The 57,671-nt window shown below is 40.0% G+C and carries 44 protein-coding genes and 1 tRNA gene (1 of these 45 running past the window's edge); 17 read left to right on the forward strand and 28 right to left on the reverse strand.

The genetic code is table 11. The features are described 5' to 3' along the window. Nucleotides 1–74 precede the first annotated feature (74 nt). The 3 genes from ACYQ3L_RS01230 to ACYQ3L_RS01240 are packed head-to-tail and all read left to right on the forward strand — an operon-like array spanning nt 75 to nt 5,829. A complete protein-coding gene (locus tag ACYQ3L_RS01230) occupies nt 75–1,946 on the forward strand; it encodes a hypothetical protein (protein ID WP_379998285.1) in 1,872 nt (623 codons plus the stop codon). A 24-nt stretch (nt 1,947–1,970) separates the two neighbouring features. Beyond that, complete coding sequence (locus ACYQ3L_RS01235) at nt 1,971–4,448, forward strand: DUF4116 domain-containing protein (protein ID WP_379998283.1); 2,478 nt, start codon at nt 1,971–1,973, stop codon at nt 4,446–4,448. A 52-nt stretch (nt 4,449–4,500) separates the two neighbouring features. Beyond that, nucleotides 4,501–5,829 (forward strand): hypothetical protein, encoded by a 1,329-nt coding sequence (locus ACYQ3L_RS01240; protein ID WP_379998281.1) that lies wholly within the window; start codon nt 4,501–4,503, stop codon nt 5,827–5,829. A 1,468-nt stretch (nt 5,830–7,297) separates the two neighbouring features. Here ACYQ3L_RS01240 and ACYQ3L_RS01245 read toward each other — a convergent pair. The 11 genes from ACYQ3L_RS01245 to ACYQ3L_RS01295 form a co-directional block, all read right to left on the reverse strand. Next, nucleotides 7,298–8,491: a site-specific integrase gene (locus ACYQ3L_RS01245; RefSeq protein ID WP_379998279.1), complete on the reverse strand. Its 1,194-nt coding sequence runs from the start codon at nt 8,489–8,491 to the stop codon at nt 7,298–7,300. 137 nt (nt 8,492–8,628) lie between these two features. Further along, a complete protein-coding gene (locus tag ACYQ3L_RS01250) occupies nt 8,629–9,339 on the reverse strand; it encodes a hypothetical protein (protein WP_379998277.1) in 711 nt (236 codons plus the stop codon). Between the two features lie 158 nt (nt 9,340–9,497). Beyond that, the gene (locus ACYQ3L_RS01255) at nt 9,498–10,691 is read right to left on the reverse strand and encodes a site-specific integrase (protein ID WP_379998275.1); all 1,194 of its coding nucleotides are present in this window, start codon (nt 10,689–10,691) and stop codon (nt 9,498–9,500) included. A gap of 813 nt (nt 10,692–11,504) precedes the next feature. Beyond that, the gene (locus tag ACYQ3L_RS01260) at nt 11,505–11,795 is read right to left on the reverse strand and encodes a helix-turn-helix domain-containing protein (RefSeq protein WP_379998273.1); all 291 of its coding nucleotides are present in this window, start codon (nt 11,793–11,795) and stop codon (nt 11,505–11,507) included. Continuing rightward, nucleotides 11,792–12,097, reverse strand: a complete 306-nt coding sequence (locus ACYQ3L_RS01265) for a helix-turn-helix domain-containing protein (protein WP_379998271.1) — start codon at nt 12,095–12,097, stop codon at nt 11,792–11,794. The genes ACYQ3L_RS01260 and ACYQ3L_RS01265 overlap by 4 nt, the downstream gene beginning before the upstream one ends. Nucleotides 12,098–12,144: 47 nt before the next feature. Then, nucleotides 12,145–12,441 carry a helix-turn-helix domain-containing protein gene (locus tag ACYQ3L_RS01270; RefSeq protein WP_379998269.1) on the reverse strand — a complete coding sequence of 99 codons (297 nt, stop codon included), beginning with the start codon at nt 12,439–12,441 and terminating at the stop codon, nt 12,145–12,147. Between the two features lie 28 nt (nt 12,442–12,469). Beyond that, nucleotides 12,470–12,742, reverse strand: a complete 273-nt coding sequence (locus ACYQ3L_RS01275; protein WP_379998267.1) for a helix-turn-helix domain-containing protein — start codon at nt 12,740–12,742, stop codon at nt 12,470–12,472. A gap of 74 nt (nt 12,743–12,816) precedes the next feature. Next, nucleotides 12,817–12,942 (reverse strand): hypothetical protein, encoded by a 126-nt coding sequence (locus tag ACYQ3L_RS01280; RefSeq protein ID WP_379998265.1) that lies wholly within the window; start codon nt 12,940–12,942, stop codon nt 12,817–12,819. A gap of 30 nt (nt 12,943–12,972) precedes the next feature. Further along, entirely contained in the window at nt 12,973–13,485 is a 513-nt protein-coding gene (locus ACYQ3L_RS01285; RefSeq protein WP_379998263.1) for an ORF6N domain-containing protein, read from the reverse strand. A gap of 2 nt (nt 13,486–13,487) precedes the next feature. Further along, on the reverse strand, nt 13,488–14,732 hold the full coding sequence (locus ACYQ3L_RS01290) for a site-specific integrase (protein WP_459952251.1): 1,245 nt from the start codon (nt 14,730–14,732) through the stop codon (nt 13,488–13,490). A gap of 273 nt (nt 14,733–15,005) precedes the next feature. Continuing rightward, a tRNA-Leu gene (locus ACYQ3L_RS01295) sits at nt 15,006–15,087 on the reverse strand. Between the two features lie 225 nt (nt 15,088–15,312). Between ACYQ3L_RS01295 and ACYQ3L_RS01300 the strand changes: the two genes are divergently transcribed. After that, the gene (locus tag ACYQ3L_RS01300) at nt 15,313–17,061 is read left to right on the forward strand and encodes a DNA polymerase III subunit gamma/tau (protein ID WP_379998259.1); all 1,749 of its coding nucleotides are present in this window, start codon (nt 15,313–15,315) and stop codon (nt 17,059–17,061) included. A gap of 5 nt (nt 17,062–17,066) precedes the next feature. Here the strand turns inward: ACYQ3L_RS01300 and ACYQ3L_RS01305 are convergent, their stop codons facing one another. Both ACYQ3L_RS01305 and ACYQ3L_RS01310 read right to left on the reverse strand, forming a co-directional pair. Further along, nucleotides 17,067–18,200: a hypothetical protein gene (locus ACYQ3L_RS01305; protein WP_379998257.1), complete on the reverse strand. Its 1,134-nt coding sequence runs from the start codon at nt 18,198–18,200 to the stop codon at nt 17,067–17,069. Between the two features lie 22 nt (nt 18,201–18,222). Then, on the reverse strand, nt 18,223–19,386 hold the full coding sequence (locus ACYQ3L_RS01310) for an exo-beta-N-acetylmuramidase NamZ family protein (RefSeq protein WP_379998255.1): 1,164 nt from the start codon (nt 19,384–19,386) through the stop codon (nt 18,223–18,225). 75 nt (nt 19,387–19,461) lie between these two features. Between ACYQ3L_RS01310 and ACYQ3L_RS01315 the strand changes: the two genes are divergently transcribed. The 3 genes from ACYQ3L_RS01315 to ACYQ3L_RS01325 all read left to right on the forward strand — a co-directional run bounded on the left by ACYQ3L_RS01315 (nt 19,462) and on the right by ACYQ3L_RS01325 (nt 21,303). After that, nucleotides 19,462–19,998 carry an HDIG domain-containing metalloprotein gene (locus tag ACYQ3L_RS01315; RefSeq protein WP_379998253.1) on the forward strand — a complete coding sequence of 179 codons (537 nt, stop codon included), beginning with the start codon at nt 19,462–19,464 and terminating at the stop codon, nt 19,996–19,998. 79 nt (nt 19,999–20,077) lie between these two features. Then, nucleotides 20,078–20,575 carry an outer membrane beta-barrel protein gene (locus tag ACYQ3L_RS01320; protein ID WP_379998251.1) on the forward strand — a complete coding sequence of 166 codons (498 nt, stop codon included), beginning with the start codon at nt 20,078–20,080 and terminating at the stop codon, nt 20,573–20,575. A 341-nt stretch (nt 20,576–20,916) separates the two neighbouring features. Then, on the forward strand, nt 20,917–21,303 hold the full coding sequence (locus ACYQ3L_RS01325; protein WP_459952252.1) for a hypothetical protein: 387 nt from the start codon (nt 20,917–20,919) through the stop codon (nt 21,301–21,303). 56 nt (nt 21,304–21,359) lie between these two features. Here ACYQ3L_RS01325 and ACYQ3L_RS01330 read toward each other — a convergent pair whose 3' ends face one another. The 12 genes from ACYQ3L_RS01330 to polA form a co-directional block, all read right to left on the reverse strand. After that, the gene (locus tag ACYQ3L_RS01330) at nt 21,360–21,701 is read right to left on the reverse strand and encodes a hypothetical protein (protein WP_321753887.1); all 342 of its coding nucleotides are present in this window, start codon (nt 21,699–21,701) and stop codon (nt 21,360–21,362) included. Between the two features lie 79 nt (nt 21,702–21,780). Further along, complete coding sequence (locus ACYQ3L_RS01335) at nt 21,781–22,695, reverse strand: ribonuclease Z (RefSeq protein ID WP_379998247.1); 915 nt, start codon at nt 22,693–22,695, stop codon at nt 21,781–21,783. A gap of 5 nt (nt 22,696–22,700) precedes the next feature. Then, nucleotides 22,701–23,282: a 7-carboxy-7-deazaguanine synthase QueE gene (locus ACYQ3L_RS01340; RefSeq protein WP_379998245.1), complete on the reverse strand. Its 582-nt coding sequence runs from the start codon at nt 23,280–23,282 to the stop codon at nt 22,701–22,703. Further along, nucleotides 23,263–23,625, reverse strand: coding sequence for a 6-carboxytetrahydropterin synthase QueD (queD, locus tag ACYQ3L_RS01345; protein WP_379998243.1), 363 nt, complete (start codon nt 23,623–23,625; stop codon nt 23,263–23,265). Before queD ends, ACYQ3L_RS01340 begins: the two co-directional genes overlap by 20 nt. Nucleotides 23,626–23,984: 359 nt before the next feature. After that, on the reverse strand, nt 23,985–24,428 hold the full coding sequence (locus ACYQ3L_RS01350) for a YqaA family protein (protein ID WP_379998241.1): 444 nt from the start codon (nt 24,426–24,428) through the stop codon (nt 23,985–23,987). Beyond that, nucleotides 24,421–24,630 (reverse strand): hypothetical protein, encoded by a 210-nt coding sequence (locus ACYQ3L_RS01355; protein WP_379998239.1) that lies wholly within the window; start codon nt 24,628–24,630, stop codon nt 24,421–24,423. The genes ACYQ3L_RS01350 and ACYQ3L_RS01355 overlap by 8 nt, the downstream gene beginning before the upstream one ends. Next, nucleotides 24,630–26,315 (reverse strand): hypothetical protein, encoded by a 1,686-nt coding sequence (locus tag ACYQ3L_RS01360; protein ID WP_379998237.1) that lies wholly within the window; start codon nt 26,313–26,315, stop codon nt 24,630–24,632. The genes ACYQ3L_RS01355 and ACYQ3L_RS01360 overlap by 1 nt, the downstream gene beginning before the upstream one ends. A 3-nt stretch (nt 26,316–26,318) precedes the next feature. After that, nucleotides 26,319–28,016 (reverse strand): YfhO family protein, encoded by a 1,698-nt coding sequence (locus ACYQ3L_RS01365; protein ID WP_379998235.1) that lies wholly within the window; start codon nt 28,014–28,016, stop codon nt 26,319–26,321. Next, complete coding sequence (locus ACYQ3L_RS01370) at nt 28,013–29,701, reverse strand: 6-pyruvoyl-tetrahydropterin synthase-related protein (RefSeq protein WP_379998232.1); 1,689 nt, start codon at nt 29,699–29,701, stop codon at nt 28,013–28,015. Before ACYQ3L_RS01370 ends, ACYQ3L_RS01365 begins: the two co-directional genes overlap by 4 nt. After that, nucleotides 29,698–31,398, reverse strand: a complete 1,701-nt coding sequence (locus ACYQ3L_RS01375; RefSeq protein WP_379998230.1) for a hypothetical protein — start codon at nt 31,396–31,398, stop codon at nt 29,698–29,700. Before ACYQ3L_RS01375 ends, ACYQ3L_RS01370 begins: the two co-directional genes overlap by 4 nt. Next, on the reverse strand, nt 31,370–33,103 hold the full coding sequence (locus ACYQ3L_RS01380; RefSeq protein ID WP_379998228.1) for a hypothetical protein: 1,734 nt from the start codon (nt 33,101–33,103) through the stop codon (nt 31,370–31,372). The genes ACYQ3L_RS01375 and ACYQ3L_RS01380 overlap by 29 nt, the downstream gene beginning before the upstream one ends. A gap of 20 nt (nt 33,104–33,123) precedes the next feature. After that, nucleotides 33,124–35,919, reverse strand: a complete 2,796-nt coding sequence (polA, locus tag ACYQ3L_RS01385) for a DNA polymerase I (protein WP_379998226.1) — start codon at nt 35,917–35,919, stop codon at nt 33,124–33,126. A gap of 178 nt (nt 35,920–36,097) precedes the next feature. Between polA and mnmL the strand changes: the two genes are divergently transcribed. After that, entirely contained in the window at nt 36,098–37,021 is a 924-nt protein-coding gene (gene mnmL / locus ACYQ3L_RS01390; RefSeq protein WP_379998224.1) for a tRNA modification radical SAM protein MnmL/YtqA, read from the forward strand. 2 nt (nt 37,022–37,023) lie between these two features. Here the strand turns inward: mnmL and ACYQ3L_RS01395 are convergent, their stop codons facing one another. Both ACYQ3L_RS01395 and coaBC read right to left on the reverse strand, forming a co-directional pair. Further along, on the reverse strand, nt 37,024–40,941 hold the full coding sequence (locus ACYQ3L_RS01395; RefSeq protein ID WP_379998222.1) for an AsmA family protein: 3,918 nt from the start codon (nt 40,939–40,941) through the stop codon (nt 37,024–37,026). Nucleotides 40,942–41,025: 84 nt separating this feature from the next. After that, on the reverse strand, nt 41,026–42,219 hold the full coding sequence (coaBC, locus tag ACYQ3L_RS01400; RefSeq protein WP_379998220.1) for a bifunctional phosphopantothenoylcysteine decarboxylase/phosphopantothenate--cysteine ligase CoaBC: 1,194 nt from the start codon (nt 42,217–42,219) through the stop codon (nt 41,026–41,028). A 281-nt stretch (nt 42,220–42,500) separates the two neighbouring features. On the opposite strand from coaBC, the gene ACYQ3L_RS01405 reads away from it, so the two are divergent. The 3 genes from ACYQ3L_RS01405 (at nt 42,501) to fsa (ending at nt 46,498) form a co-directional block, all read left to right on the forward strand. Then, a complete protein-coding gene (locus ACYQ3L_RS01405) occupies nt 42,501–43,862 on the forward strand; it encodes an MFS transporter (RefSeq protein ID WP_379998218.1) in 1,362 nt (453 codons plus the stop codon). Nucleotides 43,863–43,935: 73 nt separating this feature from the next. After that, entirely contained in the window at nt 43,936–45,702 is a 1,767-nt protein-coding gene (locus ACYQ3L_RS01410) for a peptide MFS transporter (RefSeq protein WP_379998216.1), read from the forward strand. 139 nt (nt 45,703–45,841) lie between these two features. Further along, complete coding sequence (gene fsa, locus ACYQ3L_RS01415) at nt 45,842–46,498, forward strand: fructose-6-phosphate aldolase (protein ID WP_379998214.1); 657 nt, start codon at nt 45,842–45,844, stop codon at nt 46,496–46,498. A 562-nt stretch (nt 46,499–47,060) separates the two neighbouring features. Here the strand turns inward: fsa and ACYQ3L_RS01420 are convergent. Further along, complete coding sequence (locus ACYQ3L_RS01420; protein WP_379998212.1) at nt 47,061–47,648, reverse strand: bifunctional nuclease family protein; 588 nt, start codon at nt 47,646–47,648, stop codon at nt 47,061–47,063. Between the two features lie 683 nt (nt 47,649–48,331). On the opposite strand from ACYQ3L_RS01420, the gene ACYQ3L_RS01425 reads away from it, so the two are divergent. From ACYQ3L_RS01425 to ACYQ3L_RS01450, 6 genes are all read left to right on the forward strand, one after another. Then, nucleotides 48,332–49,510 carry a tyrosine-type recombinase/integrase gene (locus ACYQ3L_RS01425; RefSeq protein WP_459952253.1) on the forward strand — a complete coding sequence of 393 codons (1,179 nt, stop codon included), beginning with the start codon at nt 48,332–48,334 and terminating at the stop codon, nt 49,508–49,510. 194 nt (nt 49,511–49,704) lie between these two features. Further along, nucleotides 49,705–50,253: an RNA polymerase sigma factor gene (locus tag ACYQ3L_RS01430; protein ID WP_379993809.1), complete on the forward strand. Its 549-nt coding sequence runs from the start codon at nt 49,705–49,707 to the stop codon at nt 50,251–50,253. A 65-nt stretch (nt 50,254–50,318) separates the two neighbouring features. After that, on the forward strand, nt 50,319–51,293 hold the full coding sequence (locus tag ACYQ3L_RS01435) for a FecR family protein (protein ID WP_379993810.1): 975 nt from the start codon (nt 50,319–50,321) through the stop codon (nt 51,291–51,293). Nucleotides 51,294–51,536: 243 nt separating this feature from the next. After that, a complete protein-coding gene (locus tag ACYQ3L_RS01440; RefSeq protein WP_379993811.1) occupies nt 51,537–54,938 on the forward strand; it encodes a TonB-dependent receptor in 3,402 nt (1,133 codons plus the stop codon). An 11-nt stretch (nt 54,939–54,949) separates the two neighbouring features. Continuing rightward, on the forward strand, nt 54,950–56,764 hold the full coding sequence (locus tag ACYQ3L_RS01445) for a RagB/SusD family nutrient uptake outer membrane protein (protein ID WP_379993812.1): 1,815 nt from the start codon (nt 54,950–54,952) through the stop codon (nt 56,762–56,764). Nucleotides 56,765–56,999: 235 nt separating this feature from the next. Then, on the forward strand, nt 57,000–57,671 hold the 5' end (the start) of the coding sequence (locus ACYQ3L_RS01450; protein ID WP_379993813.1) for a GH116 family glycosyl-hydrolase. Its footprint extends 2,037 nt past the window's final position; the window shows 672 of its 2,709 coding nt (coding positions 1–672); it begins with the start codon at nt 57,000–57,002; its stop codon lies off the right edge, out of view.

A 57,671-nucleotide genomic window follows, 5' to 3' on the forward strand; every position in this document is an offset into this window, starting at 1 on the left:
TGTGGGGTGAAGAAGTTGAATAATCATTTGTCCGGACGTCTCTTTTGCCGTCCGGATAATTTAATACTTATAAAATGGATAACAATATAAATATTTATGGAAATTATTATCTGGTACCGGATTTAGATCCCCCTGAAAGAAAGCGATTGCTCGACCGGCTGGAGATAGATGCTGATGATATTAAAAAGTCCAATATCCTGCATGATCGTGAAAATAAGCAGTGGTGTATCTCCGGTAAGAGAATTGTAAACGATTTTGATTTCCCGCAAGCTTACAGAGAAAACGTGGAAATACCTGTCTATACAATGAGCGATGTAGAGGATGACCGGTTCAGGATGTCCAACGGGCATTACTCCGCCTTCTTTTTTACAACAGAGAACAATATGGGTAAAGCGACTGAAAAGATGCTGGAATTAGGCCTGGATTACAGATCTTACTATAGAGATTTTGAAACAAAGAACCCCAGTTCCTTATTTTTAGCTTTTAATAATACCGTATATCCCTGCAACAGCAAAAAGCATACACTGGATACAATGGATACCATAGGACTGGATTGGGACAATTTTAATAACCCACCCGAACCAATTGACGAATTGATCTCCAGACAGCGGAAAAACCTCAAGGCATTGGAAGAAAGATGCCTGAGCTACATCCCCTATTTTAGCCGCACATTACCGGTTTGTATGGAAGCTGTAAAAGATAATCCTTTCAACATAAAGGATGTACCCGGATATTTTTTAACCCGGAAGTTTATCAGCGATATCGTTGAAATGAATCCTAAGAACCTCGGGTTTATTCCTACCGACAAAATTGACAGGACACTATGCATGGATGTTTTTAAAAGGGACTGTAATACTTTTTGCTATATACCTGACAAATATAAAACAGAAAAGATGTGCATAGAAGCTTATGAAAGGATCAGAGAGGATACTGAAGACCCTTTGCGGCTGATGCCGTTCGTGGAAAATATCCCTTATAGCAGTGTTTGTATCGATTTACTCAGAAAATATACAGAACCCGCAGAATTCTCTCTAATATTTATGTCAATCCCGAAAAACGTATTCAATCAGGAAATTGCCGATGTTGCGATGCGAATCGATAAAGAGTCAATACACGATATACCTGACAGATTTATTTCCGAAGAAATGGCATTTACGGCATTGAAAACTGATCCCATCTTATTGAATAAGGTTCCCGACAGGTATAAAACGGAAGAAATATGCAGGCAGTCCCTGTTTTCTGAATTGGAAGAAATGGATAAGGCCAGAATACTTCGTGCAATTCCTTATCCAAACCTGATATTGGAAGCATTGAAGTCTGAGGGATACAAAGATTGTTCACCAATAATGTTGTTGACATATATAGAACGTGATGTCATAAACACCCCTATGGCAATGGAATTAATAAAACGGGATGCGGGATGCCTTCCTGATATCCCGTTTCATCTGAAGGATGAAAACATTTGTATAGAGGCAATAAGAGGTACAGGGGATATGAAACCTCTTTATGCGATACCTAAAGACTCTATGAGTGATAAAGTATGTAGTGAACTCGTGAACAAATTTCCCGAGGCAATCCGCCAACTATTGCCGGAAGACAAGAAGACACCGGAATTATGCCTGATGGCTGTTAAACAGGATGAATCACTACAGAAATATGTGCCGGAATCTATTGTAAATGATCTGAAACTGAATATGTACAGGTTTGGTATGCTGGTCGAGGAACAAGTGTCACTAAATTTTTCGCAGGTCAAGGACTTGTACGAAGGGAAAAAAGTGGAAATCGATTATACCGAACCTACAAACCAGATTCCACGGAAAGTGGAAATTGAATATAACTCACAAAAAGAATCCTTAAATTATTATGATAGTGTCCGGGATACAAAGAGTAATGAAAATAAACAGAAAAATACAATTCCGGATAAAGGTAAAGGGCTAAAAATGTAAATATCTATTTAATAGTTTAACACTATGGAAAATAATATGATTAATCAGACTTATTTTTTGAATCTTAATCCGGGGGAGATATCCTCTGCTTTTCGATTATTCCGCAGATTAGATATAAAGCCGGTTTTTGACGAGAACGAATATTTTAATGATTTAAAAGAGAAAGATGTCAGTCAAATTACATTATTGGTTCACAATAAAAAAGCCTGGACATGGACTGATGGTGTATCGGAGAAGAAGCCGGAGAATTTATCTGGTATTTCCCCTGCTGAAATGCTGAAAATACTTGGGCTGCCAGCTGTTGATAAAATACCATCTGTGGAAATAGAAGAACTGCTGAAAGATAATATCTATGATTTCTACTGGTTGGAAACAAATAAAGACCTGCCCCGAACGGAAATTGCAGAACAGTGTTGCCGGTTGGGCTTAATCTATGAAAATGAGCTGGAAGGCCTGGTTAATTATCCGTGGCCAACCGACAGGTTTCTGGTGTTGAATCATAAAATATACGGTTCCGAAAATACAATCGGGAAAGAAGCAATGCAAAAACTCGGAATATTGCCGGGTGAGGAAATCAGGACTGAAAGGTTAAGTGATCTGGTCAGGAAGCATGAAAGGGACATTTATCTTGTGAAGAACGACTTCCGCATGACAGGCCATTTTTCAGGTTTACCTACATACTGTAAAACGGAAAGTGTAATTCTTGCAGCTATTGATGCCGATTATGACAACATAAAGCATGTGCCTGTATTTGCAATCAATCAGAAAATCGCCGAGGCGATGGCCCGCAGGGATGGAATGTCCCTGGAAATTATACCCGGTGAGTTTATTTCCGCAGAAATGTGCCTGAATGCCGTTAATGATGATGGTATGGCGTTGAAGTATGTCCCGCAGGAATTCCATTCTGACGAACTATTCGAGGCTGCCATCGCGAATGACGGCTGGGCTTTGCAGTTTGTCCCGGAGAATAAAAGGACAAAAGACATGTGTTGCTCGGCATTAAGTCAGGTTTTAAATATAGGTTATGAAGGTTATTCAATAGCAAAGTATATCCCCTACCCTGATATTTGTCTGAATATCTTTAAAGATGCCGTAGATATTAATGATGCCACCGATGTATCAAAAAGGTTTCCTGACAAAATAATTAACCAGGAAATTGCACTGGAAGCGATAAAGCAGGACATCGATTGCTTTGGGCTTATTCCTCAGGAAATCAGAACTGCCGGGTTTTACGATGAAGCGGTTAAAATAAACGGATGGATGTTACAGCATGTACCTGAAGAGATGAAAACTCCCCAAATGTGCCTTGCTGCTAAAGATGCCTCACCGGATCTGGGATACGGACATTTAGGGCTTGTTGCCTATGTTCCGTTTCCTAAAGTTTGTTTGGAGTACCTCAAAGAAGCAGCCGGAAAAATCGATGTGTATGAAGTCTTTACAGCTATACGAAAGGATGTGTTAAATCCCGATATTGTTCAATTGGCTGTCGATCTGGATGTAAATTGCTTCAAATTCGTGCCGGATAATCTGAAAACGGAAGGTTTATGCCTGAAAGCCATTCAAGAGACGGGAGCTTTTGGTGAAGTGTTCGATTATATCCCCGAACACCTGAGAACAAAAAAGATATACAAACTTGCCGTAGAGACTAACGAAACAGCATTAAAATGGGTACCCGAAAAAAAAAGAAGCTATCAGATGTGCCTGTCAGCAGTCGAAAGGGATGGATACCAGCTGGAATTTGTTCCGGAAAGAAAGAAGACCAAACAAATTTGTCAAACAGCATTGGATAATTGCGAAAAGCCGGCAAATATTAAAAATTACCGTATTATGCCGGACATCCCATTTCCCGACATCATACTAAATGCGATTGAGAAATTTAAATCGAAGACCGAATCGATACCACTCTATTCTTCCATAAATGAAAATGCTTACAATGAAGAAATCGCAAAAAAAGCAGTCATGGCTGATGGTGCATGCTATGACTTTGTTCCTGAAAGACTTAGAAACGAAGAGCTTGCCCTGCTTGCTCTTTACCATACACATAAAGTAAGAGATATCCTGATGCTAACCCCGGACAGATATTGTTCGCAAAAGCTTTGTGAAGTGGCTGTTTTTATGTTTCCGGCTGCAATACTTCTTATTCCTCAGAATCGACGTACAGCTGAATTATATTTAATGGCGACGAAAAAAAATCCCGGGCTAAAAGAGGATGTTCCTGAAGATATAAAAAGGAATAAAAACATATATAGTTTTAATGAGAGACTGGAAAAAATACTGACCGGTAAAGATAGGCTGAACTTTGATCAGGTGCAGGGAATCTATCAGGGCGGTTCTGCATTGGTAAAAGAAGTAAAGAGCGGCGGGCAAATATTCAATAACAGGTTTCTATCATATAACGGTATAAAGGACAGGTTTGTTATTGCCCGTAGCCAAAAACAGGATAATAAAACAGCCATGTCTGATACGGATAATTCCCGGTCTAAGAAAGGAAGAAGAATATAGCAGGTAATAATTATTCTTCATCCGATTATTCACATTTATCTGACAAAAAATCATGGAAACAAATATAGACATACAGGAAAAAAATTATTATTTCCTGATCTGTGATGCACCGGCAATTGATGCAAAGCACCGGATCGACCAGTTGAACCATATGGGATTTATCGCTGATGGCAACAAGGAAAACATGGTTAATTATTTTCAGCGGTTTAGTAAAAGTAAGGAGCCTGTCGTTTTTATTTTTCAGAATAAGATAAGGAACCTGAGTGCATATATGGATCAGCCGGAATTCGACAAACTGGGCATTAAACAATCTTTTGAACAGATACCCAGGCTCAGGTTGAGTGAATTGATGAAACAGCAGTTTGAAGATATGGAGTTCATAGGTTATAATTCACTGGAATTGTTGCCCGATTATAGAAAGACTGTAGGGGTATGCCGGGAAGCAATAAGGATAGATCCTTATAATATACGTCATATACCGGATTATATGCTATCCAAAGATACTATTGACTCCTGTGTATGTATAGAAGGGAATACCTTGCAATATATACCTCAGGAAAGATTGAATGCCGGAATATGCCTAAAGGCTGTTGAAAATGACTATATGGCCCTGCAGTATGTGCCTTTCAAATTTAAAAGTGAGGAGTTATGCCGTATGGCTGTTAAAGGAGCGGTTGATGACACTAAAAATGAAAGTTACCATGTATTAGCACATATACCTTATACTTTCATTTGTAATGAAGTAATCCGGCAATTTAATAAAATGTCCGTTAGCGGGGAAGCTATGGCAAAGACAATCGTAAACAAAGAGGTGATGTCCGCCGGTATGTGTGATAAGCTCTTTGAATGGGATCATAATGCCTATAAGCATTTTCCCAATTTATATAAAAGTAAGGAGATGACAGAAAAGGCCATAGCCTTAGACGGGATTCTATTGGCTTACGCTCCGCCAAAACAAATCAATGAGGAGTTATGTTTGTCTGCTATAAAGAATACTTACAAAGCTATGGCGGTTGTGCCTGTGTTCTTAAAAAATCCCGATTTCTGCCTGAAAGCGGTACTGGCTAACCGAAATGCCGGGATAAAGAACTTGGTTCCTATGGAAATAAAGAATGGAAAGAATATTTACAGCTTTAACGAGAGGCTTGAAAAAATATTGACAGGGAAAGTAAATCTGACATTTGAACAAGTTCGAAATCTATACAGTGGTGGGTCGCAAACATTTTTAGAAGTAAAAAGCGGGAGCAAAATCTATTCAAACAGTAGTCTTTTTTATGACAAAGAATTGAACCGATTTCTAATCGCTCCAACCCAATCTGGCAATATAAATCAAGTATTAACCAAAGATGATCTTAATAGGAAAAAAGGGAGGAGAATATGATATATATCCGCTCAAGTTTATTTCGTAATGAAGATGTGTTTTTGTCCGTACAAAATTAATAGCTGATTGTAAACTTTTCATCATGTCAAAATATATTTATTCAATATGTACAAATGTGTTTATACTATATTGCCATGTGGTATTTTGCCATAATGTACATGTACATGTGCATTTGTACATGGGTTTCCTGTGGCTTAAAAAGTCTTGTTTATTTTGTAATGCAAGATGTGTTTTTGTGTACACGAGAACGTCATGCTATAAAAATCATATTAGGATATATAATTGCCCCACTATCGAAAGATTAAGCGGGGGCAATGTGTCTGAGGATAACGTATTATAGAAACTTAGAAGTCCTTTAAGATATATATACATTACCAACCAAAAAGATTACCTCTTTTTAATAATTCACCATCTTTTGTAACAGAGTTTTCTTTAATATCCACAGAGATATAACCATATATACTATTAATATCAAAATACTCATGATCAAATAGATCCCAATCTGAAGTTTTATATATCTTAAATATGTAATTGATGCTATTTACTTGTATTTGATTACCACATTTGATATTCAATCGATTAATATTTATAGAATCATAAGCAATTACAATATTACCAGCATTTGAAATCTCAATATAATCAATATTTTCACTTGGAGATGATAATCCTTGATATTTTCCAATTATAATATAACATTTTCCTCCCCATCTTTTCCATACAGTAATATCATTCTTTATAGTTGCTGGCGTACTTTTGACTGTTTCCTTTCATATTGGGGATTAGTTGATATTCTGAAAGAGGGCAAGGGTTTCGATACCGTGGAATACATTCGGAAGCGTCCATTATTCAATAAATTGTTTACATGTACGCCACCCCAAAATAGAAAAGGTTGAAAATATTATTCGCTATTATAACATTAATAACAAGATATTCCATTTTCAATTTACACAAAATTTAGACTATTATACGGTCGTATTCTTTTTTCTTAGATTACAATATCTTCTAAATTACAGACTACACACCTGATGAAACAAAAAATAACAACTGTTTTGTAAAACAATCTACAGATTCAATTATCAGCCTAAAGGAACTTATAAGAAATCGACTAAAAAAGCTATTATTTGTTTTTTTTAACGACACAAATAACATACTATATATTTGGTATTTTTATATTTGTAAAAATACTTCCTTGAGTCTAGCCATCTTTTAGAAAGATTTTGTTTGCAGTTTGTATTATGCTTGATGGATATTTATCAGTTTTATTTGAGTTGATATAAATATATTAAAAAGAAAGCCGGCAAAAATAGGAGAAAAATACGATTGCTTTATTGGCAGAAAATGAAATTTTACAGTCTACTGGTATAATTGTTAAATAAATTGTCATACTCTTATTTAACATCATAAATAAGAGTATGACACAAACTATACAGACAAGCAATACGGTTCTTTCCTGTAGCTTATATTGCAATTATGGAGCTACGATCCATTTAGCTTTCATCTCCGCTACGATATCTTCATCATCCAGGTGCATATAAATATCCTGTATATTATTGCCTATTGCATGCCCCATAATACGTTCGGCAATACCATCCCTAATGCCTCTTTTCGCTGCTATGGTCCGGAAGGTATGCCGGGCCCGATGGAAAGTAATCGTCTTGTTAATACTCAATTCTGCAATTATCTCTTTCAGATGCTGATTGGTTCGCCAATTAGATAAAGGGTAAAATATTGGCAGATATGTTTTTTTATTCTTTCGTTCCAATAAGGATTCTACCACGGAAGAGACTATTGGTATTTTATACTTTACACCCGTTTTAAGACGATTATTACTCAATAAAAGACATATATCATCATTCTTATCTTCTTTCAGCACAACGGGCTTCAAATCATCATAGGTGACATTATAAAACTCTGCATAAGACAAAGAAGTGTAACAACTAAAGAGGAAGCCTCTTAACACTTCACGTCTACCGCCTTTATATTTACCTAAATCATAAGCTTTCTGCAATATTTTTAATTCATCCTCATTTAGTATATCATTGTTTTGAGCCTGGGTAATCTTTTTAATTTTAAATTTAGAATAAGGGTTCTTATCCAGGATTCCTTTATCGACAGCAATCCCCAGAAAAAATTTAAAGTTGGAATGTTTTTTATAAATAGTATTCAACAAATTCCCGGATTGGATTTCGTATTCATGAAACTTCTTTATATAGTCCAGTGTAATTGCATCGAAAGTCAGGACAGGTTTCCATTTTTGCATCTTGTTAAGAAAATTACGATAATTGGCTATTGTGCGTTTGGCTCTGGTTAATTCCAAAAACCTCAGTTCATTCTCCGCAAAAACATAAAAATCTGTATTGCCATATAGTTTATCTTTAAACTTGTTCAGAAACACTCCAACTCGCAATGGCTTAATAAAGTGGTCCCGGATAATTGTCTGTGCTTTCGTGTATTGCTCCTGTATAATCCTATTGTATAGTAAATGGTCCCTGTGGCTAGCCAAAACCATTTTTTTGTTATCACTCCAATGCTTCGGATGTACTGATATATTCAGACCGATGTAAGTGACACGCCTGTAGGATGTATACCTCAGGCAAACCGGGCACGTGCCGTCTTTTGCTTCGTGACTGAGACGTTGTATTACTTTTAATGTGGCTTTCATTCTGATTACATTGATTGTTAATGAATAAAAAATGCCACATATATAAATAAAAGAAATACATGAGGATATTAACTTACGCGATTTGTCTCTATTTGTCGTAATTTGTCGTAGTTAACATAAATATATCCTGTGCATGGTTACTGTTTTAATATATTACCATAATACTCTTCATCAAAAAGCTGTTCCAAATCAATCGCATTCAGCTTTTCATTGACTTTACAAGGATTAATATAAAAATAATTCGTCCTTTCGACCTGCTCAAACCCAAGATCCAGAAAATATCCATAAAGCTTAAATGAAGAATATTCAAGGTCCTGATCCATCCGGTGATATTGCATTGCAGGTTGCATAGAGGATGTATCTAACTGCAATGGATACACAATGGCAAGCACCAAGCCTACAGTACCGTCAAACCGGCAGAGGATGTCCTTTATGATGAATTTTCCATAGCCGTAACCCCGATATTCAGGAAACAGAACGATATCATTTATATACAAGACGTTAAAATTACCATTCTCAGCAAGCAATTCGTCAAATTCAGGTTTTAACTCTCCGGTTTTTCTGTCCATGATAAAATCACCGACATATCCACATGCATCACTACTCGAATTCGATAGGAGATCTTCCAAAAGAAGTCCGTTATTGATGAGATATCCTAGATAGAACAAAGACACCCGAGCTTTTCCGATTAAGACTTCCTTCGTATCTTCGTCAATATCTGCGGAATCACATCCGTAGACATCAATTGCATATTGTGTGTAACAATCAAAACCTTCCATATAAGAACTTCCTGTAGAGGATTCAAAGCTATATCGCAATTTCAGGTATAGAATATCTTTTGCTTGCATTGTTATTATTGTTTTATATACATTTTCTCCAAATATAATGATTTGTACCGACTGGACATCATTTCTGCAGCGCATTTTAATTGCCAGAAAAAAAGGCATAGGTCTAAAACCTATGCCTTTATGTATTATTAGCCTCGTGTCGGGTCTGCTTTACAAGCTCATACAACCCATTTATCTAACATCTCCCGGACAATATCTTCATCATGCAGGTGAGTATATATATCCTGGATGTCATTACCTTCTGCATGCCCCATGGTACGCTCGGCTATTGAATCTCTGACACCTTTTTTCGCAGCTATCGTTCGGAAGGTGTGCCGGGCCCGGTGGAAAGTCATCGTCTTATTAATTCCCAGATCCTTCATTATTTCCTTAAGGTATCTGTTGGTAGGCTGATTGGCCAAAGGCAAAAAGATCTTCCGGGAAGTATCCGTATCTCCGGCTTTTCGTTCCATTAGCAGCTCTACGACGGGCGAAACTATGGGTATTTTATATGGTACGCCCGTTTTCTGACGCTCATTGCTGAGCAATTGATACATTTCTTCTGTATTTTCTTTTTTTAGTCTTACAGGCTTTAAATCATCGTAAGTAACATTATGAAATTCGGCATAAGATAAACTGGTGTAGCAGCTAAACAAGAAATCCCTTAACACCTCACGCTTGCCTTCTGTATATTGCTCTGCGTCATATGCTTGCTGCAATATCTTCAGCTCTTCTTCTGTCAGTACATCGTTGTTCTGTGCCTTCGTGATTTTCTTGATCTCAAATTTTTCGTAAGGATTCTTTACAAGTTGTTCTTTATCAATGGCCAAACCCAACAGAAATTTAAAGTTTGCATGCTTCTTATAGATCGTGGACAGCAAGTTACCTTCCTTAATTTCATGATCATGAAAACGTTGGATAAATTCAAGGGTGATTTCGTTGAAGGTCAGTATGGATTTCCATTCCTTCATCTTATTGAGCAGGTTACGGTAATTGGAGAGGGTTTGCTTTGCACGGGTAGATTGGAGCAATTCCAGTTCTTTTTCTATAAAAACATAAAAATCTGTATTGCCATAATACTTATCCCGGAATTTATCAACAAATTCTTTGGTGGATAAGGGCTTATAGAAATGAGCCAGAAGGATGTTCTCGGCTTTGCAGTATTCTTCTTCAATAATGCGGTTGTAATGTAAATAGTTTCTTTCCCCCGACAGAACCATTGAACGCTTTTGGCTCCAGTGTCTGGGATGAACAGATATACCTAACCCTATAAAAGTTGTTTGTCTAAAAGATGTGTACCTTAAACACAACTGACGTTTACCATCTTTTGTACTGTAATTGTTACGTTGGAAAATTTTAATGGATGCTCTCATGACTCAATTGTTTGTAGTTAAACAATAGTCAAACGAACAAGTGTAAACTCATGGAAAAATCGATTTTAACTATTAATCGTTAAAACAATCAATCGATTGATTTTGTGCTTCTTGTAGAATTCCTGAAAACTACTTTCTGTTTATTATTCATCGTGTGTAGTCCCAGGCAGAACCAGGCCTTTCAGTCCCTAAAAATGTCTACTTATCTCTATTTTAGGGCATTTCAATATGTGTTAAATTGATGACTTTTTCTTCATATACTGAATAACATAGAAAACCTATTACCATTGAGGGAAGTAGGGTATATTTCCAGAGCTGAAAAACCTATACAAAACTGATAAATAAGTATTTGAAAGCTAAATGTAAAGTGGATAAATATAAGTTAAATATTAAAAAAAAAGACCTTATGAATATAAATGAGGAGGATACTTTATCTCAATTATAATCTCTTTTAGTAATTAATGTTATGGGCATTATTGTCCTACTTTAGATAAATGAATAGATCTTTTCAACCGTGATATCTGAAATATTTGAGAAAACTCTAAGACAAAGAAACCGTTGTATTAATTGCTATTGAAAAATAAACTGAACATTAAGATATATAATGGGGTAGGTTTTCGTGCAGAAGACCTTTAATTTAACAAAATAGGATGATGAAGACGAAATAAATGCTTATACTATCAGTCGAGATTTAGGAGAAAGATGGGTTGGAAGTTGTGCTTGTTTTAAATAAAATATCCTGCCGAATTCTAGTAGCAGGATATTTTATCATTGATTAAAATTTTATTGATCACATGATGTAATGAGCCTCAATTATTTTCTTTTAGGAGAATAAGATTTATCCAAGATTTCCTGAATTTCAGATTCTTTATATAAAGTCTTACCACCAAAATTTATATAAGGCAATACTCCATTTTTACGATAATCTGTTAATGTACGTCGGTTTACTCTCAAATATTTTGACAATTCTTCATCAGTCATATAACGGTCACCGTTTAACCCTAGTTTACAGTCTTTGGAAAGAGTTCTGAGTTGATTCAATATACGATCAATAGAGTTGAAGAAATAGAAAACTCTAGCATCATTTTCAGCTATTCTTTTCATAGTTTATTATATTTATTTTTTGCTTTAACTATTGTTTTTAAAAATACTTCTATATCACTTTTTAGGTAAAAATTCTTTCTTCCCACTTGTGAGAATCCGATTTTGCCAGCATCCCGGTACTTTTGCAACGCTTTAGGACCAATACTTAAAATTGAACAAACTTGTTGTGTGTCTAACCATGTTAATAAATCAGGCGGAGTATGCCTTAAACATAATATTTTGACATATCCTTCGAGGTGATTTATACGATACAGCATTTTATTAAAAACGTTTTTTTTAATCATGATAAATTCTTCTTCCATAGTTTCTTTATTTAAATTGTGAGATGAATATTATTAACAGTATTTATTTAGTTCTGAAAGGCTTTGATATAATTACTGTTTAATGTCTTTTCCAGATCAGATTCTTTATACAAGACTTTTCCACCCAACAATATGTAAGAAAGCACTCCTTGATTACGATAATCCTGCAAGGTTCTGCGACTGACTTTCAATATTTCTGCAACCTCCTTATCTGTAAGATAACGCTCTGCATTAAGTAACGGTCTGGTTTCTTCGAAAGTATCTTCTAAACAAGCAATTAGCTCTTCCAAGCTTTCAAAAAATGTAACAACATCCTTGTTGCGTTTTGTAATTAATTCTTCCATAATATTTTTATTATATGTTTTTACTCTTTCATTTACATGACTTCAGAAGTTCTTCAATATCTGAAACCTTATAATAAATTTTATTATTAATCCGGCTGAAACTCACTTTTCTTGTATCTCTATAGGTCTGTAAGGTACGGGGAGAGATATTAAGGATTAAGCATACATCCTGATTGTCGAGCCACTGATCCAGTCCTTTGTTTTTATACTTACTGCATAATGATTCAATTCTATTCTTAAAATTTCTGACCTTTAATATCATGGCTTCAAATACAACCTTATCTATGTTCGTTGTTTCCATAATGAACTTTTTAGTTAAACAATACATAACATTTGATGATTTGCAAATCAAAAGCGAATATAAGATCAAAAGCATTACAGATTATTGAATTTCAGAGCATTGTCGTGATTTGTCGCGTTCTGTCGTAATTTGTCGTAGCTGGTTATTCTGTCTCGTCCCCCCAAAAAAATAACTGATCGTGACGACCAGTTATTTTTCATATTTTGAGAATGAAATTTGCAGCTTCAAGGTTATTCATCCCTTACAAATCCGACTCTCTTTCTTGGCGTATTTTCTAATTCCTTCTTACTTGCCAATTCAGTCAACACCTGATAAATGTCATTAAACTGCATATTGGTCTCAATCATAAAAGTTTCTAGTTTTTGATGAAGTTCTGCATATCCTAAAGCATATTGACGGAGTGTAACAAAAGCTCGCATAATAGCGATATTTATTTCAATGGCTACATCACTGCGTAAAATACTGGATAACATGGCAACTCCTTGCTCTGTAAAAGCAAAGGGGAATACTGAACTATGTTTGAGTGTTTCAGGCAACCGGTCACAATTTGTGACCAGTTCAATCCATTCAGATTCTGATAGCTCAAACATGAAATCGGGAAATGGAAATCGCTTTATATTCCGTCTTACAGCCTGCTTTAAGGCTTTAGTTTTTACATTATACATTTCTGCAAGGTCAAAGTCCAATAATACTTTAGCTCCTCTAATTTCATGTATTTTATTCTGAATTATTTGTAACTCCATGATTACTGTAATTTAAGGTTAGAAATTTTACTATCTACATTCATCATATCCTCCAAAATGCTCTGGTCTAAAATCTTTGCATAGTGCTGCGTCATGCGGGTAGAAGAATGTCCTAGCATTTTGGCGACATTTTCCATCGTTACTTTATTAGCTAGCGTAACCGATGTGGCAAATGTGTGCCTGCTGCAATGCGCTGTCAGTCTCTTGTTTATACCACATAAATCAGCCACCTCTTTCAAATATGTATTATATTTTTGATTTGTAGGAACCGGAAGAAGCTGACCTTTCAATTGGCACCCTTTATCATCCTTGTATTTCTCTAATAACATCTTCGGAATATTTAATAGAGGGATATTACACATATTATTCGTTTTTTCACGAGGCTTGCGAATCCATACTTCATCGTTGCCGTTTCTTATAATATGCTCCTCTTTCAGATTCTTTACATCAACGAATGCTAATCCCGTAAAAGAGCAAAACACAAATACATCCCTGATTTGCGATAGTCGCTTTGTAGAAATCTCTTTATTAATGAGAGTTTCCAGTTCACACATAGTTAAGAATTCTACATGAACTTCATCCTGACGAAACTTAATTGAAGCAAATGGGTCTTTATGCAGCCAATCATTAAGTATTGCTATTCGAATGATCTTCTTAAAGATTTTTAGATGTTTGATAGCGGAGTTATTGCAACACCCCTTTTCTGTCTTTAGGTACAGTTCATATTTGCGGATAAAGTCTTCATTAATATTCTTTAGAGGAATATCTTCCATGTCTAATTCCTTATCCATAAATTCTTTCAGGTATTTCAGCGAGGCGTCAAACTTATAAATGGTTGATTGCGCATATTCGATATTTAATAATTGCCTGCACCGTTCATTGTGATCGGAGTGTACTTCAACTAGAGTTCTACCATCTTCTTCGTCTTTGTGGTTTCCTAAATAGATATCTTTTATAATCTGTGCCGTGATAGGCTTAGCGGCTAACCCAAGGTCACAAAAGATTTGATGAATCCGGGATTTTACGGATTGAATATTATAATTCAACTCTTGTGCCTCTCTACTGCTACCTCTTGTTTTCCCTTGTGCCTGACTCCACTGAGAGGGATTTACACTGCCACCAATTGGAATGTCGGCCACATTACTGTTGACAGTAATACGAATAAATAGAGGGACCTGTCCGTTTTTCATCACCCTGTTTTTTCTGATTAAGCAGACTACATTAAAAGTGTTTCGTTGTTTTGTCATTTTTGTTTCCATAAAATTGATTTTTTGTTGTTGTAAAATTACTTTTTTAACATTAAACCAACCCTACGCAAGACATTGTATAACAGTGAATTGAAGTCATTCTCGTAGCCAATTCGTAGCCAAAACTGAAAAATAATTCTTGGCTACGAATTGGCTATGGAATAATGCTCAAAAATGCATTATTTTGCTGTTTTCGTAAAATTCAGGGAATAAAAAAATCCTTGAAAACCAACTGATTTTCAAGGATTTGCTTTGTTTTGCCTTTCGGCCTAGTGCGGATGAAGGGACTCGAACCCCCACGCCTCACGGCACCAGATCCTAAGTCTGGCGCGGCTACCAATTACGCCACATCCGCATAGCCAATTGCTTTAGCGGGTACAAAGGTATAATTATTTTTCTAATAACAATGCTTTACTTGCAAAAAATAGAATTTTAGACAAAAATAAGAGAATATAAATTAGAAAAGAGCTTCAAAATTCATAGCAGACGAACAATTTTCAAGTTAATGCCATCTGGAAAATTTTAGCTTTTTTCTTTCCGTTTTTTTTCATAGCTTTGTCCTGCTAAAGAAGAAATTGAGATGGATAACTATATAGTTTCAGCACGTAAGTACCGCCCTATGACCTTCAACTCGGTTGTCGGGCAACGCGCATTGACCACTACTCTCAAAAATGCGATCGCTTCAGGAAAACTGGCACATGCCTATCTTTTCTGCGGCCCGCGTGGAGTAGGAAAAACAACCTGTGCCCGTATCTTTGCTAAAACTATCAACTGTCTTTCACCCGCAGCTGACGGCGAAGCATGCAATCAATGCGAATCCTGTGTTGCGTTCAACGAGCAACGCTCTTTTAATATCCATGAACTCGATGCCGCATCCAACAACTCGGTCGACGATATCCGTTCACTGATAGAGCAGGTGCGCATACCTCCCCAAATAGGAAAATACAAGGTATATATTATCGACGAGGTACATATGCTTTCGCAAGCAGCTTTCAATGCTTTCCTTAAAACATTGGAAGAGCCCCCGCATCATGCTATCTTTATCCTTGCAACAACGGAAAAGCATAAAATACTGCCTACTATTTTGTCCCGTTGCCAAATATATGATTTCAGCCGTATTACAATAAAAGATACTGTCGAACATCTTCAATATGTCGCTTCTCAGGAAAATGTGCAGACTGAACCGGAAGCACTGAATGTACTTGCTCAAAAAGCCGATGGGGGAATGCGCGATGCATTATCTATCTTTGACCAGGTGGTTAGTTTCACCGGAGGAAATGTAACATACAAGGCGGTCATTGAAAATCTCAATGTACTGGATTATGAATATTATTTCAGGCTTACCGATTGCATACTTGCCAGCAATGTCGTAGACAGCCTGCTCATATTAAACGAGATATTAAGTAAGGGCTTTGATGGTAATAATGTCATCACTGGTATTGCGTCTCATTTCAGAGACCTACTCCTATGCAAAGACCCGAAAACCGCTGAATTGTTTGAGGTCGGTGCTTCTATCCGGGACAGATACATCGAAACTGCAAGGAAATGCAACAATGAATTTCTCTACAAAGCAATAGATATAGTAAACGAAAGTGACCTCAATTACAGGCTAAGCCGGAATAAACGGCTACTCTCCGATCTGACCGTCATAAGGCTATGCCAACTATCTTCACCTCAAACAGGTTTGGAAGATCAAAAAAAAAAGCAGGTAATTGATCCCATATTTTCGAAACAGGAAGCCAAACAGGCTCCTGCCCCGAATCAGCCTGCAACACCTCCCCAAAACAGCCGGCCCGCCACAGCACCCGTAACAAGGAATATTCCTGACACGCCGCAAGCCACAAGTAATACAACAACCGCAAGCGCTCCAAAACCCACATATCCCGGAGGACTGGGAATCTCCATTTCGGCCTTTGGACAGAAAAAAGAAGTGGAGGCAAAAGTGGAAGAGAAGATTGAATCCTTAAATGAACGATTCAGCCCCCTGCAACTCATCAATGAATGGAAAGCATTTGCCGAAGCCCTGACAGAAGAGCATCATCTGAAGAACACAATGCTCAACTGCTTGCCAAATCTCATAGAAAATACATTATTTGAGGTTGTAGTGAATAACCCTGTGCAGGAACAGCGATTGCTGGAGCACAGAATGGATATTCTGGTGAAATTGAGGACACAACTTCGCAATACCCATATAAAAATGCAAGTCCGTATAAGTGAGGATAATGAGAAGAAACTCGCCTTTACGCCGGCAGAGAAATTCAATTTGATGATGGAAGAGAATGAAAGTCTCCGCCGGTTAAAAGACGAATTCGGTCTGGAGCTTTCATAAAACGATCACTTCCCCTTCTGATACATCGACCGGACTCGCTTCTCCCCATCCAGTTCTATATTGAATATACGCTCTGCACTTTGCTTCTTCTTTTTCCTGTCGGCAAATGTAGTTTCAAGCTTTACGGACAGTGTGGTAAAATAGATGCCTTTATTATCCTTGATAATCTCCGGCAGATTAGGAGGTAATGTATAGGAAATGCTTTTTATCTTCCTGTTTTTAAAATCTGCTTTCAAGGAATCCGCAATCACTGTATCAGGCTGATTCTCCTTATCAAAAAATTTAAGCAACACAGATGCCGAATACTTTTGTATTTCTTTGTTATTCACTGATGAAAGAGCTTTGAAAAAGCCGGACAATACTTTCTCCACATCCTTCAACTCATCACCCTCAACAGCCTTTAGCTGGATCAGATAATCGTGTCTTCCTTCCGCCACATCCTCATATTCTCCCGTAAAACGTCCTATTTTTACATTGTCGAGGTAAGCCTGGTAAGCATCCGCCGTATTCTGTTCCATCACCTGAAGCCAACTGAGTGAATCCACGACATGCTTTATTTGCCTTTCATATGGAGTTTGCGGATGGTCTGCCAAAAAAGAAAAAAGAGCATCAATATTTCCCGATTTGCGAAGAGCTTCCCATTCATTTCGTTCCTTCTCCCGTAGTTCCATTATTTTATCCTGAGCTTCGCCACTGTATTTTCCTTCGGGGTAATGAACAAGGTATTTGGAATAACTTAAAGGTGTATTTTCCTCAATACATTTATTCCAGTATGCAGATTCTGTCGCCTCCTCGTCTTTGTTCTTCATAAAAATACCCCCGGTACCTAACAACAGCATAAACACTAACCCTACAGCGACAAAAATAAACAACTTCTTATTGCTTCTGGAAAGGGAAGCCCGCTGCAAATTCTCCTCTATACTTTTATCTATTGGCTTTTCTTCATAAGACATATCTTCTTTTTCCATCTCCGGATTAGCCTTCTCCCCTTCTCCGGACAGCGATTCTGAATCTCCTTTATTAGACAGTAATTCTTCCGGATATGCATTATGAGCAATTTCCTGACAGTCGCCACAAAAGATTTCCCCTTCGTTTGTGCTTTTTCCGCAAAGCGGACATTTGTTTTCGTTATCAGCCATATCCCTTTATTTTATGATGTAGTTATTCATCTGCATACAACAAATACTTTTCCCGCATTGTTCTGTACCTTGCAAGGTCTTTTTGCCATGTTTCATAAATATCCTCCGCCGGCATACCCTTAATAATCTGCGATCTTAGCACATTCGTTCCTGCCAGCAAATCCATAAATTTAGGATTTGTAAAAAATACCGCACCCTGTCCCGATTTCTTATAAAAGTCGATCAGGAACTTCAATTCCAATCCCCGGTGATATCCATAATTCCTCAAATCGAGGCCATAACAGGCCTTATTTGCATTCAACGGACTTTTATTCCCATCATTCGGACGTGGAGTAAAAGAAAATTTACCATATTTCGGATCAGGAGCTCCCACCACCTGAAAAGGAAAATCAGTGCCACGCCCGACACTTACATTTGTAGCTTCAAAAAAACAGAGAGATGGATATAAGCCTATTGCCCAAGGATTTGGCAGATTAGGCGACGGCTTTACGGGAAGAATATACGAAGTTCCGTGTTTCCACCCCGTCATTGTAATCACTTTCAGATCAGATTTTATCCCACCTTTCAGCCAGCCTTCACCGTTTATCATCCGGGCCAATTCCCCCACTGTGAGTCCATGCAAAACCGGAATAGGATGCATACCCACGAATGACTTATATTTTGGGTCTAAAACAGGTCCGTCGATATAGTCGTTCGGATTGGGACGATCCAGAATAATACATTCTTTCCCGTTCTCGGCACATGCTTCCATCACATAATGCATTGTACTGATATATGTATAAAAGCGCGCTCCTACATCCTGTATATCGAAAATAAGTATATCCGTATCTTTCAGCTGGTCAGCCGTCGGTTTATAATTTTTTCCATACAGGGAAATAACAGGAGTTCCGGTCCTGGCATCTTTACCATCCACAATCTTTTCTCCCGCATCTGCATTCCCTCTGAAGCCATGTTCGGGTGCAAAGATCTTTATTATGCGTACCTTGTGAGATAAAAGTGTATCCAACAGATGCGTCCCGTTAGATAATACTGAAGTTTGATTTACTATTAAAGCAATTTTTTTATCTTTGATAGCAGGTAATAAAATATCAATCCTGTCCGCACCTAATGACAGTGTTTGAGTAAAAACCGTTATATTTGAAGTGAGGCTTATAAGTGTAAGGAGAAATATACAAAACTTTTTCATTTATCTGACTGTTTTTAAAGCGAAAAGCCGTTTTGCAAACTTACTTATTTTTATAAGAAAAAGACCTGATACTGCATGAATACATTAGCTATAATCGAAAAATATTATAAAAAGAACTCGGATTTATACAATATCCTGATAGAACACAGTACCGATGTAACCAATAAGGCTCTATCCATAGCGGCAGCTCATCCGGAGCTGAATATCGACAGTAAGTTTGTAAGTGAGGCAGGCATGCTTCACGACATCGGCATCTTTATGACAAATGCGCCATCTATAAAGTGCTTCGGAATAGAACCTTATCTAGCACACGGATATCTCGGGCGTGAAATTGTAGAGAAGTCGGGCTATCCCCTGCATGCGCTTGTTTGTGAAAGACATACCGGCACAGGATTGTCTCTTGAAGAAATCATAGAAAATAAACTCCCTCTGCCTCAAAGAGATATGCGTCCCGTGAGCATTGAAGAAAAACTGATATGTTTCGCGGATTGTTTCTTCTCCAAAACCCGCTTGGGAGAAGAACGTCCGATAGACAAAGTGCGGCAAAGCCTGTCCAAGTTCGGAGAAGCGTCTGTCCGGCAATTCGACAGATGGTGTGCAATATTCCTCTGATAAGAACACGCCCCACCTTCTTTCAAAAATTCGTATCTTTGCTTACAAAACCAATTAATAACACACAAATAGAATGTCTATGAAAAAAATTCTGATCATCTTAACTATTTGTTTCTCTGCAATAACGACAGCTTCATCGCAAGACCAGACCGGAAAGCTCTCATTTGCCGGAAGCCTCAATTATGGCTCGAAAGTAGAATCATTAGGAATAGGCCTGCGGGCGCAATACGGATTTACCAGCCATCTGAGAGGAACTGCCGAATATAAATACTATATAGACAGGCACAATCTCAGTGCATTCGGTATCAATGCCGACGGCCATTATGTTTTCAGTGCCTCAGAAACCGTATCCCTATACCCTCTCGCCGGACTGAATTTAACCCGCTGGACATATGATCCGGGCAGATCTGATTCCGATGGTCCCAAGTATTCAGATAACCGCATCGGGTTGAACTTTGGTTTCGGAGGACAGGTTTCCCTGGACGACAACACATTTATCCAGATTGAAGCAAAAGAAGCCTTCATCAAGAACTACTCACAGTTTGTGATATCTGTCGGCTTTATGTATCAGTTCTGACAGGACTCCAAAAGGATCGACTATATTACCAGGGGTAATCTCGGCGAGATTATCCTTTTTTATGCGAATTTCCAAACAATTGATATTTCAGCTTTGTTATTCTATAATAGTTTTGAACGATCATTTTATATCAAATATTTTGTCCTGCTGACGACAGAAGTATCCCTGTTCGCTCATCAAGAAAAGACAGCAGCGGTTTTACTCCGTTAGGGACGAAAAAGACTCTAATTCCTTTGATAACTCAGATTCTTTTATAATTAATTATGGACAAACTAATCATACCTGCACTCGCAATTTGCTTATCATTATATGCATGTTCTGCTCCAGCAAAGAAGGACAGCATGGAAACGAGTATCAATAACCCGATAAAGAAAATAGAGAGCAGCCCGGCTATGATTCCTTCCGGCAATGGGATTATCCGCCTGAACATAGTTAATGGTAAAGGGGATGTAATGATCCAGAAGAAGAAAAATCAGACAATACATATCGAATTCGAGTCGAAAGGATATAAGAATATTACAGCTCAGCTATTTTCGACGGATTCACTTGCCAATATCAGGTTCTCGCAAATAACACTGCCTAACAAAGGTATGGATGGCCCTTTCGGCCAGAATTTGAGTTACAGTATATCTTCCGACGGGATATATAAACTATCCATTCATGAAAACATGATGGCAGGCAACCTATGGGGCGGTATCATGGAAGTAAAGGTATCTCTCTCTAAATAAGAACACATTAAATAAAAAAAACATTCTTCCGAACGGCTTTCTCCATTATATAATCGTTACCTGACAACAATCTTCTGTGCTACTTTTCCTGCCTTTATTATATAAAGCCCTTTGGGCAGTTCGAGAGGACAAGTACCAATACATGTTTTCAGGTTGACACTGGTGACTTTTACTCCGAGAATACTATACACCTCAAGGTAACCCGAGGTAGGTACATTTTCCAATGGAATCCTGACTGTACCACCATTCACTTCAACAATCAGATTCATCGTTTTATCTGTAGTCTGTTGAGGTTCGGACGCAAAAATATTCGACGGAAAATCCATTTCTCCCGCATTCGCAGAGAAAGTGGCTCCACCAAACAGTATAAGGAATAGTATGTTTCTCAAATTTACCATTATCTATTATTCCTAATATTCACAAATGTAAGTATTAAACCTTATAAAAGAATAAAAAAATGAAAAAAAATGAAGCCTTTCACAATTTTTCACGAAGTCCTTCGTTGGCCAGTACAGTGTTCGGAAAGACCTCACTGGCTTCTTCCAGTAAAATATTATTATCGGGATACCGTGCCGAAAAATGTCCCAGCATCAGTTTCTTCACATTTGCCATCTTTGCTATTTGCGCAGCCTGCCTGGCAGTCGAATGGCCTGTCTCTTTAGCCCGTGCCTTATCCGTATCAGCAAACGTGGCCTCATGATAAAGCAGGTCTACTCCTTCTATGACAGGAATAATCTTCTCACTATAAGCCGTATCGGAACAGTAAGCATATGAACGCGGAGGCCCGGCAGGAATCGTCAGCCTTCCGTGAGGGACAATCTTGCCGTCTTCCGTTACAAAATCAGCTCCCTGCTTTATTTTAGCCAGTTCCCTGACCGGTATATTATAAAACCTGATCATATCCGGCAGCAAATGCGCCTCTTTCTGCTTCTCCTGAAAAAGAAATCCGGCACAGGGGATTCTGTGCAGAAGAGGTATCGTTTTCACGGAAACAGACCTGTCTTCGTAAATCACTTCGCTTACTTTCGGATTGAACACTTCCACTTTGACCTCGAAAGGATTGTCCTTGCAAAAGAAATCTATTTCGGGGCGAAGCGTATTTTCCAGCCCGGCAACAGTATGTATGACAAGGGCGCCTGTTCTTCCCAGAAGCCCCAATGTAGAGATCAGCCCGATCAGACCAAAACAGTGGTCTCCGTGCAGGTGCGAGATAAATATATGATTTAAACGTCCAAAACGCAGTTTATTCCGCCTGAATTGCAGTTGAGTCCCCTCTCCGCAATCTATCATAAATAATTTTTCCCTGATATTCAGTACCTGTGATGAAGGATTATGTAAGGTTGTAGGTGTAGCAGAGCCACAACCCAGTATATCCAGTTCAAACTTTTCCATTCTTTCTATTCAATATGTATCAGTTTGTGTGTTTGCAAGCTGAGCCGCCAACGGGGATGCTGTTTTATGAGTTCCACACAATAGGCGACATTCTCCGGATTGATTTTATCCGCGTCAAAGACCGGACTCAGAAAATAGTTATCGGCCTGCGGGAATACCGAAATATCCGGTACCGGGTCTCCGGCCTGTACAGGCATGCGAATCTCATGGACAAAAGGAATCCGGCTCTTTATTGTCTCATAGTCCTGCTTAGGGCTACAGGTGATATAATCTATCAATGAAGGCACCCTTCGCGTACCATTTGTCTCTATTGCCTGCTTATACCCGTGTTCACGGAAAACAGCCAGATGTTCATCCTTCAGTTGGATTGTAGGCTCGCCACCGGTCCATATGATCCATTTGCACGGATAAACACTGATAGCCTCCAGTATCTCGTCTATACTCATTTCTTCTCCATCGGCAAAATCCGTATCGCAGAAACTGCAGGCCAGATTACATTTTGTAAGCCTTATAAACACGGACGCCTCTCCTACCCGCCCCCCTTCACCTTGCAAAGAGTAAAATATCTCATTCACTATCAACTTCATAGATGGCTGTTGTTTTAGGAGTTTCGGATACTTCTACTGCATATAGTTCGGGAATGTCCTTCTTGAAAATATCATACAGATACTTTACCATGTTCTCGGCTGTCGGGTTAAATGGTAATACATCATTGAGATGCCTGTGATCGAGCGTGCCGTCTATATACCGTTTCACACTATCGAGTTCTCTGTAATCCTTAATAAAACCGACATTATTCAATTCTTTTGCCCGCAAATGTACCGTAATCACATAATTGTGCCCGTGCAGCCTCGAACAAGGATGTGCGGGAGGGAGGCCTTCCAGTATATGTGAGGCGGAAAACGAAAATTGTTTACTTATTTTATACATATATTATTATTCTATTCCATTCCGGATATATATTCTTTTGTTAAAACCTGACAAAACTGACACTTTTTACAGTTAGCAGTAAACAGTCATCAGTTAACAACTTGTATCTTGTGTCTTGTTTACTCGTATCTTGTTTACTTGTAACTCGTAACTGCCCAAAGGGCGAAGTAACTCGTAACTTTCTTAAAAAGTAACAAAAGTGACAGCTTTTACGCATTTTAATTAATGAATTCTTAAACATTGAATCTTTAAATCCTTCCCATTTATTCAAAGAGCTATAAGCTAAAAGCTAATAGCTAGCTTACCATATAGATAAACTTTCTCAATAAATATACACCGGAATCATCTTGACTATACCATCATATAATCCAGCTTACACTATACATAATCAATATATACCGTAACAATTTACCGGAGAACATCGCTATATTGACAATATACACATTTGCCCGCATATACCCCAAAGCCAGTGCGATAATGTCTCCCACAACAGGCATAAAACTGAAAAAGGCCATAATTGCACCTTTGCCTTCGAGCCATTGCTGCATTTTTTCTATCTTGCCCCGGTCTACTTTCAGATACTTTTCTATCCATTCTATTTTCCCCAGACGACCGAGATAATAGTTTGTCATACCTCCCAGCCAGTTGCCTACCGAGGCTACAATGACACATCCCCACGCATTCATCCCCATAGCTAGTAGTCCGGCAAAGACAAATTCCGACCCGAATGGCAAAATAGTAGCCGCCAGAAAAGATGCCAGAAAAAGACCTATATAGCCATATTCGACAAATCCGTCAAGCATGTATTTTATAATATATGAAGAAGGCAAAAAGAGGTGCCATTACACATAAACCTATTCCTGCTTTTTTTACCCACGATTCAGTTTTCAGGCTTTCTTCGTCATACCTCGCCTTACGCATGAGTGAACGCGGGCTGATAATCATAAAGATACCGAAGATGAGCATGAAAACAGCGTATATGTAATCCCAGTTTGAATATTGCATTACTTTAAATTTTTAAATGGTTTCTTTCTTCTTTGTATAAAAATATAAATACATAATGCAAATATAGCGAGAATGGTTGTATAAAAACCGAGCATTTGTATTAAAGTTCCTTTATAAAAGACTTCCACCCTACCTGTCTGATCTACCGGAATTTGTACTAGCCCATTACGACTACCGGCAACAGGGATATCCTTTCCGTTCAGGGCAGCCGCATAGCCCTTATAATATATCAACGGGAGTTCAAGGCTGTCTTTCATTTCCACATTTACATTAAATGCCGTAATATTTCTATTCCGTACGAAAGCCGTAATTGCCGTTTTACGGGTCTGTGATATAACGCTGTCTCCGCGATCGCGTATAAAAGGATCGGGAAACGGCATTGCAGCAGGATAATATTCCATTCCGGCCATAGCATAGTGGGTTGTTTCGTTCAGTCCGGTACCGGATAAGCGGGGACGAACTTTCATTTCTTTATACGAAGAAGCATCAATGACAACAACCACGGATAGTAGAATAATCAGTGCCGACAATACAGCAATCTTACTGCCCCTTCCCTTACATAATAAGCATAAATAATATCCTCCGGCCAGGGCAAAGAAAAAACAGACAAACTCATATAACCGCCACGGGAACTGGATAAAGCTTAGATACGAAAGAGGGAACTTAGTCCAGGGAGCCAGACCGGAAGTAAGAAGGATATAAAAAATACCGATAATGACCCCGGTGTCGATACTTCTTAAATATTTTGCAGACTCTTTGTCTTTACTTCTGACAAAGAAGCGGAAACACAATGGCAGTAAAAGCAACAACCCCACTCCTACGGATTGGCTTCCTGTTGTGAACCCTGCAATCATACCGTACAGTATGGCGGGAAAATCAAGCAGGCTCTGCGCTGTGGTATATGGTAAATATGTGAATTTCCCAAAATAAAATGTATTGGATAATACCTGCTCAAAAAAAGGGAACAGGTAGTAGCCCGTCATTATAATTGTGACTGCTCCGGCCAAAACCAGATAATAAAGCCGCTTAGGTTCTTTCAACAGGCTTCTGTTATAAATTACCAATATGATGCATACTGTAATAAATAACAACAGAGAAGAAAGTACATGCGTAAAGATCATCAGCGAAAAACCGATAGCGATAACATACCATTTCCGGTAATCGCCCTTGATGATATAATAAAGGCCGAGAAAAACGACCGGTAAAAAGGTAAATGAAAATGCCTCACCCCATGCCGCCCTATGATATAAATCATAAAGACGATAAAGGCAAAAAGTATATAATAACGAACCCAAAACTGCCGCATACCCGTCCTTATATACCTTCCGGATAAAGATATACATGAAAATACCACATAAGAATGTCATCGAAAAAAAGAGGGACAGATAAGCAAACGATTTACCGGTAAAGATGGCCAGAACAGCAAAAGGGATCAGGATAAAGTCAGAATAGAACGGTTTTACCAGATATCCGTAATTATACAAGCCTTTATAATCGATATATGAAGGAAATATACCATCCTGAAGCCCCTGCATCAATGCTTCGAAGCGTGCGTTATGAAAAAAATAATCATCTCCTCCCACAAAAGACCGACCATACACGATCGTCATCAAAAACAAGAGGTACAAAAGTATCAGCAGGAATATCCAGAAATGATATTTCTTATCCGGAACCAAGGGAAACATATATTATTCTTTTTGTTTACTATCTTTTTTTAAAAATAAAAATATGAAAACAAATAATGCTATAATACTTACGACAGATATATAAAAACTCACTTTTTGAATAATTGTACCATCGTAATATACTTTCACATCACCTGTTTCGTTCACAGGTATCTGTATAAGCCCGTGTGTGCTTTGGGTAATTGGTAACTCTTTGTTGTTCAGCAATGCTGCGTAACCTTTGTAATATAGAAGCGGGAGTTCAAGTGAATCCGCGCTTTGGGTATTTATTTCGATATTTAGTATGCGCTTGTCACGGCTATGGCTTTCAATCGTTGTATTCCCGTTCATGGAGGCGATACTGTCGCCCCTGAGAAGAATATAATAGGCAGATTCCGCTTTATCGGGAACATATTCGGCTCCATTCAGGTAGAAAAAATTGCTGGCATCAGGCTTTTCGTTGGTTTGCCCGATATGGTGAATATGCATAATTCTGAAATTGTCATTGTGCATATATATCACCGCGGCAGTACACAGAATAACAGCTAAAGCGACGATAAAACGTCCTTTTTCTTTTATAAATATCCTCGACAGGTAATAACCCGCCGCAATGGCGAAGAAAAAAGTAACCAGCAAATACAACCTGCCCGGATACTGGATGAAAGACAGCAAAGTGAACGGAAACCGTCCCCACGGAAACAGTTTCGAAGATGCAAAAATATAGAACAATCCGATAAGCAACCCGGTATCTGCACTCCTGAGCATTTCCGGTTTCCCCCTGACAAAGAAACGAAGAGGAACAACCGCAGTAAGCAGGATACCGATACCCACTATCGTTATATCATCCGGATAATAAAATCCGCATATCAATCCCCAGAAAACATAACCGAAGGGGATCTTGGCATTGGCAGGCAGCGTCCAGTCATTCGTCTCATAGCGGTATGTGTTTGCCTGCATTTGTTCCAGAAGGGGAAATATATAGACTGCCGTAATGGCTAAGGTGACAATTCCGGCCAGAACCAGGCAGGCCAGCCTTTTCGGCTCTTTTATCAATGATTTGTGATAGAAAATAAGAACTATTACCACCGTAATGAATGTGAGAACCGTAGAAATCACGTGCGAGAAGATAAGCAGGCTGAAACCGATGGCAATAACATACCATTTCCTGTAATCGCCTTTGATAATATGGTAAAGCCCCAGAAATACCAGGGGAATAAAGGTAAAGGCAAAGACTTCTCCCAGGGCTCCCCGATTGTAAATATCATAAAAACGGTAAACGGAGAATGTATAGAGTATCCCGGACAAAAAAGCGGCAAATGAACTCTTATATATCGTCCTCACCACCGAATACATGATTGTCCCGCAGAGGATGGTCATCACAAACAGCATCACTTCAAATGCATTGTACGTACCTATAAGAATGCCCAATGCAGCAAAAGGAATCAATACCACATCGGAATAGAAAACTTTACTCAAATAGCCGTAATTCAGCGCAGCGGCATAATCTATGTAATGAGGGAAAGTTCCTTCACGAAGCGCGGCAATAAGCGCTTCGAAACGTTTCAGATGAAAGTAATAATCATAGCCCGGATGCTCATACACAGCACCGAATACCCTCGTCATATATGCTGAAAGGAGCAGCAATACAGCGAAGAAAATCAAGAAATGATATTTCCTGTTCACTGCTATGGCTGCTATAAGACTATTTATTGTATTCATCATTTCTTTGCATTACTCCGTTTACGCTTGGAAATAAAGATATATATCATCAGCCCTATAGTACTTGATAGGGAAATATACCAGCTATACTGTTGCGTGGCCGTGGGTGTATAGCCGACCTCAATTCTCCCGGATTTATCAATTTCAATCTGCACCAATCCGTTTTCACTTTCGGTGACGGGTATTCCCCTTTTTCCGCCTGAATAAGCAGCCTGGTATCCTTTGTAATAAACAAGAGGCAGTTCCAACTTATCAGGATTGCCTGTCTTCACATCAAATGAGGCAATACCTTCTTTCCGTGTAAAATTAGAGATAAGAGTTTCCTTATTTTCCGATATAACCGTATCCCCTCTCTCATGTATATAACGGTATGACGGCACTTTTACGGGAAGATACTCCAGTCCGCCCAGATAATACTCATTGTCTACCGAGGCGATTCCTGTGAACCAATGCGGAGCCTCACTGAAGGCCAGTGACTGCCAGTATTTATAATTGTTGTTGTTTACAACAAAGGTGATGAGAGTAAAAAGTACAATCACGCTTCCCGCAGCAATTTTGTGTTTTTTAGTTCTCACTATCGCAGATAGGTAATATGCCCCGCCAACAGCAAAGAAAAATATAATAAACTCATACAACCTCCACGGAAACTGGATGAATCCGAGAGGCAGCCGTCCCCAAGGGAAAACAGCAGAAGCAATGACAAGCAAGATAATCCCGGTTAAAAGACAAAAATCAGCAATTCTGATAGCCGGGCTCTTCTCTTTTATAAACAATCTCAACAGTACAAGTAGTATAAGCAGCGGGCCTGTACCGGCCATATTTTCAGTTTTGGGATATAATATTCCGCTGAGGAATCCCCAGCCGAGGTCCTGCATATAGAGTTTGGTTTGCCCTGTTATGTTTTCTTTTGTGCTGTAATAGAATGTATTGGAAGCCATTTGTTCCAGCAATGTCAGTATATAGCTGCTAACGATAGGTAAGGTAATTATTGCCGCCAATGCTAAGTAGCCTATCCGCTTGGGTTCTTTTACCAGTGGTTTATAGCAGATGATGACAATAAGGGTAAGGGTAATAAAGGTAAGGAACGATGATAGCAGATGTGTGTAAATAAGCAGGCTGTATCCGATTGTCAACAAATACCATTTTCTGCAATCACCCTTTATGATGTGGTAAAGCCCGAGGAATATAATGGGCAGAAACGTGAATGAAAGCGATTCGCCCAGAGCCGCACGGTTATACCAGTCGAAAAGATGATAAGCCGAAAATGTATACAGAATCGCGCCGGCCGATGCTGCGAACGGATTCCTGAATACCCTGTCCACCGCTATATATGTAAATAGTCCGCATAGGAATGTCATGGTGAAAATCATTACATTATAAGCTGCAACTGTCCCTGTAAGGATGCCTAACGCCGCAAACGGCAATACAATAAGGTCCGGATAAAACCCTTTGGTGAAATAGCCGTAACCCTCCAGAGCGTTGTAATCTATATAAATAGGATAATCACCCGCTTTCAATGCCTGGATTAATACATCGAATCGCCCGGTATTGAAGAAATAGTCGTGCCCCGCATATACCGATACCGGCCCGAACCAGCACACCATAAACAGGGATAAGATGAATAATAAGGACAGAAATACCCGGAAGGGATATCTACTGTCTGTCTTTATGTCGGTTGCGTTATTCATCTGCTGTTTTTATTTCTTCTTTCTTTTTTAGATAAGAAAATATAGGCACACAGGCCGAGGATACTGAGTAATGTTATTATCCAGCTCAGTTTCTGAACCGGTGTACCTCCATAGTAAACGGTTATATGTCCGGGTTTATCGATAAGAATTTCCACCAGCCCGTTTTTACTTTCGGCAACGGGCGGTATTTCCTTATTATCTTGTTTAACTACATAACCTTTGTAATATATCAACGGAAGCTCCAGTGTTTCGCTCCCTATATTGCCTGTGGCATTTACATCAAAAGAAGTGACGCCTTTTATTCTTCTGAAATTTGCAATGCTTGTTCCCCCATAAAGAGTACCGATACTATCCCCACGCTGATGTAGATATTCAATCGAAGGCACTGCCGAAGGGACATATTCCAACCCCCCCAAATGATAGTCGTTATTGAAGGCTGCCACTTGGGTAATGGGACGCCCGCAGCGGTACATTTCATACGATCTGGCATCGTTGACCATAACAAATACCAATAATATCACAACTATCCATCCTGCCGCGAATTTGCGCTTGTTCGACTTTAGTATCAATGACAGATAATATCCTCCGGCAACGGCAAAAAAGAAACTTGTGAACTCGAACAGCCTCCAAGCCATCTGTATAAAGTTCAGTTTATTGAACGGGAAAACAGACCAAGGAAACAGAGGGGAAGAAGCTATAATATAGACCAATCCTATAACAACACCTACATCCACACTCCGCAATGCGGATGATTTCCCATAAACGAACAATCTTAACCCGACCGCGACCGTAAGCAAAAAACCCACCCCCGGAATGAAGGCCTGCGCCGGTATAACAACCCCCGTAAACATGCCCCAGATAATCCAATGGAACGGCAGGGCCGAATCCTGCGTTTTGATGGTCAGTTCACGGCTTTCGTAATAAAATGTGGCGGTTATCGCCTGTTCCAGCATCGGAAAAAAGTAATAAGATGTGATGACCAAAGTAGCAATGCCTGCCACCAGGAGATATAGTAACCGTTTTGGGTCTTTAATGAGCGGTTTGTAGTAGACAAGAAGGAGGATCAGCAAGGTGAAGAACATCAGCACAGAAGATATCAGATGAGTGAAAATCATCAGGCTGAAGCCTATTGCCAGAATATACCATTTCTTATAATCTCCCTTGATAATGTGATATAGCCCCAGAAAGACTACGGGGATAAATGTGAATGTAAGCGTTTCCCCCAGTGCCGCCCGGTGATACAAATCCAGTAACCGGTATACGCAGAAGGTATATAGCAAAGCTGCTATTGCGGCGGCAAACGGTTTTTTATAAATACGATTTACAGTGATATATGTGAATACCCCGCATAAGACCGTCATTGTAAATACCATAACCTGATAAGCAAACTCGAGGTTTGTCAGGTTGCCGATAAACGCAAAAGGAATCAGTACAAAATCAGGATAGAATGCTTTTGTAAAATAACCGTATCCATCGATAGCGTTATAGTCGAGGTAAATAAGCAGGGGGCTTGTTTTCATTCCATCCATCAATGCCTGTAACCGTCTGTAATGAAAAAAGAAATCCTGCCCGGGACAAAGCGGCTGATATAAATACATCATTGTCAGTGACAGGAACACCAACAAGATGAAGAACAGCCAGAAGTGGCTTTTCTTATTTGCTGCAATATTATCGGGGATGCGGCTGAACCAGTCCATTTTTCTTTTTTCTGTTTAGTAAAGTTATATAAACACACAAAGATAATACACTTATCAGAGATATGTATAAACTTATTCTCTGAATCGTTGTTCCTCCATACCAGGCTCTTACTTCACCCGACCGGGTTACCGGTACATTCACAAAGGCCATGTCGCCTTGCATTACGTCCAACTTTTCCCCATCGAGGGTAGCCATATAGCCAAGATAGTAGAGTAACGGAAGGGTCAGGGTGTCGGGTTTATTTAACGAAACATTAAATACAACCGTATTATATTCTCTCCTCAGATTACTTATTTGGGTGCTGTCGTTCATCCCTTCCACTTTCTCACCTCTGCTATGGACATAATGGATATCTTCCAATGCAGACGGCAGATATTCGCGCCCGATGAGGTTATATCCATTCTCATAGGTAGGTTCTAACGCTAATGCTTTTACACTGGCGGGTAGGTCTTTCGACGAATCGATAGATTTATAGTTCTCGCTCTGCATATATGTGGTTGCCATTACTGCAAGAACAATAATAGCCGCTACCACTAACCGCTGCCTGTCCTTGATAATTACCGAAGACAGATAGTATGCCCCTGCTATGGCAAAGAAATAAGATACAAATTCATATAACCGCCACGGATATTGTATAAAAGAGAGCAGGCTGAACGGAAACCTTCCCCACGGGAAAATCCGGGAAATGGCTATGATAAAGCATATTCCTATTATTACACCTATATCCGCACTTCTCAACTTATCATCCTTTTTTCTTTTTATGAAAAAGCGAAAGAACAGGAGCAGTGTAAGCAGGATACCTGTCCCTGTCCATAATTCCCTGTCAGGATAGGCTATTCCGCTTATAAATCCCCATAAAATATAATCAAAACCTACTTTGCCGTATCCTGCCCCTCCTCCCGGACTACGCGAATCGAGGTAAAAGGAGTTGGACGACAATTGTTCCAGCATAGGGAAGGTATAGTAAGATGTGACAAAAATTGTGACTATACCGGCTAATAGGAGATATATCAGGCGTTTCTGTTCTTTGATCAATGATCTGGAATAGATTATCAATAAGACAAGTAATGTTACAAACATCAGCACCGATGCTATGGTATGGGTATAAATAAGCAGGCTGTATCCGGTGGCAAGCACATACCATTTCCTCCTGTAATCTCCTTTTATGATATAGTAAACACCGAGAAAGACAATTGGCAGGAATGTAAAAGACAGGGCCTCGGCGAGTGCCCCCCGCTGATAGAAATCGTACAGGCGGTAAACGGCAAAGGTATAAAGTATCGCTGCTATGGATGCGGTATATGAGCTTTTATAAACGACACTGACTGTGTGATACATAAATACGCCGCACAATATCGTCATGGTAAATACCATCACGTCATAAGCGAAATACACGCTTGTAAAGGTGCCGACAAAGGCAAAGGGAACCATGATGACATCGGAATAGAATCCTTTGGTAAAATAGCCGTATCCATCCACATTGGCGAAATCGACATAGAACGAAGGATAAACTCCATGTTCTAATGCGTCAATCAATGTGTACAACCGCCTGTAATGAAAGCTGAAATCGAAACCGGAACCGGAAGAGGACGAACCGAAGCAAAACATCATAAATAAGGTGAGAAAAACCAAAACCACAAAAAATATGTAGTATTGGCTTTTCTTATTCGATTGTATTCCCCCCGATAGGTTATCGATATTCATGCATCAGACACTATTTGTAATTAATGCGCCTCCAGCCAGTTTTTCCCTTTTCCACAATCAGCTTTCAATGGAACGACCAGTTTATAAGCATTTTCCATTTCCTCTATTACCACTTTCCGCACTTTATCCAATTCATTGCTTTCCACATTGAAGTTCAACTCGTCATGTACTTGCAGGATCATTTTCGATTTAATATTTTCCCGTTCGAAACGGTCGAATATGCGGTTCATCGCCACTTTGATAATATCGGCTGCACTTCCTTGTATAGGCGCGTTTATCGCGTTTCGCTCGGCATATCCGCGTACGGTCGTGTTGCGTGAATTGATGTCCGGCAGATAGCGTTTACGGCCGAAAACAGTTTCCACATAATTATTGGTACGGGCTACGGATATACTCTTATCCATATATTCCTTTACTTTCGGGTAAGTAGCAAAATAGCCGTCTATCAATTCTTTGGCCTCTCCGCGAGGGATAGATAAGCGTTCCGCTAATCCGAAAACCGATATGCCATAAATGATACCGAAATTTGCAGTCTTGGCTTTCCGGCGCATATCGCCTGTTACTTCACTGATCGGGATCTTATATATTTTGGCAGCAGTAGCGGCGTGAATATCCTCTCCGCTGTTGAACGCATCGATCATTGTAGGGTCCTGGCTCAGGTGTGCCATTATGCGGAGTTCGATCTGCGAATAGTCGGCAGAGAAGAAGATACACGTCTCATCTGCAATGAATGCCTTGCGTATTTCTTTCCCCTGCGCGTCGCGGATTGGTATATTTTGCAGGTTCGGATTACTCGAACTTAACCGCCCTGTAGCGGTTACCGTTTGGTTATAAGAAGTATGCAGCTTATCGTCGAGCGGGCTTACAAGCAGAGGTAAAGCATCTATATATGTACTCAACAGCTTTTTCAGTCCACGGTATTCGAGGATCTTACCTACAATAGGATGGGCATCTTTCATGCTTTCCAGTGTTTCTTCACTGGTCACATACTGGCCCGTTTTGGTTTTTTTCGGTTTTTCTACAATCTTGAGTTTATCGAAAAGAACTTCACCTACCTGCTTGGCAGAATTGATATTAAACTCCTGCTCGGCGGCTTTATATATTTCCGATTCTATCCCTTGCAATTCCAGTGTAAGCGTTTTCGAGTATTCGGCTAATGCCGCTTTATCGAGGCGTACACCGGTATATTCCATATCGGCAAGCACGTAGATCAATGGTAATTCTATGTCGTATAACAATTTACCTAAATCCTGCTTTTCTATTGCTTTTTCCAGTATTGCTTTCAATTTCAGTGTAACATCGGCATCCTCACAGGCATAGTCCTTTATCTGATCGGGGCGCAGGCTACGCATATTGAGTTGGTTTTTACCCCTCGAACCTATAAGTTCGTCGATATGGATGGTTTTATATTTCAGGTAAGTCTCTGCCATATAATCCATATTATGACGCAATTCCGGATTGATAAGGTAATGGGCAATCATGGTATCGAAGAGCCTGCCCCGCACATGAATGCCATACTTTTTCAATACGATGATGTCGTATTTTATATTCTGTCCGATTTTCTCTGTTTCCCCATTCTCGAAAAACGGCCTGAATTGCTCTACAATGGCTTTTGCTTTTTCAAGGTCCGCAGGTACAGGCACATAGTAGGCTTCTCCTTCTTTGAAGGCGAACGACATGCCCACCAGTTCGCTTACATTCGGATCAAGTCCTGTGGTTTCCGTATCGAAGCAACAAGATTGTTGTGAGGCTATTGTTTTTGCTAAATTGGCGATTTCATCGTCTTTTTCTACTAAATGATAAGTATGTGGGATATCCTTCAGTTCCTGCAATCCTGAATAGTTGACTGTATCCGCCGACTCGGCTTTTGGTGGCAATAATTCCGCGAATAGATCGCCTTGTATAGCTTCGTGCGTGGTTGTTATCCGCACAGGATTTGCCGGAGTGCCGTCTTTTTTCAATACACGGTTTATAAGTGTTCTGAACTCCAGTTCTTCAAACAAGGCAGAGAGCTTCTCCGCGTTGATTTCCTGACGTTTAAACTCATTCTTATTGAATTCGATAGGAACATCCGTTTTGATGGTTGCAAGGAATTTAGAGAAAATAATTTGCTCCTTGTTTTCTTCCAACCTTAACTTCAGTGTGCCTTTCAGATCGGCAGTATGTTCAAGCAGGTTTTCGATAGTACCATATTCCTCCAGTAATTTCTGCGCGGTTTTTGGCCCCACACCCGGACATCCGGGTATATTATCGGAGGCATCGCCCATTAGCCCGAGTAAATCTATCATCTGTCCGGGAGATGATAATTCATACTTTTCCATGATTGCCTTAGCATCGAGCGTGTCGAATCCTGTTCCTGCAAACTTCGGCTTGTACATGAATATATGGTCGCTGGTTAGCTGCCCGTAGTCTTTGTCGGGGGTCATCATATACACATCGAAGTTTTCTTTCTCGGCTTTCTTTGCAATTGTGCCGATTACATCATCCGCCTCATAGCGGGCGACTTCCAGCTCCTTGATATTATAAGCGGCTATAATTTCCTTAATAACAGGCACTGCCGCTTTTATGTCTTCGGGTGTTTCCAGCCGCTGAGCTTTGTAATGTTCGTAGGCATCGTGCCGGAAAGTACCGCCGGGCGGGTCGAATGCAACGGCTATATGCGTCGGGTTTTCCTTACGAAGCAATTCTTCCAGTGTATTCACAAATCCGAATACCGCGGATGTATTCTGCCCTTTCGAGTTTACTCTGGGGCTTTTGATAAAAGCATAATATGAACGGTATATTAATGCGTAAGCGTCTAATAGAAATAATTTCATCGGGATAAATTAAAAATTGGCGACAAGTTACGGAAAAAGCAGCGAATTACAAAAGGTCTTTTTTAAGTTACAAGATAGTGAAAAATGAAAAGTGAAAAATTATACGAGATACGAATTGTTGACTGCTAGCCGTTTACTGAAAAAGTATTACCTTTGCACACAGATTCGAATACAACTAATGGATAACAGATATTATAAAGAATTTGGAACCCTTCTGTCCAAACATTTTCCCTATAAAGTTCAAAAAATCTCGATAAATGCAGGGTTTACATGCCCGAATCGTGATGGGTCGAAAGCAGTGGGGGGATGCACCTATTGCAACAACCAGAGCTTTAGTCCCGGATATGGAGGAAAACAGCGTAGCGTAAGCGACCAGTTGAGGGATGGCATTGCTTTCTTCTCCTACAAGTATCCTGAAATGAAATACCTCGCTTATTTTCAGTCTTACACAAATACATATGACAGTATTGATAAGCTGATTTCGTTATATGAGGAAGCCCTTTCATATCCCGGCGTCGTGGGGCTGATAATAGGCACCCGCCCCGATTGTATGCCTGACGAATTACTCGATTATTTCGCAGAACTGAATAAGCGAACATTCCTTATAATAGAATATGGATTGGAGTCGACACTCGATTCTACTCTCGAATTTATCAACCGCGGGCATACGCATGCCGAAAGTGTGGACGCTATCCATAAAACAGCCGCGAAAGGTATTTATACGGGTGCTCATCTGATTCTGGGATTGCCCAATGAAAGCAGAGAGCAGGTATTGGCACATGCCGGCGAGGTATCGAAGTTACCTCTGACAACCTTAAAGTTGCATCAGTTACAATTGATAAAAGGCACGGTTATGGCAAAGCAATATCGTGAGCACCCCGAATGGTTCAACCTGTTCGATGCAGATGATTATATCGACTTAATCATTGATTTTTCGGAAAGGTTAAATCCTGATTTTATTATCGAGCGTTTTATTTCACAGTCTCCTAAGCAGCTCCTTATCGCTCCCGATTGGGGCTTGAAAAATTTCGAATTCACCGCTAAAGTATTAAAGAGGTTTGCAGAAAGGGAGACATGGCAGGGACGGCTTTTCTATAAATAACCTTACTTAAGCACTTTCGGCCTTACATCCTCCTGTGATGTAGAAGGCTTATTATCTTTTTTACCTGTGAAGAAGTTTTTCACTTTGGAGAAGAAACCGGTAACTTTCTTCGCAAAATTCTGTTTCTTCTGTGATACTCCGACAGATTCCACAACGGCAGGCTGTAGTATTTGCCAAAAATAATTGAATGTCGAATGATAGGGGTCCCTTTCTATATAGAGGTAGGGTTCACGCGGTCTTGAATTCTCTTTGTTCGGATTGTTTGACCGTATAAATGCATTCGCAACGTTAGTGACAAATTTATTTGAAGACTCCGGATCATCGCCTTTCAGTATATTTATGCTCAAATCATTATAGAGGAATTTCATCCCTACAGACGCATTCATACTTGAGGCTTCTGTCCTAAAAGTCAGATCTTTGAGCATGCCGCTCTTTATTTCCGCTTTAGCCAATGGGGTTATAATCCGGTTCAGGTCGCGTAAATCGAAACGATGCAAATGTGCATCCAAAACAAAACAGTCATAATCGGGGCTGACAGACATATCCCATTTTGCAGTAAAATAACCCGTCCCCATAAGATTGCCGTTTGCATCGAGATGCATGTATTGCTGAGGATGTGAGGCTATGTTGGTAAGTCCGTCTATACGGGCATTCATACCCATGAATGAAATTTGCCCCGGCACTGTTCCATTCTTAGGCAATTCTTCATATATAACAGAGAAATTAGAAACATCGGTCGTGTCTATAGCTATCCAGAACGAAAGATCATACAATTTAGTATAGATAAGGGGTTGGAGCTTAGGCGGTGTATATATCTTTTTATTTTTCAAATTCTGAAGCATAACATCTTTTACTACAAGTCGATTAGCATTCAGTATATTATCTGAGAAATAGCGTTGGAAATCGATGCCCGAAAGGCTGATATTCCCTGTGGTGACATCGAACCAATCCATGTGTGTCGGATGCTTATAGGCAAAATCCATTTTGGGATAAACAGATGTCATTTTTATACCCGAAAGAGCCAGGCTTGCATTTTTCTTGTTTACATCTATCTCTCCTATATCAATTGTATAAAAGCCATTCATAATAGGGAAATGCAGGTCTTTAGTATTAAAGCGGATATCTTCCATGTCTATCTTCCGGGCATCGGTGTCAATGAAAAATCCGGTCATGCCAAAATTCGTCGTATTTACTGTTTGACGGTCCTGTTGTTTTTCATCAAGGGAATGCTCATAGTTTATATGTGCGTCGGCCAGATTGAATTTTTTAATTGATAGTTTGTTTATATATGGATGCAATGAAGAATACAGGCCGGTACCCGAAGAATCTTTCTTCTGCCTCGGAATAGTATCGCCGGAATTTCTCTTCCTTATATCCAGGGTTGGTTTTGTTATATTGACAGAGACCATATCCAAAAAAGATTTCCCTGTCAGGCGATCCCAATCAATACCGGATAAATCAAAATCCTCAAATTCTGCGCCGAAGCTTATATCCGGTTTTTGAATATTAAATTTACCGTTGGAGAGGGCGAATGTTCCGATAGTTACTTTTTTTCCAAATATCTTTAGTAATTCATCTATATCCCGGGGATTACCTTCCGCTTGGTGCTTGTTTTCCGAGTGAGGGTTTATATGTTTCGCAATATAATCTACTTCGGGAGATTCCAGAATAAACTTATCTATTCTGAAATTCCTGTTTAAATCCCATTGTAACGAATGCAGCTGTAAAGCCTGTAATGTTGTTTGCAGGCTGTCGCGAGATACCCGGTCAATATAGGATACCTGCACGTTCTTTATATCTATATCATCTGCTACAAGACTTTTGATAACAGAGATTGCATTGCCGGAAGAAGTTTTATCATCCTTATCTACCGGTGAATTGGCAGTTTTAGTGATTTGTATCCGGGGAGAATCAACTTCAAGGGATTTTATCTTTGCTCTTTCCTTATTCAGATAGCTGTCGTTGTCAAACCCTTTCACTCTTATCAGCGGGATATCGATATCGTAATAAGTTGCCGGGGCTTTATCCCATATATTTTCCTGGGGGATCAGCTTCACATCACGCAAGAGTAATAATCCTGTGAGCGTCGAAATATTTGCATCCTTTATCTGTAATCTGTAATTCTTTCCCGGCAGAAAGTTGTCGAAATCTTTAAATGAAAGCCCGATATCGTCGCAGGTGAATAAGTATTTTTCTGTCTTTCGGGTTTCTTCATCGATCAGGAATTTTACCGCATAGAAATTAAGTTTCTGCAAACGGAAATTATCTTTGGTACCTAAATCATGTATAATAATATTCGCATTAGCCAGATTTATGTTTTTTACAGATAAATAGTCTGCATAGGGATTGAATATATCCAGGGCATCATCGGCTATTTCTATTTCGTCTTTTTTCGATGAATCCGGTTTATTCTTCTTTTTTACTTTGAAATACCTGATATCGGGCGATTCTATTTTGAGTTGCTCTGCCGAAACGCCGGTGTCGTAATTAAGCCCGTCGATCCGGATTGATTTTATAGTACCCGAAAAATAATCTTTTCGCGCATTTACGGTTGATATCGGATTAACTCTTATATCAGAGATATTGAAGTGTTTACTTTCTGTGTTGAGCGTTAGGGTTGCTATATTGAGATTTGAATTATTGCTGGCAATCAGTCCCTTTATATTGGTTGCCTCCATGGCAAAATTATCGACATACCAGAATCTTTTGAGCTTTTCAGATAAGGAATCGATGACGAAATTCTTTGCGTGGAAATCAAATTGCTCTAAAGAATATTCGTCAGACCTGCCGTCTTGAGTAAACGTATAGTGGAACTTGGTTTTTTCAATACCTATTTTCCCAATGGATATGCTTTGGAGGATGGGAGATGTAATACTGTATAAAGACCATGTTTGATCATTATCCGCATTATTTTGCTTCAAAGAATCTCCATTCCGGGCAACAGATTTGTCTTTCACACTATAATATTGGATATCGGTGGAAGAAATATCGAAAGAATCGGCATTCAGATAACTCAAAGCATTTTCTCTCTTAAATTTGACTCCTTTAATAAACACCGATTTGATGGTCGCATCCAGATAAGCACCCGTTTTCTCCGTCCTGCCCGCCCAGAAGTCATCGGTCGGATGCAGGTGCACGCCTTCTATCCGTACCAGTTCGTCGATCGTGCTCAGCTTAATGTTCCTTGTATTCAGGATAAGCTGGTTGCTGTATAATAATTGCTGAGGTTTGTCTGCTGTAAATTCAAAGTTATCACAATAAAGTAATTTCCCCGATGAATACGAATCCTTATCCAGTCTGAATCCGTAAGCGTTGAAATTTGCATCGCTAAGTGCATATTGAACCGGGGAAATGGAGTCTTCAACTATATAATAAATATTGGCATTCCCCAGATTTATTTGTTTCACGGTGAGAACATCTATATATGTCGAGATCATCTGGTATAAAGTTTCCCGCTCTCTGTTTTGCTGCCCATCCAACGATGATTTCAGAAAAGAATGTAATTGAGGCTGAAAGACCTTTATATCAGGGGATTTAAGCTCGAACAGGCTAAAATCCAGATTTTTATAATTCCTGCGCCATGTAAGGTTTATGCCTTTGAAGTGAATCTTATCTATTTTTACTTTGTAATAGAGGTCGGGGAGACTGTCCCCGTTTTTCCATTTTTCGAAAACAGCTGAGTCGGGTATCAGTTCAACCCCATTAATTATAAGTTCCCCGCTAAAGAACCCGACAGAAAGATTATTGTATGAAAAGCTGTAGAAGCCATTTGTAGCTTTCGAGACTTCTTCCCTGAATTTTTGTCTCAGACTGTCTTCCAACTGATAGGTCAGATACCAGTTAAGGCCAAATCCGCCTGCAATGAATAATGCAAGTGTGATAAGTATGATCCTTAGTCTCTTCTTCCCTTTTTTAGTCATTAAACAATGTCGTTTTGTTTAGTTATCTTATTATCAACAAATACAGGGAGGATTTGTTTTCCGGTTGTCAGCCGGAGAAAGTGTTTAGAGAAAGGTTTCGTCTATAATATCGGACGCGACGTCTTTCTTGGATTTCAGTCCAAAGTCTTTACGTTCGCCATTGCGGTTAAGTATTGCTATTTTGTTTGTATCGTATTTGAATCCTGCCCCTGCGTCATTTAAAGAGTTAAGTACGATGAAATCGAGGTTTTTCTTCACAATCTTTTTCAGGGCATTGTTTTCCTCGTCATTCGTCTCCAAAGCAAACCCGACAAGAAGCTGGTTTGCCTTTTTCATTTTACCCAGTGATGCCGCGATATCTTTGTTCGGTACAAGTGATATATTAAGTATATCACCGTTCCTCTTTACTTTTTCCGCATACTGCTCTTCGGGCCGGAAATCAGCAACAGCCGCGCATAATATAGCCACATCCATTGCAGGAAAAGCCTTTACGGAAGCATTATACATTTCTTCCGCAGATTCTACATCTATACGTGTAATGTTAGGGTGATTTATCGTCAACGATACAGGACCTGCAATTAAGGTAACCTCAGCTCCCCGGACGGCGCATTCTTCGGCAAGGGCAAAACCCATCTTTCCCGATGAGTAGTTGCCGATAAATCGAACCGGGTCTATCCGTTCATAAGTCGGTCCTGCTGTTATCAGTATTTTTTTTTTTGAAAGAACTTCCTGCTTCGTGAAGAAATCCTCAACAGTAGCCAGAATTTTTTCAGGTTCTTCCATTCTTCCCTTGCCTGTCAGGTGGCTCGCGAGTTCCCCAGAAGCCGGTTCGATAATGATATTTCCATACGAGCGCAGTATTTCGAGGTTCCGGGTTGTTGCGGGATGGGCAAACATATCCAAATCCATAGCGGGCGCGATCACCACAGGCGCTTTCATCGACATATATGTAGTAATCAGCATATTGTCTGCTACTCCATTCGCCATTTTACCCAGGGTGGAGGCTGTTGCAGGAGCAATAAGCATGAGGTCAGCCCATTGGCCAAGATCGACATGGCTGTGCCAGGTGCCGTCGTTAGCGGTAAAAAATTCACTGACAACAGGTTTTCCTGTAAGCGCCGACAATGTGACGGGAGTAATAAACTCTTTCCCGGACGGGGTAATTACGATCTGCACCTCCGCGCCGGCCTTAATCAAAAGGCGGGCCAGCGATGCTGCTTTGTATGCCGCGATGCTCCCTGTAATACCTAATACGATATGTTTATCTTTCAGTGTCATATTTCCGATACATTTTAAAAGCAAAGATACGGTTAATAGGAATATGAGTATTCAAATGGATATAAAATTTATTTAAATCTTAGGGTCGCAGACCTGTTTATTACTATTGTATCTTCAACAAAATAGCCGGTTATAATTAAATAATATTGTATCAAAAATTACCTTTCATCTATTTAACGTATCAAATATCTATGTTTTAGAGCATCAAACTATACTTTTCTAATTCTTTTACATACTTTTGCCTAGCAAAAATTTAAAACAATCACTTAATCAAGCAAAAAATGACCGAAATACTGAGACAAAAACTAAGCGACTCGAAGGCAGCCCGGTGGACTGTGCTGTGCGTTGTTGCATTTACCATGTTCTGCGGATATTTTATTACTGATGTAATGGCTCCGTTGCAAGATATGTTAGCAAAGGAATTAGGGTGGGATGCCGGTGACTATGGTTTCTTTACCAGTGCATACGGATGGTTCAATGTATTTCTGTTTATGCTTATTATCAGCGGCATTATCCTTGATAAAATGGGCGTGCGGTTTACCGGATTAGGCGCATGCATTTTGATGATCATAGGATGTAGCCTTAAATATTATGCCGTATCCGGACTGGGTTCTTTTGAAGGGACAATGTTTGGATTCAAATCCCAGGTGATGGTTGCCGCTATCGGATTTGCCATTTTCGGAGTAGGGGTAGAAACAGCCGGAATAACAGTTACAAAAGTAATCGTGCGTTGGTTCAAAGGCCATGAAATAGCGCTGGCAATGGGACTTCAGGTAGCTGTTGCCCGTATAGGCACAGCACTGGCACTATCTGCTGCAATTCCATTAGCGAAACACTTTCAACATATATCAGCTCCTGTACTGTTTGGAGTAGTGCTTCTTTGTATCGGACTTATCGCTTATCTTGTTTTTTGTGTGATGGACAGGCGTCTGGACGCATCTGTTGCAGATATGGATAAAGAAGCGGAAGAGCCTTTCCGTATTAAAGACATAGGCTCGATCATATCAAATAAAGGATTCTGGTTAATCGCCCTTTTATGCGTTCTTTTCTATTCAGCCGTATTCCCGTTCCTTAAATATGCAACCTCCCTGATGATAAATAAGTATGGATTAGATCCTGAACTGGCCGGGAATATCCCGGCAATACTTCCATTTGGAACAATCCTTCTAACTCCGTTCTTTGGCGGGGTTTATGATAAAAAAGGAAAGGGAGCGACAATTATGGTAATAGGAGCTGCCATGCTGATAGGTATCCACTTCCTGTTCTCATTACCACTACTGAATGTCTGGTGGTTTGCTACAATTTTAATGGTACTTCTGGGAATCGCATTTTCGCTTGTGCCTTCGGCGATGTGGCCGTCTGTACCGAAAATTATCCCTGAAAATAAACTGGGGTCTGCATATGCCCTTATTTTCTGGGTGCAGAATATCGGATTAAGTATGGTTCCGTTGCTTATTGGTACAATCCTGAATAAATATTGTACTTTAGGAACAAATCCCGATGGCAGCCCTATTTATGACTACACTCTCCCCATGATTATCTTCACCTGCTTCGGAATACTCGCCCTCATAGTCGCTTTCCTGCTGAAACGCGAAGACAAGAAAAAAGGCTACGGGCTGGAATTACCAAACATAAAGAAATAAAGCAAAAAGTCCGGTTCCTCAAAACAACCGGATTTTTTATTTTACCGGTTTTGAATAGAATAACTTTATATAAATGACTCCCGAAACAGAAATAACTCAAAAAGGACACCCAAAAGGACTATACCTGATCTTCGCCACCGAGATGTGGGAACGGTTCAGCTATTATGGAATGAGGGCTCTCTTTGTACTGTATATGACAAAGGCGCTGCTTTTCGACAAGGCCTACGGCGCGCAGATATACGGCAGCTATACAGGCCTTGTGTACCTCACTCCGCTGATTGGCGGATACATCGCCGATCGCTATTGGGGAAACCGCCGCTCCATCATTGCGGGCGCATTGCTCATGGCAATAGGACAATTCCTTATGTTTCTTTCCGGCTGCTATTTCGAGAACGTGGAATTGGCTACCACGCTGATGTTTTCGGGGTTGGGATTCCTTATATTCGGCAATGGCTTCTTCAAGCCTAATATTTCTACCATGGTGGGACAATTGTACAAGCCCGACGATAAACGGAAAGACTCAGCCTATACGATCTTCTATATGGGAGTGAATACCGGATCGTTCTTTGCCCCCATTGTTTGTGGTGTCTTGGGAGACACAGGACATCCGGCCGATTTTAAGTGGGGATTCCTTGCCGCCTGTATCGGCATGTTGCTCGGTGTTGTTGTTTTTATCTTCTTAAAAGATAAATACCTGCGAACCCCCGGGGGGGATGCGATAGGTGTCATTCCCAATAGCCACGACACGCGGCGGATGGATACTGAGAAGAAACCTGCCGGGGACACTCCGACAGCCGCAAAGGGTAAGTCAACGGCCAAACTGGCCGTCATATGGGGTACAGTCTGGATTGGTTTATTCATTTTGCTTTATACGGTGCTGAAGACCGATATCATCGGGTCTATTATATTCTCTCTCGCTATTGCGGCGCCGGGATATGTAATATCGGACCCGTCACTGACCAAAATAGAGAGGTCGCGTATCTGGGTAATTTATATTATCGCTTTTTTCGTGATATTCTTCTGGTCGGCATTCGAGCAGGCCGGGGCATCGTTAACCTATTTTGCAGAAGAACAAACCGACAGGCATGTGGGGCTGTTTGACTGGACTATACCGACATCGTATTTCCAGTCGGTAAATGCTGTCGCCATTATCATTTTCGCACCTGTCTTTGTTGCCATCTGGACAAAGCTGAGCAAAAAAGGAAAAGAGCCTGCCTCCCCTTATAAACAATCGATAGGTTTGTTTCTGCTGGCAATCGGTTACCTGATTATAGCCTTTGGCGTGAAAGGCCTTGCGCCGGGTATAAAAGTGAGCATGCTCTGGCTGATAAGCCTTTACACCATACATACATTCGGTGAGCTCTGCTTATCCCCGATAGGATTGTCGATGGTAAATAAGCTTGCTCCAATACGGTTTGCCTCTCTGCTGATGGCTATCTGGTATATGAGTACATCGGCTGCCAATAAATTTTCGGGAACCTTGAGCAGTTATTACCCCGAGCCGCTTATCGAACTGGCAGCAGTACAATTGGTGGAAAAAGAAAATACCTTAACTTTATTACCCGAAGAATTTGAGAAGGATATCAGCGAAAAAGACGGAACAAAAGTCATTCCTTTCGACCGGATAATGTTCTACAAAGTGGAGGATAGAACCTTGAAGGCTGAAATACAAAATTCATTGGAAAAGCAACAGCTGGAGAATCCGAAAGTATTTATGGGATACAGGATATCCAACCTTTATGATTTCTTCATGCTCTTTGTATTTATGGCGGGGGCGGCGTCAGTCATTCTGTTCTTCCTGTCAAGGCGCTTAATGAAAATGATGCATGGGATAAAATGATACCAGATTTTTAAATATCGATGTGAATCGATACTCGGTGTTATTTCTAAAAAAACAATCTGTTCTTTAGAATTGTTTTTATTAAAATATATTCGGAACTTAGAGGGACAGATAATAACCCATTAAAAAATAATACATTATGAAGTTTTTTATCGACACAGCCAATTTAGACCAGATCCGTGAAGCCAACGATCTCGGAGTACTGGACGGGGTAACGACAAATCCTTCCCTGATGGCAAAAGAAGGGATAAAAGGTGTAGAAAACCAGCGGAAACATTATGTGGAAATCTGTAATATCGTTGACGGTGATGTCAGCGCTGAGGTAATAGCGACGGATTATACCGGTATGATAAAAGAAGGAGAGGAACTTGCTGCCCTTCACAAAAACATTGTGGTAAAAGTACCTTGTATAGAGGAGGGAATCAAAGCTATAAAATATTTCAGCAAAAAAGGTATCCGTACTAATTGTACTCTCGTTTTTTCCGTGGGACAAGCTCTGCTGGCCGCAAAAGCAGGAGCCACTTATGTTTCCCCGTTCGTTGGCCGTCTCGATGATATCTCCAGCGACGGTATCGAGCTTGTAAGCAAGATCGTGGATATGTATTCTACATACAATATGAAGACTCAGGTTCTGGCAGCTTCGATCCGCAGTACACAACATATTATACAATGCATTGAAGCAGGATCGGATGTCGCTACCTGTCCGCTGGCGGCTATTAAAGGGTTGCTGAAGCATCCGCTTACCGATAGCGGGCTGGCGACTTTCCTGGCCGATTATAAGAAAGTGAACGGATAAAGGATATATAAATAATACGGATCGGGAACAGACTTGTTTATGTCAGGGAGCCCGATAAAAAAAAGGGTATCAATCTACTGATACCCTTTCTCATAGTGTTTAAACATAGCGGTCTGAAGATTGACTTGGCGTTTTGCGCGACCGGAAACATCCGCTTGTACGACCTGGAAATCCCGGCCCCATAGATTCCCAAATATTCCACAGTACCCACCATTAATCTTGTGACCGATGAGATAATGTTTACCGCGAAAGCCAATGTTATAAGATGTATCTGTTATTTATGCCAAGTTTAATATTGGATTGTTTTCTGCTACGCGCAATCAAAGATTGTTTGTGTTACTTTTGCCCAAAGCCGCAAAAGGAACCGAAAACGCTTTAGCGCCCCGCTTCAAAGGCCGGCCCGTTAACAGAAGAGACGGCTAAACTAAAAAGGAATGTTACTTCTTATTGTCTCATAATAAGAAGACTGAACAAACGTGGATTCGTTGCGTAAAGTACTGTTTATAAAGCTTAAAAGATGTTTTTACCGTGTAGTTTTTCCGTGCAGTAAATGAATATTATGCTATTTTTTACCTTTCCTTTTCAATTCGTCCCTCAGCAAAGAGGCCAATTCGTAATCCTCGCCTTCGATTGCATCTTTGAGCAGCGTCTCCAGCTCATCGAGATTAAGAAGCGAATAATCCAAAGCCAGATGGTCTCTTTCGTTTTCCGGACTAGCTGCGTCCTGAATAGAATTTTTATCGAAGACTATTGCCTGTTCCTGCATAATGGCTTCCGATGTATATATAGGCGACTTCGTCCTTAATGCAATTCCCACGGCATCGGAAGTCCTGGATTCTATCTGAATGTTTTTATCACCCTGGCTTAATATCATGCGGGAAAAGAAAACCCCGTTCTCATATTTATATATTTCCACTTCACGCAGGATAATACCGAACTGATGTAAAAGCGAACGGAATAAATCATGTGTAAGGGGTCTTGGAGGATAAGAGCCTTGCAGCTTGAATGCTATGGACTGAGCCTCGGGAGTTCCAACCACAATCATCAGCCGGCGTACACCGTCTTCTTCCGCCAGAACCAATCCGTATGCCCCTGATTGTGTCTGGTTGAACGAAAAACCCAGTACTGATAATTTTACTCTGTCATCCATGTTGTAGATATAATATGGGATCAAAAATACTTATTTATTTTATATAGTCGAGAGAATCACTCTTGTTTTAAAACATTTTAAACTATTGCCACTGTCCGGCATATCCTGTTTTTCTGTCTTCCCAATGAACGACAGTACCTCCGTCCTTAATTTAAACGAAATTGTATATTTTGGCGGAAAGTTTATCTATATATAGCTTTTAGCCGTTAGCTATTAGCTGATGGTTCTTTGACAGATTTGGAAGGATTTAAAAATTTAATATTTAAGAATTTAAAGATTGATTAGAAAAAGTAATGAAAAGTGTAACCTTTGTTACCTTAAAAGTTATCACCAAAATTCGCCAAGAAAGCAAACGAAAATAAAAGGGATATTAATGAAAATAAATATACTTATATACAGATGTTTAAATTAGTTAATAAGAGTAAAAACAGATTTTTATTTTTCATTTACATAATCGTTTTTTATCCATTATTTGTTACCTGTTTGTTACTTATGACTTTTTATAATTGTTACTTTATTTGTTTTTCGTAAATTATTATGTTTCTTGTATTTATATAATATCTAATTATTAGTTATTTAAAAACATATATATCAAAAGGTAATTAATCCTTATTTTCCTTTGCCATGTCGTTCCTTGTTTGTATCTTGCCCCCGGTTTAATTTTTAATTTAATATTGATCCTTATGACAAACAGCAGGAAACAACCCAAAGCAAAGGAGCCGGTAAAGATCCGCTTCAAACAACTCTCCGGCGGCAGCCAATCCATTTACTTCGATATCTACAGGAACGGCAAACGCTTGTACGAGTTCCCCAAACTTTACCTTGTCCCTGAAAGGACACCCGAAGACAAAGAGCTGAACCGCCGAATGCTCGACAAGGCCGTCCGTATCAAAGCACAGCGAATAGATGAGTTGTCCAGTAAGGAAAACGGCTTTGTCAATATGGGACTGAAACAAAAGGCGAATTTCATCAAATATTTACAGGCATTGACGGAACGCAAAGAAGCGGAGGGCAAGACAGCGGTATGCGATACCTACCGGAGCCTGATAAAGCACCTGATCCTTTATAAGGGTGACGGGCTAACCTTCAGGTCAGTTACCAGGGAGTATTGCTGCGGCTTCAGTGAATACCTGCTGACAGCGGAGAACCTCTCCAGCCGCCGGGGCATTGCGGCAAACGCTAAAGGCAGCCTGTTATCCAAAGGCAGCCGTTACGGTTACAGCCGTGCCTTATCCATTGTATTGAACTGTGCGGTACAGGATGGTATCATTCCCGATAACCCGATGAAGAAGCTGACCCGCTTCGAGCGTCCCAAACGTCCGGAAAGCGACAGGGAATACTTAGGCCTGGAAGAAATCAGGGCGCTGGTAAAGACCGAATGCATCAAACCACTGGTAAAGTCAGCCTTCCTGTTCAGTTGTTTCAGCGGGTTGCGCTTCTCGGATGTCAAGGCCCTCAGATGGGACGATATCCAGACCGACCATGAAGGCAGGAAGCAGATCTGCTTTACCCAGCAGAAGACAAAGAAAAAAGAATATTTACAGGTATCGGACGAAGCCTTGAAATTCCTGCCGGAGAGGGGAGCCGCTATGGGGGAAGATATCATCTACCCGTTATCCTCCAGCGGCTTTACAAACCAGGCGCTTAAAAGCTGGGTACTGGCGGCAGGGATAAAGAAGCGCGTGACCTTCCATGTCGCCAGGCACACAAACGCTACCCTTTTGCTGTCCCTGGGCGTTCCTATCGAGACAGTGAGCAAGCTATTGGGACATGCCGATATGAAGACGACACAGATATATGCCAAAGTGATAGATAAGAACAAGCGGGAAGCAGTCAGTAAGCTGGACGGGCTGACGGATTAGGGAACAGGGCTTTCACCTCATTAATTTCAGAAAGCATTATAAATAAAGAACCTTATTTATCATCTTAATAAAAATTCTATATTTGCAGAAGAAAGATGTTCCCAATGTTTTGCGCATGCTACATCTGAATAGGAAGTGAGTTATTTATAACAAGCCTTGCGTGTAACCTTGTCTAACCGACTATTACTATAAGAATGAATATAAAATCCCTGCTGGAAGATCTCGCTGATAATGATTCTGAGGGTGCCTTGAAGCTAATCTACCTTGCTTACCGGGAAAAGATTTCAAGGTATATTTTGATATATATCAATTCGAAAGAAGTGACAGAAGAGATTTTATCCGATGTATTCTTTACAATATGGGAAAAGAGGAAGTTATTACCGCAAGTAACAAATTTCAATTCTTACATTTACTCGATAGCAAAATATAAGTCACTAAACTACATCCGTGAACAAAAAATAACGACTATAAACCTCGATGACGTACCTATAGACTTGTTTAGCTTTACGAAGACGACTGCTGAAGAAGAATACATTTCACGGGAAATTATAGAAGAATTAAACTCTGCGATAGAAGAACTCCCAGCCAAATGTAAACTGGCCTTTAAGTTGGTAAAAGAAGATAAAATGAAATATAAGGATGCAGCTGAGCATCTTGGTATATCCGTAAAGACGCTGGAAATACATCTTACATCGGCAATCAAAAAAATCAGGGAAAAATTGAAGGAACTTAATCTGAGATAAAAAATTCGGTACCTGATTAGGGGTATTTCATTATTTCTGTTACTTAATATATATAAGATATTTTTATGTGGCAGAATAACGAAATAGAACAACTTGTAATAAACTATCTGACGGGAGAAGCCTCTACGAATGACATTCTTTTGATCTCCGACTGGTTGAGAGAAGATCAGGAGAATGAGAAAATATTCATGCAAATAAAAGAATATTGGAGTGCTGATGTTTCTTCGGTATGCGATGTCGATTATAACAAAGTCTATGATGATTTATCTTTGAAAATAAAAGATACAGAACCCGGGCATTCCCCGGGGAAAATTAGTCTCAGATATGCAGCGGTAGCTGTAGCGGCCGTATTTATAGGGATGTTTATCTATCTCGGTTTTTTAAGGGAAGCTCAGGTTATACACAACTACTCATATATTTCCGGCAATGCTGTGTCACAGATCAGTTTACCGGACGGCACAGGTATACTACTAAATAAGAACAGTACATTGACATATAATAATTCCTTCGGAGAGAATGACAGATATGTCAGCCTTGAAGGTGAAGCATTTTTTGAAGTTACAAAAGATACCGGTAAGCCGTTTATAGTAGATCTGAACGGGACAAAGATAAAAGTACTCGGCACAACTTTCAATGTAAGGAACAGGCCCGAAGAAACGTTTACATCGGCAGTATTACTGGAAGGCTCGATACGTTTCGAATCTCCAAACCAGAATATCCTTCTGAATCCTAACCAGGAACTGGTATATACCAAAGCTAACAGCAAGATAAATGTAAATAATGCCGATATGGAAACGGTCATAGCCTGGAGAGAAAATCTTATAAGGTACAAGTCTTTATCTTTTAGTGAGGTAACAAAAATATTAGAGAAGCATTATAATATATCAATAGAAATAAATAGTGAACAGCTCCGCAATGAGAAAATGACAGGGGCATTCGATGCCAATCTCAACATAGAGCAAATACTTGATATCATGAAAAACAACATACAGTTCAAATGGAAAAAAACGAATGACAACGACTATGTCATTAGCAAATAACTAATAAAATCTATCTAATACTATAAAATAATCTGCCTATGGAATAATCCCGAAAGAAAAAGAAAACCGGCCAATCTTGGAGGAGCAGCCGGTTTTACATCATTATTTAAAATTAGTCTTAACTCATGACACTACCGCAAATAGACGCCGTGAGTTTGTAACCAATTTATTTACAAATATATGAAAAATATATGTATCAGTAAAACTTCTGCCAAAGAAGAATTAATAAAAATACTGCGTATTATGAGAATCACATCATTTCTTTTATTCGTATGTGTTTTCCAAATGCAAGCAATCAATACTTATGCTCAATCAACAAAAATTTCACTCGCTACAGAAGAAGTCTCACTAACAGAGATATTTAAAGACATAGAACGGAAAAGTGAATTCCTTTTCAACTACAAAGACAGTGATGTGGCAGGAATTAAGGCAAAAGTAAATGTTAAAGGAGGGAACATAAATGAAATTCTTGGGCAGGCACTTAAGAATACAAATCTGGTCTATACTATAGATAACAGGCACATTACTATATCCAGAGTAACAAAGCCTGCATCCGATAACAATGCTGTTGTTAATAATAAAATTAAAGTAACCGGACAGGTTACCGATGAAAAAGGAGAACCATTGACCGGAGTATCTGTATCTGTTAAGGGCCAGACAATCGGTACAATTACAGATATCGAAGGAAAGTTTTCCCTGGATGTTGACCCGGGTGATATTTTGAGCATATCTTTCCTTGGTTTCATAAAACAGGAAATAACAGTTACCCGGGCAATCAATCTCAATATTGTACTCAAAGAAATAACCCAGGATTTGCAGGAAGTGGTTGTCGTAGCCTATGGCGTGCAGAAAAAAGCAACCATGACCGGAGCTATTGCGAACATCAAAGGTGATGAATTGAATAAGTCGACGGCAGCTAATATTTCAAATACAATGGCCGGACGTATATCCGGTGTAAGTATGCGCCCAGGCAGCGGAAAACCAGGAGAAGACAATCCTACAATCTACATCCGTGGTATAGGCAGTACAGGGAATATAAATCCGCTGATAGTTATTGATGGAGTGATTCGCGATAATATGAATCAGATAAATATGAATGACATAGAATCTGTCAGTGTTTTGAAAGATGCGACTGCCATTGCTCCATATGGATTAGGAGGTGCAAACGGGGTAATACTCATCACTACCAAAAGCGGAAAGGAAGGCAAGCCGACGCTTACACTCGACGCTTATTACGGATGGCAGACTCCTACCGTGCGCCCAAAAATGTTGAATGCGGCAGATTATATGACCTTGCGGAACGAAGCCTACCTCAACGATAATAAAGGCAAAATACCGGAAGGGGGAGCACTGCCTTTCAACCGGGATATGATAAGCAATTACGGGAAATTACATGCTGAGGATCCGGACAGATATCCGGACAGCAATTTCTATGATGAAATGGTTAATTTATATACACCTATCCAAAGCTATAATTTACAGTTGAATGGAGGTAATGCCCAGACACGTTATTATGTAGGCTTAGGATACTTTGACCAACAGGGGATGTATGACAACATTTACTACAAACGATACAGCATAAACGGAAAGTTCGATATCCAGGCCTTACAATATACCAAAGTATCCCTTTCCTTCAATGGGTCGGTAGAGAAAAGAAATTCAGATCCTGCGCCTATGCCCGTCATGTATATGCCTATACGCAGCCTGTACTATAGCAATGGCCTTTGGGGAGAATCAGGAGGTAGTAGTCCTATCGGCGAACTGAAAAGCGGTTCATATAACAAAATAAATAATAACACCTTATTACTGTCCATGTCGCTTGAACAAGAACTACCTTTTATAAAAGGACTGAGTGCAAAAGGTGTATTCAGCTACGACCCCAATTTTGAATATTACAAGAACTGGAGTAAGCCGAATTACTATTACCTGATCGATACAAATACCAATCCGTATACATATACAAAAACAGTAAACGGAGAAGAAATGACATCACTGGGGCACTCAGACAACCGCAATGAAAAGATATCGGCTCAGGCACACTTGAATTATGCACGTACATTCGGCAAACACGATATAACTGCACTTGCCGTATTAGAAGCCAGAGATACAAAATATAAATGGATAAGTGCTTACCGAAAAGGTTATCAGGTCGACATAGACGAACTGGATATGGGTAGCTCCGATAAAATGGATTTTGATAACGGAGGCTCAAGTTCGCATGTCACACAAGCCGGACTCGTTTACCGTATGACATACGCCTATGACGGAAAATATATGCTTGAAGCTTCAGGTAGATACGATGGGCATTCTTATTTTGCTCCGGGTAAACGATGGGCATTTTTCCCTGCATTCTCTGCCGGTTGGAGAATATCGGAAGAAAGTTTCCTGAAAGATAAGTCAGACTGGCTGCATAGCCTCAAATTAAGAGCATCGTGGGGAGAATCCGGAAACCTGGCAGGAAATGCGTTTGAATATTTATCTGCATACGAACTGTTTGGCAACTCCTACATGTTTGGCAACAAAATAGTACAGGGCTCCAGAATGGGCAAAGAAGCGAACCCCGACATCACATGGGAAAAAGCGAAAAATACGAATATCGGTATCGATGCCTCCCTCTTCAAAGGAATGTTAACATTCGAAGCCAATGTGTTCCATCAGAAACGGTCGGGTATGTTACTGTCTCCTAATATAAATGTACCTGTAGAATATGGCCTGGGTCTTGCACAGGAAAACGCAGGAGTAATGACTAACCGCGGTTTTGAATTCCAGCTGGGAGGAAACTACTCACTGTCTAACGGTTTGAACCTGCATCTGGATGGAAACTTCAGTTATGCTAAGAATAGAATGGATCAGACATACGAATCACTCGATAAGTACAACAGCCCTTACAGACGTCGTACCGGCCGGCCGAGGAACACGCCTTTCGGATATATCGCGGATGGTCTGTTCTCGACGGCTGATGACAAGAACGGAGATGGAATCATCGATGCTGCCGACGGCTATAATGTAAGCCAGTTCGGAGCAGAATTACATCCCGGCGATGTCAGATACAAAGACATCAGTGGTCCTGACGGTGCGCCTGACGGAAAAATTGATGCCTGGGACGAAACAGTTGTAGGTTATGCGCCTTATCCGCGTATTACATACGGATTTACCCTTGCTGCCGATTGGAAAGGGCTCGATGTAAGCCTGTTCTTTCAGGGTGCGGCTCAAGCGAGTATGAATATACAGGGATATCAGACCTTACCTTTCCGTTTGAACAATACAAACGTATCTTATGAATATTTCGACAATTACTGGACTCCCGAACGTCAGGATGCAAAATATCCGAGGATTACACAAGCCCCGTATAAAAACAATACGACTAATTCGGAATATGATAACGGATTCGGACCTTACTCAAGTTCTTTCTGGATGCGCAATACGAATTATCTGCGCCTGAAAAACATCGTTATAGGCTATACGTTACCTCAGCTACTGACCCGCAAGGTAGGTATAAACGCGCTGCGTGTATATGCATCCGGCACCAATCTGCTTACATTCAGCAATCTCGATTTCATTGACCCGGAAGCCAATTACCAGTCCAGGGAAGAGGGATATCCTTTGCAGAAGACATATACAATCGGTTTAAATATAACATTTTAAAAACCAATATTATGAATAATATACGCTATTATATATCATATTTCATTGTAATATCTCTGTCAGTACTCATGTATTCCTGCAGCGATTTCCTCGATACGGAATCACGGAATACATTGACAGAACCGACTCAATGGGCAAGTGAAAAAAATGCAGATGTATACCTCAATGGTATATACAGTACGCTGAATAAACCAAGCACTCCGGACCCTCTCGATAGTTTTACCGATGATAATAATGGTGGGCCGTACTGGGCTTCATGGCAATGGAAGCAAGGTATAGCCACGCCTGAGGTTCGCAACGGTTATCCGATGCAACAAGATGGAACAGCCAACGACTTTATGAACTGGAAATCTGTATATGAACGTATCCGTAAGTGCAATGAATTCCTTGAGCAGGTAGAGTCTCACAAAGGAAACTTCTCTCAGGGGTGGATAAATAAGCGTGTCGACGAGGTACGTTTTCTTAGGGCATATTTCTATGCCGGTCTGTGGCAACATTTAGGCGGTTTGATCATACTTACCGAAACACTTGACCGCAATACTATGACAGAAGAGCAATTATATCGCAAAAGAAACTCATTCGAAGAGACCTATAATTTCATAAGCGACGAGTTGGGAGAGATTGTATCCAATGGTCATCTCGATGTGAAATACAGCAAGGGGGATGCCAATGCCGGAAGGGCTACACTGGGAGCCGCCTTAGCCCTGAAAGGATGGGTAGACCTGTATGCGGCAAGTCCGGGTTTCAATGCCGAAATACCTGTAGCTGCGGAAGGAACGGGCGCTACACCGGAACAAGTGAAACTGGTCGGATTTGGCAATTACGATATTAAACGCTGGCAGAAAGCGGCTGCTACCAACAAGCAGTTTATGACTCTGTATAAAGGAACTTATGAACTGTTCCCGGATATGAGTAAATTCTGGAGCGAAGCTACTGAATACAATCCGGAAGTTATCTGGGATCGCCAGTTGGAGCGTAATATCAGCGGCCTGAGTACAGACTTCGCACAAAAAGGTGGCCCGACATATATACTGGGGAAATACTATACATGGGGAAATTTCTGCCCTACACAGGAACTTGTCGATGAATTCTGCATGGCAAACGGGCTGCCGATAAATGACCCTAATTCAGGATATGATCCTGAAAATCCTTACAAAGACAGAGAGCAACGTTTTTATGACTTCATTGTATACGATGGTGCTCCGTACAAGATGAACTGGATGGAAACGGAAGATATTATTTACACCAGAATAGATAAGGTAAACCCGTCTAAGAATCAGATAGAACTCGGGCAATCCGATGTTACACGCACAGGTTATTATTTCAAAAAACGTATGGACCCTGACTGGGAGCCTACAGGTTCGGGCTATGGCATCAATTATGTATTTTTCCGTTACGCAGAAGTATTGTTGAACTACGCAGAAGCACAAAATGAAGCGTATGGTCCGGACGAAGTATACGAGGTAATTAATGAATTACGTACCACAAGGGGATTACCTACACTTGAAACCTCATATGGAGGAAAAACGCTTAATAAGGATAAAATGCGTGACGTTATACATAGGGAAAGGCGTGTGGAACTGTGCTTCGAGAATAAACGTTTTTACGATCTTGTACGTTGGAGAATTGCATTTGATATATTAAACAAGGAGCTGCACGGAATGAAAATTTACAATACGAAAGATGACAACTCGGGAAAATGGGTGTACGAACGTCTCCCTCTGACAAGCCATCCGCATGTGTTCACGCAAAAGATGTATTTATGCCCTATACCGTATTCTGTAAGAACAGCGAATAGCAAGATTATACAGAATCCGGGATATTAAGAAACTGTTTAAGTTTAGACCCTGATCAAAAACATATCACCCCCGGGGTAAAATGGTTATGCTGGTCGACCGGATTAATGATTTCTCCAATGTCAATGATGTGAGGAATTCTAATCCCGGGGGAGATATATCAGGTAATAATAATTATTAATGATATACTTCAGAATAATAACTGATTGTTAATATCACTTACCAAAAACAGGAAGGCCTGAGACCTTTCAATATTAAAATATAGATGATGAATATTATAATAAAACATTTGTTTTGTTTTATCTGGGTATGTGCGGCAGTAGTATCCCTGTCGGCACAAACCGATAATTACGGAGCAGGGAATGCCAATAAAAGATTTATGCCATCGCTGGGAATGCTCGGCGGAAAAACCGAATTTGATTATCTCAATCTGAAAAATCATCCGGGCAATAGTGGAGTCCCTCTTGGCGGGATTGGAGCCGGCAATGTACAATTCGCCCCCGACGGACGTTTTGCCCGTATAGGTATGAATAATATTCATTTACCTATAAAGAAAAGTAAAGCATCCTTTTTCTCGGTATGGTATAATGATGGAGTGAAAAGTGATGCCCATATGTTAGTAAACGACCCGAATCCGCAATATGGCATTTCACCCGTACAGGAAATCTACTATAAGGGATTGTTTCCACAGGCGGAAATGAACTTCGGCAATTCGGTGAAAGGTATTGATATAAAAATACATGCCTATTCGTCCCTGATACCACACGATGTAAAGAATTCCTCCCTGCCTGTCGTTTTCTTCGATGTAGAGTTACAGTCGGAAAAAGACGGCGAAGTAGCAGTTGCATTTTCATGGGAAGATTTCATCGGCAGAGGTATAAAAGAGCCGGAAAGCATAGAAGGTATGGACGGACAAATATTCAGCCACGGCAGGGAC

Source organism: Dysgonomonas termitidis (genome assembly GCF_054657735.1).

Bases quoted from the DNA above. Each gene is read 5' to 3' on its own strand.
- ACYQ3L_RS01230 (WP_379998285.1), top strand. From the start codon at position 75: ATGGATAACAATATAAATATTTATGGAAATTATTATCTGGTACCGGAT.
- ACYQ3L_RS01235 (WP_379998283.1), top strand. From the start codon at position 1,971: ATGGAAAATAATATGATTAATCAGACTTATTTTTTGAATCTTAATCCG.
- ACYQ3L_RS01240 (WP_379998281.1), top strand. From the start codon at position 4,501: ATGGAAACAAATATAGACATACAGGAAAAAAATTATTATTTCCTGATC.
- ACYQ3L_RS01245 (WP_379998279.1), bottom strand. From the start codon at position 8,491: ATGAAAGCCACATTAAAAGTAATACAACGTCTCAGTCACGAAGCAAAA.
- ACYQ3L_RS01250 (WP_379998277.1), bottom strand. From the start codon at position 9,339: ATGCAAGCAAAAGATATTCTATACCTGAAATTGCGATATAGCTTTGAA.
- ACYQ3L_RS01255 (WP_379998275.1), bottom strand. From the start codon at position 10,691: ATGAGAGCATCCATTAAAATTTTCCAACGTAACAATTACAGTACAAAA.
- ACYQ3L_RS01260 (WP_379998273.1), bottom strand. From the start codon at position 11,795: ATGAAAAGAATAGCTGAAAATGATGCTAGAGTTTTCTATTTCTTCAAC.
- ACYQ3L_RS01265 (WP_379998271.1), bottom strand. From the start codon at position 12,097: ATGGAAGAAGAATTTATCATGATTAAAAAAAACGTTTTTAATAAAATG.
- ACYQ3L_RS01270 (WP_379998269.1), bottom strand. From the start codon at position 12,441: ATGGAAGAATTAATTACAAAACGCAACAAGGATGTTGTTACATTTTTT.
- ACYQ3L_RS01275 (WP_379998267.1), bottom strand. From the start codon at position 12,742: ATGGAAACAACGAACATAGATAAGGTTGTATTTGAAGCCATGATATTA.
- ACYQ3L_RS01280 (WP_379998265.1), bottom strand. From the start codon at position 12,942: ATGAAAAATAACTGGTCGTCACGATCAGTTATTTTTTTGGGGGGACGA.
- ACYQ3L_RS01285 (WP_379998263.1), bottom strand. From the start codon at position 13,485: ATGGAGTTACAAATAATTCAGAATAAAATACATGAAATTAGAGGAGCT.
- ACYQ3L_RS01290 (WP_459952251.1), bottom strand. From the start codon at position 14,732: ATGACAAAACAACGAAACACTTTTAATGTAGTCTGCTTAATCAGAAAA.
- ACYQ3L_RS01300 (WP_379998259.1), top strand. From the start codon at position 15,313: ATGGATAACTATATAGTTTCAGCACGTAAGTACCGCCCTATGACCTTC.
- ACYQ3L_RS01305 (WP_379998257.1), bottom strand. From the start codon at position 18,200: ATGGCTGATAACGAAAACAAATGTCCGCTTTGCGGAAAAAGCACAAAC.
- ACYQ3L_RS01310 (WP_379998255.1), bottom strand. From the start codon at position 19,386: ATGAAAAAGTTTTGTATATTTCTCCTTACACTTATAAGCCTCACTTCA.
- ACYQ3L_RS01315 (WP_379998253.1), top strand. From the start codon at position 19,462: ATGAATACATTAGCTATAATCGAAAAATATTATAAAAAGAACTCGGAT.
- ACYQ3L_RS01320 (WP_379998251.1), top strand. From the start codon at position 20,078: ATGAAAAAAATTCTGATCATCTTAACTATTTGTTTCTCTGCAATAACG.
- ACYQ3L_RS01325 (WP_459952252.1), top strand. From the start codon at position 20,917: ATGGAAACGAGTATCAATAACCCGATAAAGAAAATAGAGAGCAGCCCG.
- ACYQ3L_RS01330 (WP_321753887.1), bottom strand. From the start codon at position 21,701: ATGGTAAATTTGAGAAACATACTATTCCTTATACTGTTTGGTGGAGCC.
- ACYQ3L_RS01335 (WP_379998247.1), bottom strand. From the start codon at position 22,695: ATGGAAAAGTTTGAACTGGATATACTGGGTTGTGGCTCTGCTACACCT.
- ACYQ3L_RS01340 (WP_379998245.1), bottom strand. From the start codon at position 23,282: ATGAAGTTGATAGTGAATGAGATATTTTACTCTTTGCAAGGTGAAGGG.
- queD (WP_379998243.1), bottom strand. From the start codon at position 23,625: ATGTATAAAATAAGTAAACAATTTTCGTTTTCCGCCTCACATATACTG.
- ACYQ3L_RS01350 (WP_379998241.1), bottom strand. From the start codon at position 24,428: ATGCTTGACGGATTTGTCGAATATGGCTATATAGGTCTTTTTCTGGCA.
- ACYQ3L_RS01355 (WP_379998239.1), bottom strand. From the start codon at position 24,630: ATGCAATATTCAAACTGGGATTACATATACGCTGTTTTCATGCTCATC.
- ACYQ3L_RS01360 (WP_379998237.1), bottom strand. From the start codon at position 26,315: ATGTTTCCCTTGGTTCCGGATAAGAAATATCATTTCTGGATATTCCTG.
- ACYQ3L_RS01365 (WP_379998235.1), bottom strand. From the start codon at position 28,016: ATGATGAATACAATAAATAGTCTTATAGCAGCCATAGCAGTGAACAGG.
- ACYQ3L_RS01370 (WP_379998232.1), bottom strand. From the start codon at position 29,701: ATGAATAACGCAACCGACATAAAGACAGACAGTAGATATCCCTTCCGG.
- ACYQ3L_RS01375 (WP_379998230.1), bottom strand. From the start codon at position 31,398: ATGGACTGGTTCAGCCGCATCCCCGATAATATTGCAGCAAATAAGAAA.
- ACYQ3L_RS01380 (WP_379998228.1), bottom strand. From the start codon at position 33,103: ATGAATATCGATAACCTATCGGGGGGAATACAATCGAATAAGAAAAGC.
- polA (WP_379998226.1), bottom strand. From the start codon at position 35,919: ATGAAATTATTTCTATTAGACGCTTACGCATTAATATACCGTTCATAT.
- mnmL (WP_379998224.1), top strand. From the start codon at position 36,098: ATGGATAACAGATATTATAAAGAATTTGGAACCCTTCTGTCCAAACAT.
- ACYQ3L_RS01395 (WP_379998222.1), bottom strand. From the start codon at position 40,941: ATGACTAAAAAAGGGAAGAAGAGACTAAGGATCATACTTATCACACTT.
- coaBC (WP_379998220.1), bottom strand. From the start codon at position 42,219: ATGACACTGAAAGATAAACATATCGTATTAGGTATTACAGGGAGCATC.
- ACYQ3L_RS01405 (WP_379998218.1), top strand. From the start codon at position 42,501: ATGACCGAAATACTGAGACAAAAACTAAGCGACTCGAAGGCAGCCCGG.
- ACYQ3L_RS01410 (WP_379998216.1), top strand. From the start codon at position 43,936: ATGACTCCCGAAACAGAAATAACTCAAAAAGGACACCCAAAAGGACTA.
- fsa (WP_379998214.1), top strand. From the start codon at position 45,842: ATGAAGTTTTTTATCGACACAGCCAATTTAGACCAGATCCGTGAAGCC.
- ACYQ3L_RS01420 (WP_379998212.1), bottom strand. From the start codon at position 47,648: ATGGATGACAGAGTAAAATTATCAGTACTGGGTTTTTCGTTCAACCAG.
- ACYQ3L_RS01425 (WP_459952253.1), top strand. From the start codon at position 48,332: ATGACAAACAGCAGGAAACAACCCAAAGCAAAGGAGCCGGTAAAGATC.
- ACYQ3L_RS01430 (WP_379993809.1), top strand. From the start codon at position 49,705: ATGAATATAAAATCCCTGCTGGAAGATCTCGCTGATAATGATTCTGAG.
- ACYQ3L_RS01435 (WP_379993810.1), top strand. From the start codon at position 50,319: ATGTGGCAGAATAACGAAATAGAACAACTTGTAATAAACTATCTGACG.
- ACYQ3L_RS01440 (WP_379993811.1), top strand. From the start codon at position 51,537: ATGAGAATCACATCATTTCTTTTATTCGTATGTGTTTTCCAAATGCAA.
- ACYQ3L_RS01445 (WP_379993812.1), top strand. From the start codon at position 54,950: ATGAATAATATACGCTATTATATATCATATTTCATTGTAATATCTCTG.